Below are 56142 nucleotides of genomic sequence, written 5' to 3' on the forward strand. Positions count from 1 at the left end.
AATGACATTCCAGACGATCAGCCCCGGACGCCATCATGAAGCAGCATCGCCTGACTTCGGAGAGAACCACGACCCCGGCGGACAACAAACCTAACGCCCTTGACACAACCGCGATCAGAGAACCGCTTACGATCTTCTGCCACGCGCGCCGCGCGCAGACCTTCAAGCAAAAGACAAACGTCCTCGATAGCGTGGTGTTCCGGGTCGATCATCGCAAACCGCGCGGCCTCGACACGGTCGAGGTCATCGACGTGGCGCAGGCTAAGCAAGTCTTCAAGCGCATCGAGCGCGCGGTTAAGGCGGCGAGAGACGGGCGACGCGAGGGTCAATTCATCGACCAGCGCCTTGACGCGTTGCTCCGCCTCCGGGGCCGCCGAGTAGTGACGCTGACGAGGTCAGCGCCGAGCAATTGGCAACGACGAACTGCGAAAGTGGTGAAGGTGAAAACAAGTCTTTGGGCATTCCAGATGGTCCTTCTCATCCGTGCCAGTCCCCAATGGACCGGCGTCAGCCGACCGCAGCGCTGCCCATCTGCGCCGCTTCGAAGTGGAGATTGGCCAATGTCCGGATACACGAAGGAAAATTTGAAAATTCGTGCGATATCGACGTTCGGTGCTTCATGGGCGCTCAAAAAGACGAGCTTGCTCAAGGCCTCAACACGTGTCGAAGGTATGGGTATGAACATGCGATGTTAAGCCTGCCATATGGGCAGTAATTTATGGTGGCAAGCGCGAAGGTGCTGATGCTCCTCGAATTTTCAATCCCTTCGCATCATGCCTTGCGCGAGGTCTCCGGCGGGGACTGCCGGTAGCTTGATGGAGGCCTCAAAACCGGAAGACGTGCCCGGACGCGGAGATGCCAGGTTGAGCGGACTACCGATCCGGTTCGCGATGGCGGCGACGATCGCGAGGCCCAGCCCGCTGCCTTCGGTGCTTGCACTTGCGCGCTCAAAACGGGCGGTGAGGCGGTCAAGGGTGTCGCGGGAGAGAACAGGACCATCATTCGCGACGACAAGCCGCCCCTCCGCCGTCAGCGCCATCTCAACCGGAGCATTTTCATCGCCGTGGCGAAGGGCGTTTTCCAGGAGATTCCGGCAGACGATGGCGAAGGCGTCGGGGTCAATGTCCGACATGACAGCCGTTTCCGGCAGTGTCAGCACGATGCGGCCCGACGTGCCCGCGCGTCCGATATCGTCCACCACTATTCGCACGACGGAGCGAAGATCCGCGCTTTGGTCCATCCGCAGGCGCCCGCCTTCGGCCCGCGCAAGTTGCATGAGCCGTTCGGAAAGCCGCGTTAGCCGCTTTAGGGACGCCTCGATATCGGCTGCCCGGGCGTCAGTGGCCGGGTCGCGCGTCTCCGAGCGGAGCCGCTGCGCCTGCGCAATGGCACCCGCGAGCGGCGTTCGAAGTTCGTGCGCGGCATTCGCAGCAAAGCTGCGCTCGGCCTCGAATGCATCGCGCAACCTGGCCAGCAGGCTATTCAGCGTGTTGGCCAGTGGTCCGATCTCCGTTGGCAGATCGTCGGCGGGAACCTCTGAAAGGTCGCGCGCGCCGCGCGACTCCAGCCGCACCCGGAACCGGCGCAGGGGGGCGAGGCTGAAACGGACAGCAAGGATGATCGCAGTCAAAGCGACCGGCAGGACGATCAGCAGTGGCAGACTAAGGCCCATCTGGATTTCACGGGCGGCCGACGCGCGATGTGCCAGCGGTTCGGCTACGGTGATGCGGATCGTCCCTTGAAGCGCTGCGTCACTGTAGAGCCGGTGGGTGGCAGTCTGCCGAATCCCCGGCCCGTCATAGGGCGGGAACCCGGCAGGATCGGCTGCGTGGGATTGCAGAAGGATCCGGCCTTCGGCATCGCGCACGAGGTAGGTGAAGAACTCGTCGTGCTTCCGGATCGGGGCGAGCCGCTGCGTTACCCCCTCATTTTCCCGTCCGACGATGTCGGTCACGGCCAGCGGCAGGATACGCTCAGCGGTCTCGCGCAGGGCGCTGTCGAACACCTCGTCCAGCTCGCCCCGCACAATCACGGCCGTGACGGTGGCTGCCAACAACCAGAGGAGCGTCAGCACCAGACCCAGCGACAGACCGAGCCGGGCCTGCAGGCTGCGCGGCAGCCTCATGGCTTGCCCAAGCGGTAGCCCATGCCGCGCTCGGTCTCGATGACCGCGCTCCCAAGCTTCTTGCGAAGGCGGCTGACATGGACCTCGATGGTGTTGCTCTCCACTTCCGAGTTGAAAGCGTAGAGCTTTTCCTCCAGCTGCGCCTTGGACAGGAGCTGACCTGGGCGGGACAGGAATGCCTCGAAGAGCGCCCATTCGCGCGCCGTCAGCTGCACTGGCTTGCCGCCCTTGTGGATACTGCGCGCGGCGAGGTCGATGTTCAGCGGCCCGTGGCTGACGATGGGGTTCGGGTTGCCGCTGTAGCGCCGCGCGACCGAGCCGATCCGGGCCGAGAGTTCCGCCAGGTCGAAGGGTTTGACGAGGTAATCGTCGGCGCCCGCGTTCAAGCCCTCAATCCGGTCCGAGATCTGGTCGAGTGCGGTCAGGATGATGACCGGCGTCACATCGCCCCGCGCGCGGAAGGATTTTAGAAACCCGATGCCGCGCCCGTCCGGCAGCATGAGATCGAGCAGGATCAGGTCGTAAGAGGTTGCGCTGAGCGCATCGCCCGCCGCGTCAAGACGCAAGACCCAGTCCACCGACTGGCCGTCGGCGGCGATCTGGTCTCGTACGGCGGCACCGAGCGTGGTGTCGTCCTCTATCAGCAGGATGCGCATGGTCGTTTCCCCTTCGGCCATTCTTCAGTCATCGGCCTGGCTTACGCAATGCTGACCGGTTCGGGGCAATCGCTTCAGGTTCGCGTCAGGTTTGCAGGTTGCCCCTCCAGATGCCCGAATTCGGAACATCACGGCTTATCCGTCGGGTGAATAACGTTTGTCACTGATTGAAATCAACGAACTGCGCGCCGCACAAGAATATACTCTTTTTGCCGGTTTGATTTGCGATCTCCGGAGAAACAAAAGGAACAAAAGATGAACAAACTTGTCTTGCCGGTTGCCTCGGCGCTTTTTCTCGGAGGGTTGCTCGTCAGTTGGGTCACCCACGGGACAGGCGTCGTGGTTAATGACCCGGAACGCAACATCAGCATCCCCGAAACGCTGACCGTGCCCTTGCAGGTGCAGGCGGCCTATAACGACGAAACGATGTTCTTCCGCTACCGCTGGCCGTCGGACCGGCCCGGTATCTTCCATGACGTTTTGGTCTATCAGGATGGCGAGTGGCAGCGCCGCGGCAACGCCGTGCCGGGATCGAACCCCGATGGCCTGCACGAAGATCGTGTTGCCATGATGCTCGATGACGGATCGGTGCCGGAATTCGGTCGGTATGGCGGATATGTCACGATCGGGGCCGGTCTTGCCGGCTTGACCGATGAAGCCCCCGAGGAAGTAACGAAATACCTGCCCGCCACACGCAACAGGCTGGGTGCGTGGGACGATATGGCACCCGAGGATGTGCAGGCGCGACTGCGCAAGGCCGGGTATTTCCTCGACCTTTGGCATTGGCGCGGGGGGCGGTCGAATGCAGTTGGCTTTGCTGATGACCAGAATGTTGGCGCGGGGCGCGGTGGCGATGACGGAACGTCGACCTATTCGACCAACTGGGACAAGGAGACGTCGCAGCCGAAGGTGATGTTCGATCCGCAGACGGCAGGCTATGCCGCGCTGCGTTGGGAGGACATCATGGCTGGTCTGGTCACGCAGGATCAGGCCTATGCGCTGACACCCGAGGTTTCGGTTCCGTTCGATCCGGATCGCGTCTGGCAGAATGGCGATGTGATCCCGCGCCGTACCCTGCGCCGGCCTGATGGATCGCGCGCCGACATTACCGCCCCCGGCAAGGGGCATTGGGCAGATGGGTATTGGGATGTCACGCTCGCGCGCGCGCTGGATACGGGCGCACCGCAGGATGACAAGATCCTGCATGATCTGGGGGTTTATGACGTTGCTTTCGCGATCCACCGCAACGCCACCGGCGGGCGCTGGCACTATGTCTCGCTGCCGCAGCGATTGGGCCTTGGCCGCGAGTCCGATATCACGGCTGCGCGTTTCACCGGCCGTCAGCCGCAATGGGGTGATGCGTGGAACGATATCACCTTATTCTATCCCGGACAGGTGACCTGGCCCTTGCTCAACTCGGAGGCCCATGCCGGGGCAGAGAAGATCGCTGAGGGCGTGCCGGTTCGGTTCCGCCACACCCCGGAGCAATTGACCAATTACGGCATCGAGGTCGAGTTCACCGATCAGATCCGGCGGCAATGGCTGCTGACCATCCTTGCCGGGGTCGTTCTTATCGCGGGGTTCGGCGTTGCCCTGAACCGCACGGTCTCTGCCACGAAAGGAGCCTGAAAATGGCCGCATATCATGTTGTTCTCGTTCACTTCCCAACGGCCTTGTGGCTGGCCTCGGCGCTGTTGATCTTTCTGCGGGCCATCAATGACGGTCCGGTGGGGCAGGCCGCGGATCGTGCCTTGCCGGTGTTTCTTGTGCTCGGCGTCGTGTTCGGCGCAGTGGCCTATGTGGTCGGGCTGACGGTCTGGGATTGGCAGGCGCTGTCGTCCAGCCCGATGGGCCGTAACCACATGCTGACGGCAAGCTGGTCGCTGGCCTATTTCACGCTGCTGGCGGTCACCCGCCTGCTGCAGGGCGATGCGCTATGGCATGGGTTCCCCAGGCTTGTGATGCTTGTCCTGTCTGGTGTGGGCGTCGTTCTGGTCGGGGTTACCGGCACGCTCGGAGGGCATCTGATCGGGGTCTATACCGAGGTCGGGCAAGTCCTGCGCCTGCTCGGGTGGGAAATCTATACCACCTATTATGTGCCCAACCTCACGGTCGGCGTGCTGATCGGGCTTGGTATCGTCATGGCGCTGCTTGGCGTGATGGCGGGTCGCAAGGCGTCGGCCTGATCCGGGCCGCGGGGCGGCCTTGCGAGGTGGCCCCGGTTCCGAACCGAGGCTGAAGGCAATCTGACGCGGAAAGCCATATGCCTTCAGCCTGCCGTCAGCTTCCCCGCGCATATCTTGCCCCAAGAGGGATGCCGTGAGGAGTGTGACCCATGAAGACAACATTGACAATTCTTGGCGTTCTCGCGGTCTTTCCGGCCGGGGCCGCGCTGGCGGACGACGACTGTTTCGTGCCGATGGCCGATTGGCAGCCGCGTGACGCCGTCGCCCGGCTGGCAGAGGAGAACGGCTGGACCATGCGCCGGATCAAGATCGACGACGGCTGCTACGAGATCGACGGCCGCGACGCCGAGGGGCGCCGGATCGAGGTGACGGTGCATCCCGCGACGCTGGAGGTCATCGAGTTCGAATACGAGAACGAGGACGATGACGACGATGATCGCCGCCGCCGCGATCGCGAGAGAGAGAAAGATGACTGATCTGGCGCAGGGCGCAAAGAATGTCAGCTTGGGGCCAGTTCGGGCGTCCAATTTCTTGACGACAGCTGTTGGCAACGGTCTGACTCTGTCTGGCCCCGTGCTGGTCGCCCTGCTGTGCGGTCTGGCGGGGCTGCTCGGCTTCACGACGTATGCCTCCTACGGTTTGGAGGCAGCCATCGGGGTTGCGGTCGGGGCCGCGGCGGTGATCGCCATGAGCCAGACACTGATCCTTGCCGCAAGACCGCGTCTGCTGGAACCGCTGTTCGGTGGGCTCGACCGCATGTACCGGGTCCACAAGTGGCTGGGTATCTCCGCGATGCTCCTGATGATCCTGCACCAGCAGATCGAGCCGGATTTCGAGCGGACGGTGCGCGAGACCGGGTTGGGGGAGCTGGCCGAGGAGGCAGGGGAGTTTGCCTTCAATGCGCTGCTCGTGCTGATCGCGATCAGCTGGTTCCGGCGACTGCCATTCATCCCACTGGAGATTCCCTATCAACTATGGCGGTTCAGCCATCGGTTCATGGGCGTCCTTTTCGCCATCATCGTGTTCCATCAGTTTTTCGTGGACCTGCCGACCGGGGTCGATCCGTCGCTGTCGGTGATGCTGAACACCTTCGGGCTCGGTGGAGTGATTGCCTGGGTCTACACCGAGTTCTTCGCACCGCGCCTGCGGCGCAGCGAGTACACGGTCAGCGACATCAGCCGACATGGCGACACCGCTGCGTTGACGCTCAGCCCTAAAGGGCGGGCGATGCGCTGGCGGCCCGGGCAGTTCGCCTTCTTTCGCGCGCCGGAAGCGGGCCTTTCCGAACCGCACCCGTTCACGATCGCCAGCGCCCCACGCTCTGACGGCGCGCTGACCCTGTCAATCAAGGGGCTGGGAGGCTGGACCCGGCGCTTGCCTGACGCCCTTCGGACCGGAATGAGCGTGCAGGTCGAGGGGCCCTATGGCCGGTTCGACTTCCGCAAGGGTGGCGCGCGCCAGATCTGGCTGGCGGGGGGCATTGGCATCACGCCGTTCCTTGCATGGGCGGAAAGCCTGACCGAGGCGGAGCAGCGAAACATTCACCTCGTTCATTGTGTCCGCACTCCCGAAGAGGCGCTCGGGGTGGAGATCCTTCAAGCAGCGGCGGCGCGAAACCCGCGGTTCAGCTTTCAGGTGGTCGCAACAGCGCGTGATGAGCGCCTGACGGCCGAGCGTCTGACCGGTATGGTGCCCTTCGCGGTCCGGGATGCCGATCTGTGGTTCTGTGGCCCTGAGGGCCTGAAAGACGGGATCCTGAAGGGTCTGAAGGCGCTGGACCAGACGCCGCGACGCGTCCGCTTCGAGTATTTCGAGTTCGCCTGACGCGCTGAAGATCGGTTCTGCACGCGCACCATGTGGTGGCCGTGCCCAGTTTTCCGCCCTGCCAGATCGGCGGGGCGTTTTTCTTCCTGACGACAAGCTGAAGCAGGAATCGCGAAGACGTCAGGAAAGCCTCAGGTCGGGTCTGCATATCAGTCTCATCAAACGAAAAGGAGACCCTCCGATGCGAAAGACCCTTACCATTCTTGTCGCCTCCACCGCGTTGACCGCCGTGATCGGCACCACCGCCTGGAGTGCGATGCACGCCCCCGCCGACGGGAGCCCTCGGCTATTCGCGGCGATCTGGCAGGATGCGACGCAGTCATTGCCTCTCATCCTCGCCAGTGGTGACGATGACGACGACGATGATGATGAATACCGCGGTTCACGGCGTGATCACGACGACGATGACGACGATGACGATGATGACTGCGACGACGAAGACGATGATGACGACTGCCGCGGCGGCGCTCGTAATCCAGCGCCCGCCGGCACTATCCCCCCACCGCAGAACGGGCTTTTCGGAAATGGCGCCCCACCGCAGGTCAAGGTGAACTGAGCCACTTCGACGCACCGCATAAACAAGGACAAACCCGATGAAATCGCTTCTTGCAACACTCGCGCTGACCACGGCGCTGACCCTTCCCGGCCTCGCCGTGGCGCGCCCGGTGACGCTGACCACGAATCTCAACAGCTACGGTGGCGATGGAGCCTATCTCGCACTCTACGTCACCGATGCCTCCGGCGCCTACATGGGCAGCCTCTGGATGGCTGGGACAAAGTCGAAATACTACGAGCACCTGACTGACTGGTACCGCGCAACCGGCGGCGACACGGGCGAGGTCAATGGCATCACCGGGGCCAGCGTGGGAGCGGGGAGGACTCTTGAGATCACGCTCGATCTCGCCGATGCGCTGTTCGACGCGGGCTACACCCTGCACATCGACGCCGCCGTCGAGGACATGCGCGACAGCCCCAACGAGGTCGCGGTGCCGCTGACGACGACCGGCGCGGGCACGCCGGTGGCCGGGCGTCGCTATATCGCCAGCTTCGCCTACGACATGTGAGGGAACAGGTCATGATCCGCGCATTCCACCGCTGGCCGGGTCTTCTGGCCCTCGCGCTTCTGACCGTCCTGACGCTCAGCGGCGCGGCACTGTCCGTCTTCCCGGCGGCCGAGCGCCTGACTGCGCCGCAAGCAGCGACGAGCCTGACTGTCGGAAAGCTGGCGACGCGCATTCAGGCGGTTTATCCGGGCGTCGAGCAGATCCGCCGGGCGCCCTCGGGGCGGATTATCGCCTATTGGTTCGATCAGGGCAAGCCCGGCGCCGCCGTGATCGATCCTGCGACCGGACAGGGCGTGGCCCCCGCCGACCCGAACCAGACGCAACGCTGGCTGACGAACCTGCACCGGTCGCTGTTTCTCGGCGACGGGGGGCGAATTGCCTCTGCTGTCGGTGCTGTGGCGATGCTGATCCTTTCGCTCAGCGGCATGATGCTGGTTGCGCGGCGCGTGGGCGGTTGGCGGCACTGGTTCGCACGCTTGCGCGGGCCGCTTGCCGGACGGCTGCACGTAGAAATCGCGCGGATCGCAGTCACGGGGCTTGTCCTGTCCTCCACCACCGCATTGTGGATGACGGCCTCCACCTTCGATCTGCTGCCCGATGGCGGCGCCCCGCCGGCCTTCCCGACCGAGGTGAGCGGCGAGACCGGCGTGGCGCTTGGCAATCTTGCGATGCTCGGCGACACGCCGGTGACAGAGCTGCGCGAGCTGAGCTTCCCCTATCCCGGCGACGCCACGGACGTCTTCACCCTGAAGACCGACCGCGGCACCGGCTATCTCGATCACGGCACCGGCGCGCTTCTGAGCTGGGCCGACCTGACCAGGTGGGAGCGCGTTTCGGAAACCATCTACATGCTGCATACCGGACAGGGCGCCGCGCCGCTTGGGCTCGTGCTCGGCATCATGGCGCTCGGCATGCCCGCGATGGGCGTCACCGGCGTGCTGATCTGGCTGGCCGGGTGGCGTGGACGCCCCCGCATCCGCAGCAACCGGCCCGCATCCCGCGCCGACACCATTCTGCTTGTGGGCAGCGAGGGTGGCAGCACCTGGGGCTTTGCAGCAACGCTTCATGCCGCGTTGACCGAGGCGGGGCACAGCGTGCACGCAGCCCCCATGTCGACTTTCGCGCCGCAGCGCTACGCACATGCAGGCCGGATCGTCGTGCTGGCCGCAACTTACGGCGACGGCGATGCCCCAGCCTCGGCTAAGGGATTTCTGGAGCGATTGGAGGCACTGGACACTGCGCCAGACATACCGCTGGCCGTTCTGGGGTTCGGCGACCGCAGTTTCCCGGCCTATTGCGCTTTTGCCCGGAACGTCTCGGACGCGGCCAAGGCGAAGAACTGGCCCGAACTCATGGCCCTTGAAACGGTCGACCGCCAGTCGCCCCAGGATTTCGCGCGCTGGGGGCGGTCGCTCGGGCAGGCCCTGGGCATCGACCTGGAACTGGCCCACACGCCGGTTCTGCCCGCGACCGAGACGCTGACACTGGTCTCGCGCCGCGACTACGGCGCGGACGTGCAGGCGCCAAGCGCGATCCTGCGCTTCGCCCTGCCGCGCACGACATTGTGGCAGCGGCTGACCGGGGCGGGCTTCGCGCGCTTCAACGCCGGCGACCTGATCGGCATTGTCCCCGACGGATCGCCCGTGCCGCGGCTCTATTCGCTGGCCTCCGCGTGCCGCGACGGGTTCGTCGAGATCGTGGTTAAGAAACATCCCGGTGGCCTGAGTTCCGGCCAGCTTACGGCGCAGGTACCGGGCGGCACGGTCCGCGCATTTCTGCGCCGCAACCCCGGCTTCCAGCCCGGGCGGGGGCGAACGCCGCTGATCCTGATCGGTGCGGGCACCGGCATCGGGCCGCTGGCGGGGTTCATCCGCGGCAATGCGCGGCGGCGGCCGATCCACCTGTTCTTCGGGATGCGCCACCCCGATAGCGATTTCTTCTATGATGAGGAGATGCCCGGCTGGCAGGGTGCGGGTCGCCTTGCCCGGCTCGTCACGGCGGCCTCGCGCGAGCGGCAGCCCCGCTACGTGCAGGACGTGCTGCGCAACGATGCGCCAGAGGTCGCCCGGCTCATCCGTGACGGCGCGCGCGTGATGGTCTGCGGCGGGCGCGACATGGCGGCAGGCGTGGCCGACGCGATGGCAGAGATCCTTGCGCCCGCCGGGCTGACGCCCGCAACGCTGAAAGCGGAGGGACGTTATGTCGAAGATGTCTACTAACGTGGTGAGCCATGCCCTGAATGGTCCGACCATGGGCACGTGCTGGTCGGCGCTGTTCTTCGCGGGGCCGGGCTTTGATCCGGCGCCCGTCCGAGCCGCGCTGCAGACGGCCGTCGACGAGGTCGACGCGCAGATGTCCACCTGGAAACCCGACAGCGACCTCATGCGCCTCAACATGGCGCCCGTGGGCGCATGGGTGCCGGTGCCGGATCGGCTGGGGGAGGTTCTCGCGCGCGGACTCGAGATCGGGCGCGCCTCGGATGGGGGCTTTGACCTCGGCATGGGCGATGCGGTGACGGCCTGGGGTTTCGGGCCAGAGGCCGCCGCGCCCGAGCGTATCCGCGCCGCCATTTCCGCGGACCGCGTGCCCGCGCACGCGGCGCTCGAGATCGGCGACCATCATGTCCGCAAATCCGCGCCCATCGCGCTTGATCTGAACGGTATCGCCAAGGGCTACGGGGTCGATCGGCTGACCGAGACCCTTCGAACCCACGCGATCACGGATGCCCTCGTGGGGATCGACGGCGAGATGCGCGCGCTCGGCCTGCGGCCCGACGGGCAGGCCTGGACCATCGCGGTAGAAGCCCCGGACCCCGAGCGCCGCGCACCCCATTCCATCCTCGCGTTGCAGGACGCCGCCGTGGCGACCTCGGGCGATTACCGCCACTGGGTCGAGGTGCAGGGCCGCCGCCTGTCGCACACCATGGACCCGGACCGTGGCGGGCCGCTGGCACATTCACCCGCCTCGGTCACGGTCGTGGCCGAAACCTGCATGGCCGCGGATGCATGGGCGACGGCGCTGATGGTCCGAGGACGCTTGGTAGGCGCGACATTGGCGCGTACACTTGGTCTGAACGCCCTCTTCATCGACCGCGACGGTGATCATCTTCGCGAAACGCGCGTGGGACGGCTGTTCGAGAGACGTCCGGACCACGGGCGCGTGATGTGACACCGGGGATATGCACAAGATAACGGCTCTGTTTGAGGATCGCCTGAACGTCGCCCTGCTGGGCATGGCGCTTCTTGGTCTGGTGTCCGGCGGTGTCCTTTGGCTTTCAGGGCAGCCGGACCTTGCCGAAATTGCCTGGGCGGCAGGCGTCATCCCTGTGCTCGCAGCGCTCTGCATCGAGATCGTCCGAAGTCTGTGGAAAGGCGAGGTCGGGCTCGACATCGTGGCGGCGCTGTCGATGTCGGCTGCTCTGTTCTTCGGGGAAACGCTGGCGGCGGTGGTGGTCGCGCTGATGTATTCGGGTGGCACCTTCCTCGAGAGCTTCGCGCAAGGTCGCGCGCGGCGCGAGATGAGCGATCTTCTGTCCCGAGTGCCCCGGACGGCCACGCGCCACCGGGACGGCGCGCTCGATGAGGTGCCTCTGGAGGATATCGAACCGGACGACCTGCTGCTGATCCGGCAGGGCGACGTGGCGCCGGTGGATGGAACCGTCAAAAGCGAGCGCGCCATGCTCGACCAATCGGCGCTGACGGGCGAGTCGATGCCCGCCCGATTGTCCTGCGGGCAGGACGTGATGAGCGGCTCGACCAACGCGGGCGAAGCCTTCGATCTTCGAGTAACGCGGCGGGCCTCCGACAGCACCTATGCCGGGATCGTCCGGCTGGTCGAAGAGGCGCAGTAATCCAAGGCGCCGATGGCCCGGATGGCCGACCGCTATTCGCTGGTATTTCTCACCGTGACGGTCGTGCTGGCGACCTCCGCGTGGTGGTTCACGGGCGATCCGATCCGCGCGGTCGCGGTGCTGGTGGTCGCGACCCCCTGCCCGCTGATCCTCGCCGTGCCGGTGGCGCTGGTGGCCGGGCTGTCGCGGGCGGCGCATTTCTGGGTGCTGATCAAGGGCGCGAAACCGCTCGAGGCGCTGGCCCGGATTACCACGCTGATCCTCGACAAGACCGGCACGCTGACGGACGGCCGCCCGCAGATCGTGTCGATCGACACGCAGGGTGACCTCTCCGAAGACGTGGTCGAGACGCCGGGCGAAGGCGTTGCGGGAACCGTCGACGGACGACGCGTCGTCGTGGGAGGTGCAGGATTCGTCGCCGCTCAGGCCGGCGTTGCCGACCCGGAAATCGCGGTCGTCGAGGCGGGATCGGTGGTCGTGTCGCTTGCCGTGGACGAACAGCTGATGGGCCATCTCGTGATGGCCGATGCGCTGCGCGGCGGCACGGCCGACCTGCTGGCCGGACTGCGCAGGTTGGGCCTTGCCCGCATCCTGCTGGCGACAGGAGATCGTCGCGCGGTTGCCGAAGCCGTGAACGAGGGGTTGGGGCTCGACGCCGTCCGGGCCGAGCTGACCCCCGACCAGAAGGTGCTGCTGGTCCTGACCGAGCGCAAGAACGGCCCGGTCATGATGGTGGGCGACGGTGTCAACGACGCGCCCGCGCTGGCTGCCGCCGACATCGGTGTCGCGATGGGCGCGCGTGGGGCGGCGGCTTCGGCCGAAGCGGCGGATGTCGTGCTGCAGGTCGATCACCTTGATCGCCTTCTTCCGGGGATCGAGACCGCGCAACGGTCCCGCCGCATCGCCCTCCGGATTGCGCCGCACGAAGCAGCAACACAGAAACCGCAGGCTGTCTCCAACGGGCAGGCCGACATCCCCGAAGGAGCAACGCCGTGACCCGCCTTTCGCATTCAGAAATCCACATGGTTCATCGCATCGGCTGGCTGCGCGCCGCTGTTCTTGGCGCCAATGACGGCCTCGTGTCGACCGCAAGCCTCGTCGTCGGCGTGGCCGTGGCCGGGTCCGGAAAGCCAGAAGTGCTGATCGCTGGTCTCGCAGGGCTCGTGGCCGGTGCGATGTCGATGGCTGCAGGCGAGTACGTCTCGGTCAGTTCCCAGACCGACGCCGAGCAAGCCGACCTTGCGCGCGAGACGCGCGAACTCAAGGAAATGCCCGAGGCCGAGCTTGAGGAACTAACGCTGATCTATGTCGATCGCGGTCTTGACCGCGACCTGGCCGAGAAGGTCGCGGTTCAGCTGACCGAGCGCGACGGTCTCGGATTGCATGCGCGCGATGAACTCGGCATCTCCGAGACCGTGACGGCCCGCCCGATCCAGGCGGCGCTGATTTCCGCGCTTATCTTCGCCGTCGGCGCGGTGGTTCCGCTGATCGTGGTGCTGCTCTTGCCAGAGGCGCAGATCGCTGCTCTGGTGGCGGTGTCGACGATCGTTGGTCTCGCTGCTCTTGGCGGCCTGGGGGCATCCGCTGACGGCGCAGGACTCGTTCATGGGGCCGCCAGGGTCATGCTCTGGGGCGCCCTCGCGATGGCCGCGACATCGGCAGTCGGCACAATCCTTGGTGTGACTGTCGGGTAGGGAATGATGGCAGCAGAGGGTGGAGAAGTTGGATATCAGGGCCACCCCTCTCCCCGGGTTCGGCCACTCCTTTCGGCAATCGCGTCGGTCTTGAATTTAACCTACGAAGCGATTTAGATGCGCCGCCAAGGGGTTATGGCGTCCAGTGTGCGTTATTGTTTGCAAGCGCCTCCTAAAGTCTGCAAACGGGTTGAAGCAGTCCTTCACGGCCGTTGCTGGAACGGCAGGCTTTTCCGCAAACTGTGAGTTCGAGGGCACCGATATCATGCATCTGCAGTGAAAGTCTGGACTGGTGAAGCTGAAGCGCAGCAATTGACGACATCGGCCATGGCCGGTAATTGGGCCGTTCGTGCCTGATTTGACCCGCCGACTCGAGCGGGGGGATTCCGGACATTAGCTGCGGCGAGCCTGAACGTCTGGTTCAATTCCCTACGATGCAATGACTCGTTCGTATCGAACTTCGGCAGAGTCTGGTGCGAGGAAACACGGAAATGGACAAGCGCCCGTGTTTCACTATGACAGGGATGCTGTCAAAATTTCGAGAATTGATTTGGGTCATCGTCCTATAGATGCCCGCGCGTTAGCGTGGACCAAGACATCTGACTGAGTGGCCAAAATGAAAATCCTCTTCGCGACTCTGATCGTCCTTGCGATCGTCCTTTTAGGGCTGGCCGTCATTGTTTTCTTGGACCGGCGCGCGGATCGCTCGGAGTGGGACCGGCTCGCGACGCTCCAGCCGGTCGACCCGCGGGTCTTCGACGAAGAGATGGTGGCGGACCTTCCCGATCCTGCGCGCCGCTATTTCACCTATGTCATCCAGCCGGACACACCTCTCCTTCCGGTCGTCGAGATCGAGATGACGGGGCAATTCAGCCTCGGGGCCAAGGACAACCCGCGCTACCAGCCGATGGAAGCGCGCCAGATGCTCGCGGCTCCAGAAGGATTCGTCTGGGCTATGAAGACGACCGGTGGCATGCCCGTCGCGGGGTCGGATTCGGGTCTCTGGACGCGGTTCCGGATCTTCGGCTCGATCCCGGTCGCCCGCTCCGGCGGCGATCCGGATCATGCCCGCTCTGCCTTTGGGCGCTATGTGGCAGAGGCGGTGATCTGGTCGCCGGCGGCCATGTTGCCAGGTCCGGGTGTATCTTGGGCAGAGGTGGGCGATGACACCGCACGTGTCACGGTACGCCGCGGAGACCTGAGCCAGGTGGTGGACGTGACTGTCGACGCACAAGGCCGACCGGAAGTCGTGTCTTTCGAACGATGGACCAACGCGAACCCCGACAAGGCCTACCGCTTGCAACCATTCGGCGCAATCGTGTCGGACTTCCGCGAGGTCGGGGGATATCGCCTGCCGTTCCACGTTGAGGCGGGCAATATGTTCGGGACGGACGACTACTTCCCGTTCTTCATCGCCGATATCACTGAGATCCGATTCCCGGACGGACAGCCATGACAGCTATGGTCCTCGGCATTCAAGTTTTGCTTCCTCTGGCACTGCTCGCATGGCTGTTGTTTCTGCCGGCGGGAAGCCTCGTGGGGTTCGCGCTTCAGTCGGCTGGAACGGGTGCAATGCTGTTTGCGCTGGCGCGCGTGGCTCAATGGGCGCTGCCTGTCTGGTGGCTGCCATGGATCTATGGGTCGCTGTGGCTGGGTCTGGTTGTTTTCCGGGCTGCAGGAACGCGTCTCGATGACCGGCCTGTGCTGCCTGAAGGGACTTGGGGATGGACGGGGTTCGCGCTGGCGGTCCTGTTATGCGCCGTCGGGGGCTGGTACGGGGTACGGGCGCTGATGGGGCGCAACTTGCCGGCGGTAGAGGTCGTGGATATCGCCAACCCCTTTGGCCCTGGCCGCTATCTCGTCGGAAACGGCGGGTCCAACGCTGTTGTGAACGTCCACCTGAAGACGCTGGATGCCAGCGTCGCGCGGTTCCGCCCCTGGCGCGGGCAATCCTATGCGCTCGATTTCTTCGGGCTCGGGCCGTGGGGGCTGCGCGCCGAAGGATGGTGGCCGGCCGAACCTGCCGCCTACGCGATCTTCGGCGCGGAGCTGCGCGCGCCCTGTGCGGGGACAGTTGTCGCCGCTGAGGACAACATGCCGGACTTCGAAGTGCCGGAACAGGACCCGGTCAATCGCCTTGGCAACCATGTCATCCTGCGTTGCGGCGAGATCGAGATCGTCTTTGCCCATATGCGCCATGGAAGCGTGAGCGTCGCATCCGGGGACATCGTCGTCGAGGGAGATCGATTGGGCGAGGTCGGCAATTCCGGAGCGAGCACAGAGCCGCATCTGCATATCCACGCGCAGCGTCCCGCCGTCGAAGAGGCGCCGCCGATCTCGGGCGAGCCGCTGGCATTGCAGATCGAGGGTCGCTTTCTCGTCCGTGGCGACCGGCTCGGTGGGAGGTAAGGCAGCGTGCAGCGTTCACCCCGATAAGCTCGCCTCCTGGACACGTGAGACCCGTACGTTGAACGCTTCCACTGTTTGGCGCGTGGCGTGCTGTCCATGCGGGCTCTTCTGTCGCAGCAGGCACAGCTACGCGAGCTGCGACCGCAGAATGCCAGCTGGGTGCTGAGAGTCCGATTTGGGCCGATCGCGACCAAGAACCTGTTGAGTTGCAAAGAATGGCATTCGCATGCTCACAAGGCGGTTTCGAAAGTTTTGTCATTCCGAAAGGTTAGGTCATTGGGTTCGCGCCCTCAGGCGTGCGACTGCCAACAATAGAGATCAAGAACATCTATGAATCCTGGCCCTTTCCAAGACCAAAATCCCTCAGCTGCGAGAAGTCAGGCGGTCCGCTACGAGTCAGCATGTTTTCGATGAAGGGGCCGGTCGGCCCCGGGATGGCCGGATGGCCCGCGTGGCTCGTGCTCTTGTTGACCTCGACCTGATGGAATTCCAACAAGAGCAGGCTGTAGTCATGTAGCCAGCTGATCGCCATGAAGAGCCATTCGGATTCCGCCGGAGTGATATCCCTCAGGGTATCGATAGGCAGAATGCGTCGCATCTGATCAACGAACTCCTCATCGGTAATCTGTCTGCCGTCTTTCACGATGCGTGCAAACTCAAGTAGGTCGATCTTGTGCTGCGGTGCCATCGTTATGTCCTTTCCCAGCAAAAATTGGGATGCCTACCGCCTCGCGCGATTCAGAGCGCGGTTGCAAGTCTTGGACCGGAGTTCATGCCTTGGGTACAACCTCTCTGCTTTCGGGGCGAACTCGACGTTGACCCAATCGAACAGCAGAAACGCTGTTGAGTATGGCGAAGAACTCCACGGAGATCTCGGCAAGATCAGCCATGGATCGTTCGAAGCCAAGATGGACCGCACCCTAAATTTGTACGAGAGGCGCGGAGAATGTCGTGCTGTACTGCCTTCGGACGAAACCGTGGACACTCTGTACCATTTCAGATTGGCGTTTGCATAGCCTTCGGACTGTTCTTCTACAGATGTAAGCTTCAAACCCCAGCTGTCTGGCTTGGCCTCGATCACGCCGACTGCTTGGCGCGCTTTGACAGCATAGGTCTCCCGCCATCCAGCCCGTGGCGGTGGCCACACGTTTTTCGCTGGTGTCAGAGTCGGCGGTGCCGGGAGAGATGAAAGATTTGATGTCCGGGCTTGGAATTATTCCTTCTCTCTTGATGCCTTTCGATACGGTGCAAGCCTGATCAAAACCTTGGCTCATTGCGGTTTTGGCGAAGCGAAAAAGTGTCTTCGGGCCGAAAAACTTTCATGATCATTCCAATGGGCATTGGCGTTCAGGCAGCTTCTTGGCTTCACGGTTGGGTTTCCATCCGGTAAGCGAGGCCCGGCACCGATCAAGTGCCGGGCCAAGGTTTATCCGAGCACGTCGAGCTCGCGCCGCAGCCGTCGCGTCATCGGCGGTGCCAACGCTCACCCGAATCTGGGCAAAACGCGGCACCCGCCCGCGCGCGGCATCGCCGTCGGGCTGATCCCTCCTCATGTCAACGCGGAAGCGATGGGCCTGCATCTCATTGAGATCGCAAAGGCGGTTGCGCCCTGCTCACACGCGCTCCAGATCGTGGACGGCGCGGGATGGTATGGCGCGACAGCCCTCAACGTGCCCGACAACATCACCCTGCTGAAGCTGCCGCCATACGCCCCCGAACTCAATCCGATGGAAAACGTCTGGGCCTATCTGCGTTCAAACAAACTCGCCATCACTGTGTCCGACAGCTATGAAGATATACTCAACAAATGCGCAGACGCCTGGAATTTCTTCGCGAATGATCCAGACCGCATAACCTCAATCACCCAAAGAGACTGGGTAACGGTCAATTGATAAAACCAATGGTATAATGTCGCTGTTTTAGATTGGTTCGGTTGAGGCGGAGGCTACGAATTGCACGTAGTTACTGATCCGGAGATCGCAGGACAAGAGACCGTGCGAGCCAGTTCAACTCGCCGCGTCGGCTTGCGCCGGTCCGATGAAGGACTGCTTCACAATGGCGTCGGGCAGTATTCGGGCTGATGCCTAATCGTGCGGCTGCGTCCTTTGTCGAAAGGCCATCGAGCAGACAATGCGTGATGTCTTCCTGACGCTTTGTAAGGCCATACTTCGCTGCCAGTCTCGACGCCAGCGTTGCGGCGTCGGGCGGCGAGATAGCAAGATAGGCGGCATCCGGACCTGGCAACGGCAGGTTCAGAAACGCCCCGGTACCGCCTTCGGACCACTCTTCGCCCTCCTGGACACTCACATCCATATCGCTCTCGGCGATCGCACGCTGGAGGCGCTCGAAATTGCGTGCCTGCCGGTCCAGAGCCTCAAAGGTGTTTGCGAAAGCCGGCAGCAGGAGGTTGAGGATGATTTCCGCGTTACCTCCGACCAAGGCGGGCGATTTGCCGCTTCGGTAGCCCATCGCGAATACGGCCTCACCCACCGCCAGGCGCGTCGTCATGCCGACAACATGGTTCATGCCCGCAGGACGGAACGCCTCGCGGTGAAAGGCCGCGCTCTCGATCACAGCGCGACCAGCAAAGGCGCTTTCGTGGTAGACACCGCTGCCCATCTGTCGCCGGGTCAGATTGATGCTATCAAGGTCCGGGTCCGTTGACCGGATGTTGCCGTCGCGGTCCACGCCCGCGAACGTCCGAAAGAAATACTCTTCGATCTGCGGACCCGCATTCCACGTAGCGAGCAAGGGCGTTCCCTCGTTCAGCCATCCCGCCATGGCGGCATCGGCCTCCACCATTCTTGCGGCATCCTCGAGAATACCTTCGACGGTGCCGGGGTTCGTTTCAAGCTCGAGCAGCCGACGCTGAATGTCAGCAAGCCTCTTGGCGAGTCGCAGGTCAATTTCCATGACCTCGGCCTAACATGTTCAGAAAATAGGGCAAACGCCCCATGCGGATGGGTTTTCAAGCTGCCACCGTGCCGTGAAAACGTGGGGAGAGACGTGTGTTTGCAAATCGCTCGATGACAGGACTGATCGGTGTTGCCGCGCTGGCGGGCGCTGCCTGGGCGCAAGACGACGGCGGAACGATGATCGTTATCGACGGATCCGGCAGCATGTGGGGCCAGATCGGAGGCACCGCTAAGATCGAGATCGCGCGAGACGCGGTCGAGCGCATGGTGGCCGATTGGCCGGAGGAAAGGGCGCTTGGCCTGATGGCCTACGGGCACCGGCGCGAGGGAGATTGCGGGGACATCGAGACGCTGCTGGATCCTGGTCCACTGGACCGGGGCGCTGTCAACGCCGCGCTGGAGGACATCACGCCGCGTGGCAAGACACCCGTGGGCGCATCTGTCCGCGCCGCCGCCGATGCGGTCGGGCAGTCCGGGTCCGTCATCGTCGTGACGGACGGGCTCGAGAATTGCGGCGCTGACCTTTGCGCGCTGGGTCGGGATCTCGCCGGATCGGGTGCAAGTTTCACCGCTCATGTCATCGGCTTTGATGTAGACGACGCCGACGGCCAGCTCGCGTGCCTCGCCGAGGAGACGGGCGGGCGCTACATCCCCGCTTCGGACGCGGCATCGCTGACCGGGGCGCTCCGGAAGGTCAGCGCACCCGAGCCCGAACCCGAACCGGCAGGTCCGCTTTTTGCGGACGACTTCGATCGCGCCGAGCTCGGCCCGGACTGGACAGTCGAGAACCCCGATCCGTCCGGCTTTATCATCGACGACGGCGCCCTCGTGACGATGACCGTCGAGCCCGGCTACATGGGCGATGCCGAGGATCAACCCAACGTCTTTCGCTGGTCAGCCGCAGAGTTTCCCGACGGCGACTGGGACCTGAGCGCGGACTTCACCGCGCGCATGGGCGAGGTCCAGTCGCTGGGCGGCCGACGGGCTATCGTGCAGGTGGGGCGGCACGCCGATGTTGATAACACGCTCTCGGCCTATGTCTATCGGCAGGGCAACTCCAACGACGACCTTTGGCTGCGGTTGCGGGCCATGTCCGGGGGGACGGAAACCCGCGCCGAGGTCGAGATCGCCGGCGATCTCCGCGGCTACGACCTGGCCCGGATCCTGCGGGATTTCGAGGAAAAGGGCGCCCGTCTGACCATCTCGAAGCGCGGTCGAGACTATATCGGCCGACTCGAGATGAATGGCTGGAGCATGCAGGAGGGCGGCCCCGAGGTCATCGAGACGGACCCGATCCAGCTCCTGCGCACGCGTGGCGACCCGGCGCTTTTCGCCGGCACTCTTGGGTCGGAACAGACCGTCGCCGAGTTCGACCGCATCGAGATCGTGGAGGTGAAATGATGGGGCGTGAGTTTCTTTGCACGGCCTTTGCATGGGCCAGCGCGGTCCTCGGTGTCGCGACCGCAGGCGCTGCCGCGCAACCCTGTGGCGCGCCAGATGACACGGAAAGAGCACCGCTCTATCCGTTGCCGCAGGGCGCAGAGTGGGGCTATGTCGGGGGAGACGGCGAATGGCGCCTCGCGCCGGAATGGCGTCAGGTCCGCCCCTTCTCGGACGGTGTCGCGGCCGTCGAGACCGATACGGGCTGGGGTCTCATCGACCGGACCGGCGCCTATATCGTCGAGCCCGGCGCGAGAGATGCGGACCGTGTCGTGATTGCGAAGGAGACATTCGCGCTCTCGCCCTTCAAGCCGATGTCCGAAGGGTGCAGTGCCTTCACCCCGGCCGATGGTGCCCCGCGTTATGTCACCCGCGACGGAGACACATGGATCCCGCGCGCCTTTGCGGACCGCAATGTGGTGGATATCGGCGGCTTTTCGGACGGGCTGGCCTGGGCCCGCATTGCAGGGGAAGGCGTGGGCTGGATCAACACGGACGGGACGATGGCGATCGCGCCGGAGTTTGTCGAGGGCGGCGACTTTGTCGGCGGCCGCGCCCCGGCGGCCGTGAATACCGAGAACCGGGGGTATATCGACCGGTCCGGCGATTTGGTTTTCCCGCGCAAGTTTATCCTGCAGGAGGCGGGTCGCTATGCGAACGGTCGCGCGCCCGTGCGCCTGAACCGCGAGGTCGGCTACATGGGCACCTCCGACTGGGTCATTCGAGAGATATCCGGGCTCGATGGTAGCACGCGCGAGATCGATGCGGCGGCGCCCTTTGCGGACGGGCGGGCGGCCGTGCGGCCCGGCCCGGTCTGGATAGATTCGGGGGGGGCGGTTGCCGTTGATCCGCAGGCCGGAGCACGTCTGACGATCTGCAACGAAGCGCGGTTGCCGGCCTACCAAGACGGGCTGCTGCCGCTGGTCGTCGGCAACGGGACCAATATCTGCGGCAATCCCCCGGATATCCGCTACGCGGGTCCAGGCGATCTACGCTCCGGGCCGGACCGCATGCTCTGGCACCTGCCGTGGTCGCGCGACAAGCTGGTCTGGCTTGACAGGGACGGCGCCGAGGTCATCGACTCGACCGCCTGCCGCCGCGCGCCGGGCGTCGCTGCCCTGCCGGTTGAAACCGACAACGGCGATCTCACCGCGGGCGCCTATCGCATGGCGCTGTCCGGAACGGTCGAAGGCGATGTCGCGCCGCGCCGTGCAGACGCGCCCTGCAACCGGTCGGACTTCACGATGGACGGCAACCAGGCTACGAACGCCGAAGGCCCTTGGAGCCTGTCGCTTGCGGGAATGGCTGCATGGAATGGCGAGACCGTGGACCTGACGCTCAGTATGGGCCTCCCAAAGGGCATCGGGGTGGGCCGGCACGAGATCGGCCCCACGAGCTCGGACGACCTGCCGTCGGCCTATCTCTGGATGAGCGTCCGTGACGAGGGCCCGAACGCCCCGAGCCCAGCCACCTATACCTCTCAAAAAGGTGGTAGCCTAACGCTTGAGCGCCGCGACCAGGCCGCGATCTCCGGCGCTGTCGAGATCACCTTCGTGTCCCGCGACGACCCCGGCGACGAGATCACGCTGTCGGCCCGGTTCAACCAAATCCCCTACGACGTCGGGGCCGAAGTCATTCTGGTCGAGACGACCGGGGCGGTGACCGCGCTCGACAAGTCGATGCCGGACGACCCGCTTATCAACTTCTTCACCCCGGCAAGGGCCGTCGAGCGCAATGACAGGTTGGTGCTGTCGCTCGGCAAGTTCGGTCCCAAGCTCGAACTGGACTTTCCGACCGGATATGTCGGCCCATTCAACGCCGGGCCGAACGCACCTGTGTCCATCACCTTCGCCGACGTCGAGGTCGCCGCCGACGGCCGCCTCGAGCGATCGGATGGCCGTCTGGCCGGTGAGGTCACCGCAAGGCTGGGCGCGCATGACCAGGTCGACGGCGCGGGCAGCGTCACCGTGCGCTTTGCGGAAATACCGGTGGAGACTGCCAAATGATCCGCTTGGCGCTGCTCGCTCTGGCCCTGCCGGCCGCGGCCCATGCACAGGACATGGACAGTGTCTACACGAGCTACGATTGGGAAAACGACTGCAGGACACTGGAAACGGATCGGCCAGCCGACGAGGCAGGCATGGGCTTTCGACTGATCTGTCCGGGACCGAACGGGCTGCACTTGATGCTGACAGATGGCGATGCGCGCATCTCGATGGACTACGGCAGCACGCCTGCTTTCGGTCCCTGGGAGAGCTTCTCGCCGTTCAATACCGTTCACGACACCGTCGAATGGCGGCGGCAACCGATGCAGGGCGAGATGCGGCCCTTCGCCACCATTCACCGCTGGAGCGTCGGACCAAGCCACGATTACCGCGAGATGCTCGTTGTCAGCACCGTGGCTCATGCCTCCGGCACGGAAAGCTGCATGGTGGGCTTCATCGACATTACCGACACGCCTGACGCCAACGCGCTGGCCCGTGCCGTGGCCGACCGATACGCGCCCGGTTTCGTCTGCGGCAACGCCCGCGCGCGTGGCTTTGGCTATGTCGGCCTCGACACGCCAGTGCCGCGCCGAGCCACCCCTCATCCGGTCAAACAGACAGGAGACGAACCATGATCCGGTCTATTCCCGCTGCAATCCTCGCCACCCTCATCACCGCTGCGACCGGCCATGCCGAGGGCCGGGTCAGCTATACCGCGGATGCCGGGGACGCCGGCCAGATGAAAATGACCGAACGCTGGACGGGCAGCGCCCTGCGCACCGATATCGAGGGTATGGATGCCTACATGCTCATGCGCAATGGCACGATTTACTCCATCATCTCGATGGCCGGGCAGATCACCGTCATGGACCTTGGCAAGTTCAAGGACATGTCAGGAGCGGGTGCAGCTCAGGCACCGTCGCATGATCAGACCGGTGTCGTCTTTCCCGAAAAGATCAGGGAGATGCGTCGATTGGGCGAGAGCCGCGAGATCGCCGGGATCGAGGGCGAGGTCCATGAAATCGAGTGGGTCGACAATAGCGGACAGGTGCAGACCGATACCGCGGTGCTGACCGACAACTCCCGGCTGCTGGAGCATCAATCCCAGAAGATGAGCCTGATCGAGAGCGCCAGTGGCGAGGCGCCCAATACGCTCTTGGTCGAACTCGATAAACGCGGCCTCGCGGCGTTGTCTTTCGGGGATCGTTTCCTTGTCACCGCAGTCGGTGACGATCCCGGCCCGGCCGGTGATTTCGAACTGCCTGCCGAGCCGGTGGACTTCGGCGGCGTCATGAATATGAGCAACCAGTGAGGCGGCGAATCCCGCTCCTTTCCGGGTCGGGTCGCACCGGGGCGGCGTTGGCGGCCCTGTGCCTGTTTGCCCTGCCGCTGCGGGCGCAGCACGGGTGCGGTCCCAACGATCCGCCTCCCGTTCCGCTGTGCTCGGTCGGCGGCATGCTGGAGGCGATAAACCCGCCACAGACCGGTGACCTTCTGGGCAACCTGAACCCGCGCGCGTTCGCCGGCGGGGCGAATGCCGAGCTGATGCCCGGTCAGGCCAGCATGTCAATCTCGGGCGGTGTCAGCGCGGGCGGCGCGGCCTGTGCACGCCATCTGGCGGCGAAACGCATTGGCGGCACCGAGGGCGTCCCGGGGCTAGATCAGGGAACAGTCGGTTTCATTGAGGAGATGTCGGGCGAAAGCCTCGACATCGACACGGCCAGTGGCGGTACCCGGCGCGCGGTGTTCGAGATATTCAGTCCCAACATCTTCTCGTTTCAGGGCGGCAGTCTCGGCAGGCCCCTGGGCTACCGCCATGGTGGTGTGGGCGGCTGGCCGCTTAACAGCGGTGCGCATCTGGTCATCGCACTGACCAACGCCGGACCCGGCGATCTGCGCGCCGGACAAAGCTATCGGGCCCGTGCGGTCGGCAGTGACGGGGAGGGCGGGCCGGCAGGTATCTTCAAATCCTGGACTGGCCAGATCCGGCCCCGGCCGTACCTGCCACCCAGGACGGAAAAGCAGCGCCGCGAGCAGGAATTCGAAAAGCGCATGTGCCGTGCCGTGCGACAGGGCGCGCTCGAGGCGATGGACTTTGCGTCCGTGCCGTTGGACGCGACGGTCGGGCGGCAGGTCAGGGACATGGACTGCGACATCGACGGGGTGGGGCAGGCGGGCACGCGAACGCGGGTTCCGAGCGGCAATCTCTCGGGCACGGTGTATATCGAACGGATCACCGAAACCGAGGTATACGGTCGGTTTGACCTGTCCGGGACCGCGCGGGTGGAGCAGGAGCGCCGCAGCTGGAGTTCGAGGGGCCCGGGTCGCGTCGATGTCGACCGCGAGGCGGGCGAAAAGCCGTTACAGGTCACCGGCCGCTTTGCCGCGCCGAATATGCGCAATATGGGCTATGCGATGTCGCTTCTGGAAATCGCGCAGGCACCCTCGAGCGGCACTGCGCCGGTCGGCGAGCTGCAGCTCGTGTCGCACCGCCCGATCCGGGGCGAGACGAACCTTCCCTGGGACGATCCCGGCATCAGCCTGACCTTTGACCGTCCGCTCGATCCGGCCTCTGTCACCCCCGGCACCGTGCAGCTGGAAACCGGTCTTGCCAATGGCCAGGGCGGCGCTGACATGGCCCAAATCCACGTGCGTCCGCGCCTTGCGGGCGCCGATACCGTGGTCGTCACCCCTCAAGAGCCGCTCCGAGACGGGGTGCGGTACCGACTGACGGTGCGCGCGGGACCGCAAGGCATCCGCGGCGCGGAAGGCGAACGGATCGCCGTCGATCAGGTCTGGTCTTTCGACACCATGGTCGATCTCGATGATACCGAACGCATGAAAGAGGGGCTTGCAGAGCATCTCGTGCAGTCGGAAGGCATCGAGAGCGACACAATCCAGGTCGTGACCAATACGCCGCTGGTGGGCGGCAAACCCACGGTCATCCGGGCCTATCCGAAATGGCGGGTCGATCCACAGGTTGCAACGGGCTGGCAGGTCGTGTCCTTTCCCGCGCATGTGCGAGTCCGCCCTGGCTCCTCCATCGGTGCTCCGCTGCTGGTCGACGAGAAACGTGATGTTACGCTACGGCGCCCGGACGTTTTTTCTCCGCAAGAGCGGCGCATGGCGGAGAACAGCATCAATTTCTTCGGCTGGACACCCGACTTCGAAGAGGTGAGCTTGGTGCGCACTGAGGTCGAACCGGTCAGGGATTGCGACGGCGCGACGCGCATCTTCTCGGGCTACGAGACCATCCGCTGGGACCCGCTCGAACGCGATCTGAACATTGGTTACGTTTTTGCCCGTGTCGGCCCGTGGTATGATTATGTGCCGCAGGACGCACTCAATGAGGCGGTACTTACCGCCGAACGCTCCGAAGAGTACATCGAACAGCTGTTCCCGGTGCAGTCGGTGGAGTTCTCCGAAGCGCCGGCGCCGCCGGCTGACCCCGACCTCAATGAAAAGCTCGTTTCAGCAATAGAGAAAATCTACCAGTTCGAGATGCTGGCCGAAACCTTCTCGAACGACACCATGGAGACGCTTCGGGCATTCAACGACTTTCTGGCGAGGCCGCCTGCCGTGACAGAGAAGATCCGGAAACGTCATGCCGTGCGCTCGGAGCTCATCAATGCCGTGCAGACCCATCTGATCGCGAACAATAGTTACGACCGCTTCGACTTGGTGGTGATCTTAATGCCATTTGAATGGATCAAGCTCGTGGGTGTTGCGAATATCCCGATTGTTGATGAGGCCGACAATCCCACGAAGGCTGCCGCGCAGCCCTTCATTGGCATGAGCCTGACACAGGCGCTGACAGGCGTTGAACGAATCGCGAATAATGGTGCTATTGCGCATGAGGTGGGGCATGCCTTTGGCCTTGACCACATGCCCGTGGTCCCGCCGCAAAGTACGACGACCGCAGTGTCGGACATGCATGAAGGTACGCGCTGGAAAGGGATCGAAGGGATGCGAATTGCTTCGGATGGTCAGTCCGGGCAAAACAAGTCCTACGAAGACGGGAACGCTGAAACCGAACAGGAACTGCTGCCGTTGATGTTTCCAAGGGCGCAGCCAAAGGAAAATCAATTCATTTCGAAGGACCACTATCTTCTTTTGTTGAAAAATCTGAAGAAAGACTTCGTTGCACTTTCGCCTTAGCGGCGTTGCGTGAGGTCGGGGCGCGGCCTCGGCACATGCCTTTTCCTATTGCATGCAATCCGGCGCGGGCCTCTGCACAGTTATGAAAGCCCCCCAAGCTGTCCGCGGCCCGCCGGAAGAGCTGGGTGCCGAGCTGCGCCTCGCGCGCCTCGATCTGGCGACGCAGGGTCGCGAGGGTGCCGCCCAATTGCTCGGCCGCCGCCCGAAGCGAGCCGTTCCGCGCAACAGCCAGAAAAGCGGGAAGGGATTTCCAATCCATAAAACGGGCGGATGTCACCGATAGATCTCAAACAGCAGCAAAAGCTGAAACTGCAAAGCGTCTGGGAAACTAGGGTCTATTCAGACGCCGACTTTTTCAACACGATCGGCCCTTCCAAAATGTGAGGTCATTTTGGCCATCTATAGCATTATCTCGCATTGTTGTGCCTGGAACGTTCGGTCTGGCAACCGAGGGCGAACCTGAGGCAGGCCGGGGCTCTTCTGTCAGGTAGCGCATATTAGTTTCTCATGGGGATGCCGTCTTCCCACCGGAATCCGACGCCGCCGCCTTGCCAGACGCCCTCACCAATTGGATTGGGGCCGTCGATATTCACATGGAGGGGCAAGTCGAAAGCGGGTGCGAGGTTCTGCACGCCCTTCACCGTGCTGCGATGCATGATCCGCAAGCCCTGTTTTTCCACGGGCATGTGCGCTTCTGGTGCCGCGCGATGGGCGACAGCCAGATTGTCGATAAAGACGCAATCGTTCTCGCTGTACTCGTAGGCCACCGCGTAGCCATTTGTCAGCCCGGCGTTCAGGATGTCGTTGTAGTCATGACAGAGCTGCTTCAGGTCGTCCGCGTGAAGAAGGCTGAAGCCATCCCGGTCGGGCAGCTTTTCGATCACCGCGCCGGTCATGCCCAGATGCAGCCAGATGCACGTTTGACCGGAAACGGGGTGCGCATGCACCAATGGATGCACGGCACCCGAGGCGGAGTTCACGGATGACAAGCGCGTCCAGCGCTCGCGGCGATCCTCGGGGAGCGCCTCAAATGCAAGACCCTGGTGCGCGAAATACGTGCCTCCGCCATTCTCGGCGGGTCGAATGATGTGATAGCCCGAATGAGAAAACGTGGCGGGGAGAAAGCTGCCGTCATTGTGCCATTGTGGCCCGACATCGGGAATGCCATGCCGCTCATCGTTCGAAAGCCGGAAAATATGGCGATTTCCGCCGGGCGTTGCCGGGTGAACGCCATGCGTACTTTGCAATTCCTTGCCGCCCCAAAGGCAGCTGGTACGCAAGAAATCCTCGGGCGTCAGCTGCGTCTCGTTCTTGAAAACGAGAAACCCGCGATGCGCCATTTCACGTTCCAGCACGGCGACAACCTCGGGAGGTGGTGCGTCTCTGGAGGACAGGTCTATCCCCGAGACTTGCGCCCCAATCGGATCGAGAGCAGTGATTTCGCCGCCAAATCGTTCAATGATGGCAGCATGCGCCGGGTCAATCGGTGGGAGCTTCGTTGCGTTTGCCTTCACCAGTAGCCTCCGTTTTTTTCGCTGAATCCAATACGAGGTTCGTCATTGTGAAAGTGGCCAGGCCACTTCGGGTCACGCGTTGTGGCGGGCACTCGGCCGAAAAGCGGGCTGACATTACCGATGACCATGCCCAAAGCTCTTTGCCATGAACACCCACTTTACTCGCCACAAATCCTTACATGTTGCGTGAGGGGCGGCTTTCAAGCGCCCCGCGACGGCATCCCGCAGTCCGCCCAAAGCTTGGTCGGGCCGGCGCGGGCGTTTACCTACAGTTTCAGTTCGGGGATGCCTGTTGCCGGGACATCCGCGCTTTTCGCGTCAAACCCGCTGGTCAGCGGCAAAGGCCGCACTGAAGCGAAGTCAAGCAGGATGAGGGCGCTCAGGCCCCTGATTTGCCGGGCTTGAACGGGGCCATGCCCGCGCGCGCCAACTCGTCCGCGCGCTCGTTCTCGGGGTGGCCCGCATGGCCCTTGACCCATTCCCAGGTCACGGTGTGGCGCTTTTGCGCCTCATCCAGACGCTGCCACAGTTCGACATTCTTGACCGGCTTTTTCGCGGCGGTTTTCCAGCCGTTGCGCTTCCAGCCATGCATCCAGCCGGTGATCCCGTTCTTCACATAGGCGCTGTCGGTGACGATTGTGATCGCCGAGGGTTTCGAGAGCGCCTCGAGCGCGTGGATTGCCGCCAGAAGCTCCATCCGGTTGTTGGTGGTGTCGGCCTCGCCGCCCGAAAGCTCGCGTTCCTTGACGATGGCGTCGCCTGCCATGGCGCGCATTAGCACGCCCCAGCCGCCGGGGCCCGGATTGCCGGAGCAGGCGCCGTCGGTATAGGCAAAGAGATCAGCCATCCGTCAGCCCAACGTAGCCCGGCAGCGCCACCATGCGGGCGCACCATGCGGTGAGGCGCGGAAATCGGCCCATCTCGAACCCGCCGCGCGTACCCGCCGTGTGGGTATAGGCGTAGAGCGCGACATCGGCGAGCGTGGGCGAGGGGCCGCATAACCAGTCCTGCCCGTCAAGAGCCTCCTCCATCAGCCCAAGCAGCGCGTGGCCCTCGTCGAGCAGCGCCGCCATGCGCTCGGGCGTGGCCTCATGCGCGAGATGGGGATAGGTCGCGAGCGAGGCACGCACGGCGACGACCGGCTCGTGGCGGTTCTGCTCGAAGAACATCCAGGCGAGCATCTGCGCCTGTTCCAGCGCGTCCTCGGGCACCCATCCGGTGCCCGCGCCGAGATACCACAGGATCGCGTTCGATTCCGTCAGGATCGTGCCGTCGCCGAGGTGCAGCGCGGGCAGCTTGCCCAAGGGCAGGTGGCCCGCCGCCTTGGCCCCGGCCAGGTCGGGGGTGTTGGTCTCGATCGGCACATGGGTATAGGCCCGCCCTTCGAGCGCCAAGAGCAGCCGCACCTTGTAGCTGTTGCCCGAGGAGGGCATGGAATAAAGCGTCAGATCGGTCATGTTTGGCCCTCAGAGAAAGACGCCGACCGCGAGGCAGGCGATCACCACGGCGCTGAGCCCGAGCCGTAGCGGCATCCACCATGCGGGCGCAAGACCCCAGCGGGCGAATTGCAGATCCAGCAGCAAAAGACCGGCAAAGCCGAAGATCAGGTTCATCCCCGCCGAGACCGGCCCGCCGCCGGTCATGAAGAAGGCCCAGAGCGCCGGGATCACCGAGAGGGCGTAGCCGGTGGTGGCCATAGTGCCGGTGGCTTGTGCGGCAAAGCCCCAGAGCACACCGGACATGAACGACAGGATGATCGCACCATAAAAGAGCATCACGTAAGGCCCGGCAAACCGTGGGCCTATGGTCTGCATGGTCCAATCCGCGAGATCGGGGAAAAGCACCGTCAGTGCGCCCCATACAAATGGGACGAGACCGGCAAGGCCGAGGATCAGCGGGGCACGCGGGATGGTCTGAAACATGGGCGGCAACTTGGCGCTGCGTTGCCGGTTTGGCAAGGCCGCGTCGGACGCTTGGGACGACTTTGTTTTGCGTGCGCAGGGCAGGGGGCTGGCCAGTTGCGGGGAACATGATAGATAGCGGGCCATGGATCGTCACGCTGCCACCCCGGATTTCATCGACGCATTGCGCGCTCGCCTCCCCGCAGCCGTATTTCGCGAGACTGCGCCGGCCTATCTCGAAGAACCGCGCGGCCGTTGGCATGGTCAGGGTGTCGTGCTTGCGCCCGCATCTGTCGAGGAGGTGGCGGAGATAATCCGAACCTGTGCCGCGGCCCGCGTGCCGGTGGTGCCCTATGGGGGTGGTACTGGTCTGGTGGGGGGGCAGATCGCGCCCGATGGTCCGGTTCCCGTCATCCTCAGCCTTGAACGGATGCGCGCGGTGCGGGGAATCTGGCCGCAGGAAAACGTGATGGTGGTCGAGGCGGGTGCCATCCTGCAGGATATTCAGGACGCGGCTCACAATGTGGACCGGCTGTTCCCACTGACCATCGCGTCGAAAGGGTCCGCGCGGTTGGGCGGCCTGCTTGGCACCAATGCGGGCGGGGTCAATGTGCTGCGCTACGGCAATGCGCGCGATTTGTGTCTGGGGTTGGAGGCAGTGCTACCCGACGGGCGCATCTGGCACGGATTGAAACGGCTGCGCAAGGATAACACCGGCTATGATCTGCGCAATCTGATGATCGGATCCGAGGGCTCATTGGGCGTCATCACCGCTGCCGCGCTCAAGCTCTTTCCGTGTCCGGCGGGCGAGGGCACGGCGCTGATGGTGGTCGAGGGGCCGCGCGCCGCGCTCGACCTTCTGGCGATGGCGCGGGAGCACATGGGCGAGGGCATCAGCGCGTTCGAGATCATGCACCGGCAGGGCCTCGATTTCCTAGCCGAGACCTTGCCGGATATCCGCCAGCCATTTTCTGAAGCGCCCGAATGGTTTGTCCTGATCGATGTGGGGCTTGCGCGCGGCATAGACCCGGCGGAGGCTCTTGAGGCGCTCTTTGCATCCGCCTTCGAGGCCGGGCTTGTGAGCGACGGCATGATCGCGCAATCGCAGGCGCAGCGGCATGATTTCTGGGAGGTCCGCGAGCAGATCCCAGAGGCAAACCGCCGGATCGGTTCGATTAGCTCGCACGATATTTCTCTGCCGATGTCGGTCATTCCCGAGTTCATCGAAAAAGGCAGGGGTGTGATTGCGGAGATCGGTGATTTCCGGATCAACTGTTTCGGCCACATGGGTGACGGAAACCTGCATTACAATGTCTTTCCGATGCCGGGCAAATCCCGTGCGGATCATATGGCCGAGCGGGATGCGATCAAACGGGCAGTGCACGACTTGGTGCACGACATGGACGGGTCTGTCAGTGCCGAGCACGGGATCGGTCGACTCAAGGTCGAGGATCTTGAACGCTATGGCGATCCGGTCGAGCTTGAGGTCATGCGCAGTCTTAAAACTGCGCTCGATCCTTTGGGTATCATGAACCCCGGGGCGGTGCTGCGGGCATCACCCAACGGGTCTGGTTGACGTTGGCCTGGAGCGGACCTATGAGCCAACCGCGCGAACAGCACCGAAGGTGCCGCGCGATCGCCATGCCAGAGGCATGCCTCCGGCATGACGCCGTCCCGCGGCCTGGCGATTTGATGTGGCGTGCAACGTGTTGAGGTTACAATGACTTGGCGGGCATAAAGCGCCCGCAAAGGCCGTTGCATCGCCAGTCCCCTGCCCTGCGACCGCGCGGCACCTTCTGGCGGGATGCAACGTCCGCTCCGGGCCAAACCTGCCTTCAGCCGCCCCACGTCGGATGAAATCGCCCCGCAGGCGAGAGCGTGAAGATGTCCGCGCCCTCGGCGGTCACCCCGACTGAGTGCTCGAACTGCGCCGAGAGCGACTTGTCGCGCGTGACAGCTGTCCAGTCATCGGCGAGCACCTTGGTCTCGGGACGGCCCAGATTGACCATCGGCTCTATGGTGAAGAACATGCCTTCTTCGAGCACGGCCCCCGCGCCTTCGCGCCCGTAATGCAGCACGTTGGGGGGCGCGTGAAACACCCGGCCGAGCCCGTGCCCGCAGAAATCGCGCACCACGGACATGCGGTTGGCCTCCACATAGGCCTGTATCGCATGGCCAATGTCACCAAAGGTGTTGCCGGGGCGTACCGCCTCGATCCCTTTCATCAGGGCATCATGCGTCACCTGGACGAGACGCTCGGCCTTGCGGCTCAGTTTTCCTGCCACATACATCCGGCTGGTGTCGCCAAACCAGCCATCCACGATCACGGTCACGTCCACGTTCAGGATGTCGCCATCCTTGAGCACCTTGTCGCCGGGAATGCCGTGGCAGACCACGTGATTGACGCTGATGCAGCTGGCGTGCTGATAGCCCTTGTAGCCGATGGTCGCCGATTTGGCCCCCGCGGCATTTACCTTGTCCTCGATCAACGTGTCGATGGCGCCGGTGGTCTGGCCGACGAACACATGATCGGCGATCTCGTCTAGGATCGTCGCGGCAAGCCGTCCTGCGGCATACATGCCCGCAAAATCCGCAGCCTCATGGATGCGGATGCCCTCGCGTGTCATGCGTCCACGGTGTTTCTGGGTCACATCTGGCCTCGTAGCTTCATCAGTTTTGTCTTTAGTTAAGCCCATTTGCTCAAAAGAACCAGAGGGGCATGCCTAGTCATGCTGCAACTTATGACCGATCGTGACTTGATCGCGGCTGATATCGGCGCGGTATGACAGCACCGTGACTCCCGCCGCGCGCGCCGCCTCCAGCGCGCGGGCATAGCCGGGGTCGATATCGCCTGCGACCCGCACCACCTGCGCATCTGTCCGCTGCACGAGGTAGAACAGCACCGCCCGGTGCCCTGCCTGCGCCACCCTCGCCAATTCGCCGAGATGTTTCGCGCCGCGCGCGGTGACACTGTCGGGGAACTCGGCCACGCCCGGCGCTCGCGAGAGCGTCACCGACTTCACCTCGACATAGGCATCGGGCAGACCCGCGCCCGACAGCAGAAAGTCGATCCGGCTGCCCGCCCCGTATTTCTGCTCCGGTCGCACGGTCTCATAGCCCGCCAGTTCCGCGACCTCGCCCGCCTCCAATGCGGCGCGCAGGGCGCGGTTGGGCAGGCTGGTATCGACGCCGGTGAAATGTCCGTTCTCGTGATCGACCAGCCGCCAGCCGTATTTCAGCTTCTTCTTGGGGTCGTCATTGGGCTCCACCCAGATCCGCATGCCCGGCTCCGCCAGCCCCATCATCGAGCCGGGATTGGCGCAATGCGCCACCGCCTCGCACCCGTCCTCCAGCCGGATATCGGCCAGGAACCGCTTGTAGCGACGGATCAGCCGCGCGGGCACGAGAGGGGTTTGAAAGCGCATGCGCTGCGCCTATACCGAAGGCATCCGCAGATCAAGGAGGCCCCCATGCCCAACCCGAGTGCCGCCATGCTTGTCATCGGGGATGAAATCCTCTCCGGCCGGACGCGCGATGCCAACATGCACTATCTGGCAGGTGAGTTGACCCGCGTAGGCATCGACCTGCGCGAGGTGCGGGTGATCAGCGACGAGCCCGACGCCATTGTCGCGGGTGTGCAGGCGCTGAGTGCTGCCTATGACGTGGTCTTCACCTCGGGCGGCATCGGTCCCACCCATGACGACATCACCGCCGAGAACGTGGCGCGCGCCTTTGATCGCCCAATTTCAGTGCGCGACGATGCCCGCGCCATCCTCACCGCGCATTACGCCGCGCGCGAGCAGGAGCTGAACGAGGCCCGCCTGCGCATGGCGCGTATTCCCGACGGGGCGGCGCTGATCGACAACCCGATCAGCGCCGCCCCCGGTTTTACCATCGAGAACGTGCATGTCATGGCAGGCGTGCCGTCGATCTTTCAGGCGATGCTGGCCTCGGTCCTGCCGACGATCACCGGCGGCGCGCCGGTTCTGTCGCAGACGCTGGAGGTGCGGCGCGGCGAGGGCGATATCGCCGGGCCGCTCACCGATCTGGCGGCGCGCTATCCGGACCTCACGTTCGGCTCTTACCCGTTCATCCGCGACGGCTGTCACGGCGCCAATGTCGTGGTGCGCGGGCAGGACGGCGCGCGGGTTGATGCGGCGATGGCGGAACTGTCGGGGATGTTCGCCGGATGACGCCCGATGCGCAGATGCTCTATGCCGTGACCGAAGCGACATGGCCCCCGGCGCGGATCGAGACGCGTGGCCCGGTTACCCTCCGCGACGGCGCGGGCGGTGGCAAGCGGGTCTCGGCGGCGACGGCGACCCGCGCGCTGACGGCCGATGAACTCTCCATAGCCGAGGCCGCGATGCGCGGGCTGGGGCAGGATGCATTATTCCAGATCCGGGCGGGCGACGAGAGTCTTGATGCCATGCTGGCCGATCAGGGCTACCGCGTGGTCGATCCGGTCAATCTCTATGTCGCCCCGGTCGCGGCACTGACCGGCACACGCGCGCCGCGTGTCACAACCTTCTCGGTCTGGGAGCCGCTCGAGATCATGCGCGAAATCTGGGCCGAGGGCGGCATCGGGCCTGCCCGCATCGCGGTGATGGAGCGCGCGGCCTGCCCCAAGACCGGCCTTTTCGGGCGGCATGACAACCGCCCCGCCGCCGTGGGCTATGCGGGCCTGCATCAGGGCGTCGCCATGGTCCACGCGCTTGAGGTGCGCGCGGCACACCGGCGGGCGGGCATGGGCCGCTGGATGATGATCGAGGCCGCGCATTGGGCGGCGACCCAGGGGGCCGCGCATATCGCCGTGCTCTGCACCCGGGCCAATACGGGGGCCAACGGCCTCTATGCTTCCATGGGCTTTGCACCTGTGGGAGAGTATCACTATCGCCAGAAGGACTGAGCCATGACCAAGACCTCACCGCCCACAGCACTCGATCTGCCGATGGTCGACCCGCTGCCCGAAGAGACCCGCAAGTATTTCGATATCTGCGAGGACAAGCTGGGCATGATCCCCAACGTGCTGCGCGCCTATGCGTTCGACATCGACAAGCTCAACGCCTTCACCGCGCTCTATAACGACCTGATGCTTGCGCCGTCCGGGCTGAGCAAGCTGGAGCGCGAGATGATCGCCGTGGTGGTCAGTTCGATCAACCGCTGCTGGTATTGCCAGGTGGCGCATGGCGCGGCGGTGCGGCAATTGTCCGGCGACCCGGCGCTGGGCGAGGCGATGGTGATGAACTGGCGCGCAGCCACGCTCGATGCGCGCCAGACGGCGATGCTGGGCTTTGCCGAAAAGATCACCAAGGCGTCGTCCGAGATCACCGAGGCGGATCGTGCGGCGCTGCGCGAGGCGGGCTTTGCTGATCGCGATATCTGGGACATCGCCAATGTCGCGGGGTTCTTCAACATGACCAACCGGGTCGCCTCGGCCACGGCCATGCAGCCCAATCCCGACTACCATGCGCAGGCGAGGTGAGCGGTCATGCGGCGCGTTCTCGCTCTGACGTGCATTGCTCTGGCGGTCAGTAGCCCGGCGCGCGCAGTCGACCTCGCGTTGCCCGCGAATGCGACACTGACCCGCGAGGTGGAGCGCGCATCGGATAGCGTGTCAGTGCCCACCGGTCCTTATTCCAGCGAGGGTGCCCCACTGCTGCGGCTTGACGGTCGGCTCACGACGCGGGCATGGCGGTTTCCGGCGCAGGAGGCCACGACGCTGCAAATCCTGACGCCGTTGCGTGATCAGCTTGTGGAGGCCGGCTGGGACGTCATTTTCGATTGTCCCGATCAGGAATGTGGCGGATTTGACTTCCGGTTCGCGTTGCCAGTCCTGTCCGCACCGGCAATGTTCGTAAATCTGTTTGATTACCGTTATCTTTTGGCGCGTCGTGGAGGGGCCGGGCAGACCGAGCATGTAGCCCTGATCGTCAGTCGCAGTGGTCGGACTGGCTATATTCAGATCACCCGGGCCACGCAGAGTGACGCGCCACCACAACTCGCTTTTGAGGCGCCAGCGCAGGTGCCGGATTCATCTGCGGGTGGTCTCGCGCAGAGCTTGCGCTCCACTGGGCATGTTCGGCTGGATGGGCTGGATTTTGACTCGGGCGCGAACACGCTCGGATCCGGGTCGCATCCCAGCCTAGAGGCGCTTGCCGGGTTTCTTCAGGCCAATCCGGATGCGCGTGTGGCTCTTGTGGGACATACCGACAGCGTGGGCGGTTTCGAGCCGAATGCCACGCTATCGCAGGCACGCGCAGAGGCAGTGTGGGTGCGGCTCACTGAGGAGTACGGGGTGCAGCCCACGCAAATAGAGGCGCACGGCATAGGGTACCTGTCTCCACTGGTGCCGAATACCACAGCCGAGGGCCGCGATCAGAACCGTCGGGTCGAGGCTGTCCTGCTGGATACCGGCGAAGGTTAGGGTTTTGCAAGTGGGTTAGGTGCCCTGCAATTTACCAGCTGCGTGGCATCAAGATGGCGCTCGTTGCGATTTGCCAAGAGCCACTCACGACCAATGGATGTGGCCAGGCCCTCAAAGTTGAGGAGCATTCAGCGCCACAGGTTGGCATGCGTGGCCAACGCGCCCTGCAGTTTGGCGAGGATACGGTTGGCCAAGCCACGCCGGGGCACCATACCATGGGCCAGCCGATCCGCGACGACTTCGACCGGACAGGGCCGCTTGGTCACGGGGTCGAAATACCGCGGATAATCAATCAGCGTTGCGTGCACGAGCCCGGCCAGATCAGGCCGGGCGGTGCGCCGTGCAGGGATCGCGCCGAGATCGCGGGTCAGCCCCCAACCCGCGTAGAAGGGCGTGCCCGTCGTGGTAACCGCGACACCACGCAACAGCGCCTCGAACCCCAGAAGCGAGGTCATTGTCCAGACCTCCGCGACCTGCGGAAGCAGATCTGCGGGGTCGGTCTCGGTGAGCGTGGCATCCGCAAGCGCCTCTAACAATTCGCTCGAGATTGCGCCGGGGCGCAGCCCGGCCTCGACATCGGGATGTGGCTTGTAGAGGATTACGGCCGTCGGGTTGGCGGCGCGTGCGGTCTGTAACAGCCCTAGATTGGTGCTGACTGTGCCGGCACCAAGCTGAATCGATGCGTCATCCTCGACTTGTCCAGGGACAAGGATACGGTGCCCGCGAGGCAGATGGCCGACAGGCTGGCCGAGGTTGTATTTGCTCAGAGCATGGCCATTCAGCGTGGCGATCAACGCGTCTGCCCGGAGGTGTTGATCCGGGCGCAGCCGGGCCCGTTCGACGATGAGACGTTCGAGGCGGCTTTCCTGAGACGGGTCGTAATAAATGCCGAGATCGTCACAGACCAGTGACAAGGGCGGCACCAGATCGGCGCCAAGGCCCCGCGAGCGAAGAAATCCGTCTTCGATCCGAACAGCGTCCTCCGGGGCCTGATCGTTCCGGGAGGACCAGACCATGGCACGGCGGTCTGGCCGTGGTGCCTTGGAGAAGATGACGCGACGGTACTGACCGAAGAATTGCTGCAAGGGCGCTCGTTTCCACAGTCGCATGCCATAAGCGGCCCAGCCCGCGTGATCCTCGCGCCATGCGCGGGTTTCGGCCGCAAGCGTCGAGATGGCCGTGTCGAGATCACAGAGCCGATCATGATATGGATCGTACCATGTCGGATAAAGTTGCATCACGCCCGCAAAAAGCTGCGCACGGGTCAGGTTTCGGCCTCGCCTTGGTATGGAGTGCGGATGGCGGTCCTCGGTCAGGCCCCACCCGGAATAAAAAGGCTGGCCAAAGACCTTTGGCCGGTGGCCCGCAAGAATGGCGTCGAACCCAAGCTGCGAGGTCACGCAATAGACCGCGACAGCGCCCTCCAAAAGCGTCCAGGGGCTCACGGGAGCGGCAAAGAGGCGCACTCGCTCGGTTTCGTCATCGGCCGTGAAATACCCCTCGCGGTGGCCCTGCGCCGTTTCCGGGTGGGTCTTGATCAGGATGCGTGCGCCGGGATTGTCTTGCTGCGCCCAATAGAGCATCTCGCGAAACGTATTGGCATCGGCACCGCCATGGGTAACCGAGGCATCGCCACGCGTCTGGTCGATGACCAGCACATAGCCGGGATCGGGGCAGGGGTGCTCGGGATCGAAGGCCGTGTACTTGGTGAGATGGACATCTTTCATCCGGGCGATACCGCTCCGGGCCTTGTCAAGCAGCGCGGTATCATCCAACGGATGGGTGGCCAGAAGATACTCTAGGTCCGACGGCGCACTGCTGTCAAAGTAAATGCCGCGCCGGTCGATCACCAGCCCAAGCGGTGCCCCGCCGCTGCGGCCTGGATATAGCGAGCGCAAGAAGGCGTCCTCGACCCGGATGAGCCCTGCGCCTGTGCGCTCTGACACCGCCTCGCCGCGTTTGGCGTAGGGGCTGCGGCCCCAGACCGCGATCAGATCCTCCGGCGCGGGCTTGCCGAGGCGGAGTGGATAACCTTTGAGCGCAAGGATGCGGCGTATACGGGGCTGCCGGAGAAACCCGCCGTTGAAATAGAAAACCCGCCGGGGGGGCTTGGCCTCCCCGGCGGGATCACGTTCCTGCATCGGCGTCAAAAGTCCCCGGACAATGTGCTCGATGCCGTCGAGATAGAGCCGACCGCGCTCAGAGTGCCGGTGAGTGCCGCGATGACCTTGGACCATTGCGTGAACGGGGCCTCGGTCACATAGATCGTGTCATCGTCACGGATCGCGAAATCACGGGCCATGAACATGCCGTTGGGCTTGGTCAGATCGAGAACGTAGACCAGCCGCTGCGCGCCGATCAGATCATCCCGTCCCAGAACCTGATTGGCGACCGCCGCAGGTTCGTTGCGCAGCACGAACACACCGGTCGGATCGGCGGCAGAGGTGGTCAGCCCGCCGACCTGCGCGATGGCCTCGATCGCACTGAGAGTCTGGGTCTCGAAGGTTACGCGCGCCTGCGTCCCGGTCGCGCCGAGGGCGGTGTAGGCACGGGTGTCAGACTCGACGAGCACGCGGTCGCCGCCGCGAAGCGCGATGTCGAATTGCGGATGTTTGAACAGATCCTGAAACCAGACCTTGGAGCGTTTGTCGCCTCGTATCACGGTGATCTGTGCAACCTCCGGCTCGATCGCGATTCCGCCTGCCGAGGCGATCATGGCTGACAGGGTTCGGGTCGGGGCCTCGATGGGATAGACGCCTTGCCCGCCAACCGCACCGCTGATCGACACGGTCGATCCATCGCCCGCGAGCCGGCGCACCTCGACCTGGGGATCGGGGGTCTGCTGATCGAGTTTTTCGGTGATGACGCGGCGCACGCCCTCGGGCGTGTTTCCAGCGGCCCTGATGCGTCCGGCATAGGGCACGAAGATAAAGCCCGAACCATCGACCTGCACCTCTTCGAGAATGGTCTGGTTCGTGGCTTCGCCCGCAAGAAGGCCATCATCGACGTTTTCCCAGATCGTCAGACCGAGCGTGTCGCCGGGGCTTATCGTATCAGAACCAAGCAGCCCTGCATTCTTGAAATCATCGGTAAAGCCGAGCGCGGGCTGTACCGCAGTGGCGCGCGTCACCCTGTCATTGACGGTGACAACGAACGCATCGCCTTGCTTTTGCACGGAGCCCGCGTAGATCTCGCGCTTGTTCGGGCCGCTGCGGGGAAGGGCGCATCCGGCCAATATGGATGCAATAGCCAAAAGCGCGATAGACCGCGCCCATCGGGAATGTCGGGGTATCACTGCTCGGTCTCCTCGACCTGTTTTTATTCTGCCTCGGGTCTTTTTTTCTTAAAGTACCGGAGATGCCTGCGAAAATCCAGTATTTGTATCGAGGCGGGTCAAGGGATGGCGCGCAACTGTTGCCTTGGGGCCGCGGTGCCAGAACTGAAAGCGTCATAGGGGTCTTCTGCCGCTAGCATCATGTCGACTGCCTGACGCAAGAGTTGCCGCCGGCCGCGTGCGGAATAGAAGCCACCGGCGATCTGGCTGGTTTCCAGCAGAAACCGGCGATAATCAGCATAGGCGCGGCGGTCGGGCCGCTCTGCGCCGGCAAAAAAATCGCGCAGTGGCTTGGTCGAGACGAATTGCGGTTTGGCATAGACAGCCTGCCCGAAGGTGCGCAGTGGAATGCCGCGCCACAGCACTTGCTGGGCAGCTGTCGAATTGACGGTCACGGCGCTGCGCGCCTCGTCAAGAAGTTTTGCCAGCTTGCCGCCCCGCAAATAATGCACGCGCCCGCGCAACCCATTGGCCTTAATGAGACGGCGCAGTTCTGCTCGGATGGGCACCCGCCCGTCCTCTAACGGGTGGGCCTTGATCACCAGATGATGATGAGGTGGGGCGCCTTTGGCAAAACCGTCGATAACGGTCTCCAGAAATTCTGTCATGGTGGAGAATGGTGAATGGGCCTGAAATGACGCGTCATGTTCCAGTTGCAACAGAGCCATATGATAGGGAAAGCCGCCGGTGCGTACACGCCAAGTGGCGACGCGCCGCTCTATGGCCTGAAAGGGCATGAGCACCAGCCGTTTGAGATAGAGGGTGAATTCCTGGCCGACGCTGAGCGCGCGATGCGGTCGGAAATGTCGGTAACGGCGGTTCAGAAACAGGACAAACCCATGATAAACCGCACCGTAGAACACGTGCTGGCGCATGTCGCCCCAGCTTGCCGGGGGGAGGGCGGTGTCCATGTCGGAATTCTCCAGCGCCTGCCGCATCTCGGGCACGCTCATCTCCATCAGGCGCGAGTTGCCATTTGTGCCGCCCCGCTCGTATGTGACCCAGTAGGGCCGCATGTAGCCTTCCTCAAACACATGAATCGTAATGCCGGCGGCGCGTGCGACATCTACCGCTTGGGCGTGGATGGGGCGCGTATCGCCGTAGAGGACGAGATCGGTGATCCCCTTGTCTGCGACGATCTCGCGCAGGGTGCAGGCCCAATCCTCGGCCCGGCCGACAAACGGGATATAGCTGCTGCGATCGGGCCAGAAGGCCCTGTCGCCCGCATTGAAACCCACGCGCCAGACATCCACCCCGGCCCGGCGCAGCATTTGCCCGAGTTTGTGAAAGAAAGGTCCGTGCGGTCCTTGAAGAAACAGAAACGCGCGGTGTGTGCCGGTCTGTCCTGTCATTGCGATACGTTTTGCCTTTGTGCTCAATCGCGCTTTGGTACTGCATAAACGGGGCAAAAATAAGCCCCTGCCGCAGCGATGCCTTGTCTTGTTGCAACGGCGGCGCTAGGGCGGGACCACGGCAAAAGGAGAGGCTCTCATGTTCACGGGCATAATCACCGATGTGGGGCACATCCGGTCGGTCGAGCATCGCGGCGACATGCGCGCGCGGATCGGCACGGGCTATGATGTGTCCGGAATAGAGATCGGGGCATCCATCGCGTGCGACGGGGTCTGCCTGACGGTGGTCGCGCTGGGGTCGGACTCTTTCGATGTGGATATTTCCGCCGAAACCCTGTCAAAGACCAACCTGTCGGCATGGCAGGATGGCCGCCGCGTCAATCTGGAACGTGCGTTGCGTGTCGGGGACGAGTTGGGCGGTCACATCGTTTCGGGCCATGTGGATGGTTTGGCGGAGGTCGTCGGCTTGCGGGACGAGGGCGACAGCACCCGCGTCACCTTGCGCGCGCCAGACACATTGGCGCGGTTCATCGCGCCCAAGGGTTCGGTCGCGCTCAACGGCACATCCCTTACCGTGAACGAGGTCGAGGGCCGCGAGTTCGGGATCAACTTTATCCCCCATACGAAGTCTGTCACCACATGGGGCGACGTCGACATGGGAGATCTCATCAATCTGGAGATCGACACGTTGGCACGCTACGTGGCGCGGCTGGCAGAGGCGGGCTGAGCGACGTTCAGCCGTCCTTGGGGACGGCTGCACGGTAGATATGCCACGTGGCATGGCCGAGTACCGGCAGTGCGATCACCAGCCCAAGAAACGCCGGGATCATTCCGATTGTCATGCAGACCGCGACGATCAGGCCCCAGCTGGCCACGACGCGGGGATTGCGGCGCGCGACGGCGACCGATGTCATGACCGCGACCGGAACCCCGGTGCGCCGGTCAATCAGCATTGGAAACGAGGTCAGGCTGATCACCAGCACGAGCGCCGCAAAAACAAAACCCGTGCCCATCCCGAGCACGATCATCCGCCATCCCGCAGGCGTCGTCAGCACATCATTCACAAACCCCCCAATCGTTTCAGGCGGAAGTGGCCCGAGAGTGATGTCATAGATGAACATGGCCGCAAACATCCAGACCGCGAAGATTGCGGTCAGGTAAAGCGCGAGCACCAGAACAGGCCCCAGAACATGAGCCCGAAGCGCCCCAAGCGCCGTGCCCCAACTTGCAGGCTGTCCGGTTTCGCGTTGCCGGCTCATCTCGTAAAGCCCGGTGGCTGCGACCGGCCCCAACAGGGTGAACCCTGCGGCGAGTGGAAACAGCATCGGAAGCTGCGCCGAGTTGAATGCCATGAGCGCCAGTGTAATGCCGATGATCGGATAGATCGCGATGAGGAAGAACACGTCGCTGCGCAACGCGGCGAAATCGGCAAGCCCTTTGCGAAGCGCGGTCCGGATGTCCTCTTGGGTGAGGGTGCGCACCTTGGGCGGGGTTGTGACCTCGCTGCGCACCGCCTCTGCCGCGTCCGTTGCGCCGCGACCCGCGCTTGCTGTGGTTCCCGCAAGCCAGCTCAGCGGATTTCCGATGGTCTTGGTCATTATGGCCTCCCTTTCATGGCGCGGGAGCCTGTCCTGTGGCGCCGCGCCGTTGCGTTGCCATGCACCACCTTAACACGAATTCTGCCGCGCGTCGCATCACAATCGGGTATGGGGGGACGTAGCGCTCGCTCTAAAGCACTTGACCGACTCTGCGGATGAGGCCGTTTGCAGGTCTGCCTAGCCCGCGCGCATGCTGGATGGCACCCTGTTCTCTACCCATCTGAACAGGAGAGCGATCCCTCCGGCGATGATCATGTAGACGAGCGCCAGCAACAAGAGTGGCTCATAGACGATAAACGTATCGGCCCTGACCCGGCTTGAGACGGAATAGATCTCTATTACGGTGATGGTGGCCACCAGCGGTGTCGCCTTGAGTTGCAGGATCGTCTCGCCGCCCAGTGTCGGCAGGACGTTGCGGATCGCCTGAGGCAGCCAGATCCTGCGAAAGATGGTGAGTCGCGGCATGCCAAAGGCGCGTGCGGCTTCAAGCTGTCCCTTTTGCACGCTGGCAAAGCCGCCGCGCATCACCTCGCCTTCATAGCCCGCATAGGACAGCGTCAGCGCCAGCACCGCATAGGGCCAAGCCTGTCGAAGATAGGGCCACAGCTCTGATCCTCGAATCCACGGGTATTGGGGAAAGAGCGAGCCGAGACCATAATACAAGAGCCATATCTGCAAGAGGAGTGGTGTGCCTCGGATGATCGTGCAGAAGACGCGAGCGGGTGCCGCCAGATACCATGGCCCGGCTGCCTGCGCGAGCCCCAGAGGCACAGCCAGCATGAAGCCGAGAAGGACAGTGACTCCCAAGAGCCAGATGGTCCGCCATAGCCCCTCGAGCGCCAGCGGGAGGTACTCTGGCAGCCAATCCCAACGCAATGACAGCGCGCACCACAGTACGAAGCCGGCAAAGAGTGCCATCAGGAACAGGCGACGTGGGATCAGCAGGGCGCGCAGGTTGCTCATCGGCCGCCCTCGCGCAACGAGGGTTGGCCGCGCCGGGCCCATCTCTCGACCCGCCCAAAGATCACCCCCGAGAACAGCGTTACCATGAGATAGAGCGCACCGGCGGCCAGAAAGAACGTGAAATAGGCGCGGGTGCTGCCCGCCGCCTGTCTGGTTTCCAGCGTCAACTCGCTGAAGCCGACGATGGCGAGCAGGGCTGTGTCCTTGGTGGCGATGAGCCACAGATTGGCCAGCCCCGGCGTTGCAAAGCTCATCATCGCCGGAATCGTCACCCGACGCAGCGTCATCATGGGCGGCATGCCAAAGGCGCGGGCGGCCTCAAGCTGACCGGGCGGAATCGCCTGAATGGCGCCGCGCAGGACTTCGGTGGCATAGGCCCCCTGTACGATGCCGAGCACCCAGATGCCCGCGACGACGCCGCTGATCTCGACACGGCCATAGCCCATGGCGGCGGCCGCCTGATTTATCAGGTCAGAGCCGACGTAATAGAGGATGAGAATCAGGACCAATTCCGGCACGGCGCGGATCACGGTGGTGTAGATCGCGAGCAGATCTCGGAGCAATGGCCCGCCATAGATCTTGCCACAGGCCCCCGCGAGGCCGATCACGAGGCCAAATCCAAACGCGCCGAGCGCGATTTGAAGAGAATTGGCCAAGCCGCGCAACAGGTTGCCGCCCCAGCCCGGAGGCTCGAGCGACAGGAGCTGCGCGGTTTCCGCCAGCCCAAGGTATTCTAGCAGTGCCTCCAAGGGGCTCAGTAGATGCTGGCCTTGAAGTAGCGCGCGGTGATGGCGTCATGTGTTCCATCCGCAAGAATGGCGGCAATGCCCGCGTTGAGCGCCTCGCGCAGGTCATCGTCGCCTTGGCGCACGCCAGCGCCCACGCCTTTGCCGAGGATTGCCGGATCGTCGGCCACGCTGCCCTTGATCTCGCAGCAGGCGCCGGTATCGGTCGCCACGAAATCGGCCATCGCGATGCTGTCGGCCTGAGTGGCGTCAATGCGGCCCGCGAACAGATCCTGATTGGCCTCGTCCTGGGTCTGGTAAACGCGGATCTCAGCGGCGTCAGTGAAATATTTTTGTGCATAGGCCTGATGGATGGTTGACGCCTGCACGCCTAGGATCTTGCCCTCCAGGCTCTCGGGGCTGGCGTCCATGTCGAGCGCCTTGTCGGCGACGATTACGGCGGGCGTGTTATAGTAAGGGTCCGAAAAGTCGATGGTTTTCTGCCGCTCTTCGGTAATCGACATGGATGCCATTATCGCGTCGATCTGCCCGCCGGTCAGCGACGGGATGATCCCGTCCCATGCCACCGGGCTCAGCACGCAGTCGAGTTCGGCGGCGGCGCAAACAGCATCAATCACCTCGATCTCCCAGCCGACCCAAGTCCCCGACGAATCGAGCGAGGCGAAGGGCGGATAGGGCTCGGCGGCGATGCCGATCTTGACCTCTTGGGCGGCGAGCCCAGTGCCGAATGCGGCCAGTGCTGCTGCGGTGAGGATAGATTTCAACGTCATTGTAAGTCTCCCTTTTGGGTTATGGTTGAGTCGTTCCGCCTTATCCGACGGTTTGCAGGAATTGCTTGAGGCGGGCGGTTTCGGGCGCGCCGAACACGCGCTCTGGCGGGCCTTCTTCCTCGATCCGGCCCTGATCGAGATAGACCACGTGATCGGCGACCTCGCGGGCGAATTTCATCTCGTGCGTGACCAGGAGCATGGTGCGCCCTTCTGCCGCGAGATCCCGGATCACTGTCAGCACTTCGCCGACCAATTCGGGGTCAAGCGCGCTGGTTGGTTCGTCAAAGAGCATCACCGCGGGGTCGACCGCGAGCGCCCGCGCGATTGCCGCGCGCTGTTGTTGGCCACCAGACAGAAACGCAGGAAACGTGTCGGCCTTGTCGCCGAGGCCGACCCGGTCAAGCAGCTGTCGCGCACGAGCGATGGCCTCGGTTTTGGGGGTTTTAAGCACATGCACCGGCACCTCGATCACATTTTCCAGCAGGGTCCGATGCGTCCAGAGATTGAAGGCCTGAAACACCATGCCCAGCCGTGTGCGAATCCGTTCAATCTGGCGGCGGTCTGCGGGGCTTCCATCCGCGCGCATGGCGATTTCCTCGCCATTGACGATGATGCGCCCGGACGAAGGCGTTTCGAGAAAGTTGATGCAACGCAGCATCGTCGATTTGCCAGAGCCAGAGCCGCCGATGATCGCCACCACATCGCCTTTTCGCGCGGTCACCGAAACACCCTTGAGTACTTCGAGAGAGCCGAAGGACTTGTGCAGATTCTCGACGGTGATCGCGGCCTCCGCCGGGGCGGGCGCGGTGGCGTGTCGGGGCTCTGCTGTCACGACAAATGTCTCCTGCTCCGGCGTTTTTCAGCTTGTAGTAAGGCGCAACAGCAGTAATTATGCAAGTGTATAATTCTCTGGACATGGGAACACAGCATCTTGACGGGAGATCGCCGCAAATTCAGGCGCGAAGGGGCCGAAACGCGCCGTCAGGCGCTGGTCAACGCGACGCTCGCTCTGATCGCAGAACAGGGCGTCAGCGGCGCGACCGTCCGTGCGATCGCCGAGAAGGCGGATGTGACGCAGGGCCTCATCCGCCATTACTTTTCGTCCAAGGACGAATTGGTGCAGGCGGCCTATCTGGCGCATATGGCCGGCATGACCGAGCAGACCTTTGAAGGGGCGGCGCATGCCGGCAGCGCGCGGTCGCGGCTGGCCGCACTCGTGGTGGCGTCTGTGTCGCCGCCGGTCGTGGATGCTGCCGCTGTCGGGCTTTGGGCCGGATTCCTCGGGCATGTCCGGCGAGATACGGAAATGCGAGAGGTTCATGCGCGCACTTACCACGATTTCCGCGACCGTCTGGAAACGTTGATCGTGGCGGCGCTGAAGGAGGCCGGACGCGGAGCGCAGCCGACCGAAGCGCGGCGCTTGGCGATTGCCTGCAATGCGGTGATTGACGGGCTATGGCTTGAGGGCGGTGCGCTGCCCGAGGCCTTCGGCCCGGACGAGTTGATCGGAATCGGACTACATGCCGTGGGCGCGATCGTCGGAATGGATTTGGAAGAGGGTGTGACGACATGAGATTTTCGTCGATTAATGATCGGCTGGCCGGGTTGGGCGGCGCAAAATGGGAGATCCACGCGCGCGCCAAGGAAATGGCGCGCGCCGGTCAGGATGTCATCGGGCTGACCATCGGAGAGCCCGATGTGCCAACCCCCGAGCGCCTCAAGGAAGGCGTCTTTGCCGCGATGCAGGCAGGGCGCACCGGCTATTCGGACGGGCGCGGAGAGCCCGGTCTGCGGACGGCTCTGGCAGAGACCTACACGGCGCGTGAGGGGCGCAGTTTTCACCCCGATCAGGTCATGTGTTTCCCGGGCACCCAAACCGCGCTCTACGCCGTGATGATGGCAGTGGCCGAAGCCGGTTGCGAGGTTCTGGTGGGGGATCCGATGTATGCCACCTACGAGGGCGTCATTCGGGCTACGGGGGCCGATATGGTGCCGGTTCCGTTGTGGCCCGAGAATGGCTTTCGGATGGCGGCAGCGGATGCCGCTCGGTTTATCACACCGCGCACGCGGGCGATCCTGTTGACGACACCGCACAATCCCACCGGGGCAATCCTGACCCGCGACGATATCGCCGCTCTGGGGCGTCTGGCAGCGGAACATGACCTCTGGATCATCTCGGATGAGGTCTATGAAGAGCTTGTTTTTGATGGCGCGCGCTTTGTCTCGCCCTTGTCCGATCCCGATCTGGCCGAGCGTGTGATTGCGGTCTCGTCGATCTCCAAGAGCCATGCCGCTCCTGGGTTTCGCAGCGGCTGGTGCGTCGGGCCTCTGGAGTTCACGGCCACGTTGCTCGCCCTGTCAGAGACGATGCTTTTTGGAAATCAACCGTTTATCGCGGACATGACCGAGCAGGCCGTGCGCGAAGGCTCGCCGGTCGCCGAAGGGATGCGCCAACGGTTTGCGGGCCGGGCCAAGCTCTTGGCGGATCGTCTGGCAGCGGAAACAGCCCTCACGGTGCACCGGCCTCAAGCCGGGATGTTCGCCATGATCGATGTCAGCGCAACAGGGTTGGATGGGACGTCTTACGCACTTGACCTGCTGGAGAAAACGGGTGTCGCGGTGATGCCGGGCAGTTCGTTCGGGCAAACCCTGAACAGCTGGGTGAGGGTTGCCTTGACGGTGGAGGATGGCCCCTTTGCCGAGGCCATCGGCCGGATCGTGCAGCACGCCAATGCGAGGCACGTCAAAACCGCCTGAATGGGCATTGCAACAAGAGGGTTTCCCATGAACGCCACCTTTGAATTCCGTCACGCGGTCACGCGCAAGCCCGCCCCTAGCATCATTGACGGTTTGCGGGCCGAGGATACCGGCGCCCCGGATCTGGAACAGATGCTCTCCGACCATGCCGCCTATGTCAGCGCGTTGCGTAGCACAGGGGCAGAGGTGCTGGAGTTGCCGCCGCTCGATACCTATCCTGACGCTGTGTTTGTCGAAGACACCATGCTGTGTCTGCCCTCGGTGGCGGTTGCGATGCGTCCCGGTGCGCCATCGCGTCAGGGGGAGGTGGCCGAGATGTCCCCGCATCTACAGGCGTTCTATGGCGAGGCCATGGCCGAGATTACCACGCCGGGAACGATCGAGGGCGGTGATATTCTGGTCACCGGACGTGAGATTCTGGTGGGTTTGTCGGCGCGCACCAATCACGAGGGCGTGACGCAACTCTCCGATATCGTCCGCGAACATGGCCATTCCCTGCGACGGGTGGACACGCCCGAGGGTATTTTGCATTTCAAGACCGATTGCGGCCTGCTGGATGCAGAGACGATCCTGAGCACGACGCGGCTGGCGGCGTCGGGCTGCTTTGAGGGCTACAGGGTGCTGCATGTCCCGGAGGGCGAAGAGGCTGCGGGCAACTGTATCCGGTTCAATGGTTTGGTGATCATGGCCGCCGGGTTTCCGCGCACCGCCGAGATGCTGGATGCCCACGGGTACGAGGTCGTGCAGATCAATAACAGCGAATGCGCCAAGCTGGATGGTGGAATGTCTTGTCTTTCCTTGCGATTCTGAGTGTTGATGCCTTGGATCGGGGTTTCCCGGCTGTGGCGCTGCCTGCCAATCGCGGCGCATGAGGGACACAAGGAGGGACCATGCGGGTCGAGTGGGCAACAGAGGCCGAGTTGGGCACGCCGTACTGGTGGGATGCGCTCGCGCAGCCCGCGCCAGGAGAGGACTTGCCGGATACCTGTGACGTCCTTGTGGTCGGTGCAGGATATGCCGGGCTATCGGCCGCGCTCGCGGCGCACGAGAGCGGCGCGCGGGTGGTCGTTGTCGATGCGGCCGAGCCCGGGCATGGGGCCTCGACCCGAAATGGCGGCATGTTCGGTGCCCATCCGAGGCTGGGCTGGGGGGCATTGAGCAAACGCTTCGGGGCCGAGGCCGCAGACGCGCTCTTTGCCGAGGCCAGACCGGCGCTCGACTGGGCCAAGGACCTGATCGCGCGCGAGCAGATTGAGTGCGACTTGCAAGAGACCGGCCGTATTCAGCTGGCCTACACGCCGGCGCATTTCGCCAATCAAAAGACGCTGGCGCAAACGATCGTCACGAAATCGGACGTGGCGGCCCGAATCGTCGAGCGCGCCGACCTTGGGCGCGAAATCGCCACGCGCAAGTATCATGGCGGCCTCTTGTTTCCAGAGCACTGCGCGATTCATCCGGCCAAGTTTCATCAGGGCCTGTTGCGCGCTGTCAGGGCGCGCGGCGTTCCGGTGGTGGCGCATGCCGCGGTCACGGGGCGCGCGGCGGATGGTGCGGGCTATCGGGTGCAGACCGCAAAGGGAATGATTCGGGCGGCAAAGGTCGTGCTGACCACGAATGGCTACACGCGCCGCCCGTTTCGCTGGCATGTGGCACGGGTGTTCCCGCTGCCGTCTTATATCATCGCGACCGAGGAATTGCCGCGGAATCTCATCGGCCAAATTGCGCCGGGGCGGCGCATGATGGTCGAAACGCGGGCACGTCACAGCTATTTTCGAATTTCGCCCGACGGCAAGCGGGTGCTCTTTGGGGGGCGTGCCTCGATGGCCGAAATCGGGCCGGAACGTTCGGGTGAACACTTATACCGTACCATGGTCGGGATCTGGCCGGAATCGGAGGGCGTCAGGCTCAGCCATTCGTGGCGGGGCTTCACCGGCTATACCTTCTCGCACATGCCCCATGTCGGCCATGAGGACGGGGTGCATTACGCGATGGGCTTTTCGGGGTCGGGCACGGTCATGGCGCCCTGGCTGGGGGCCAAGGCGGCCTACCAAGCGGTGGGCGATGCGCGGGGGGCAACAGCCTACAGCGCCACGTCGCTCGGCCGCAGCTGGCTGCATCCCGGCGAAACCCCGCATTTCCTGCGCGCCGCGAATCTGTGGTATCGGCAGGTCGTGGACCGGATCGAGGATTGGCAGGCTGACAAGGAGCAGTGAGATAATGAGCACATTTGACGAAGACCTCTTTCTCAAGGGGCTGGAACAGCGCAAGGCCACGTTGGGCGCCGAGTATGTCGAGCGCAACCTCGCGGCGGCGGATGAATTTACCCGGCCTTTTCAAGAGGCTATGACCGCGTGGTGCTGGGGGTTTGGCTGGGGCGACGAGGTGATCGACGCGAAAACCCGCAGTATGATGAATCTTTCCATGCTGGGGGCGCTGGGCAAGATGCATGAATGGGAGATTCATTGCCGGGGCGCGGTCCGCAACGGCGTGAGTCCCGAGGAAATCCGCGCGATTATCCACGTCGTCGCCATTTATTGCGGTGTGCCGCAGGGGGTGGAATGTTTCCGGTCTGCCAAAAAGGTGCTTGAGGAGTCGCAGGGCTGATGAGTGGCGCGTGTTTGCCACAGCTATGCAGAAGGTGTGTGGTTTCTGCGTCACAATCCGGGCGGGAAGCGGCGCGAGCCGGGTGGGTGCGTTGACAGTTTGGGGGGGAATGGCGCATTTCATCACCCAAGCCGTTTCCAATGACTGGTGCGGCGGATATGAATAAACCTGCTTATGAGGAGGGACACCCTTGAAAAAGCAACTTCTGAGCACCAGCGCGATCGCACTCGGCGTCGCAATGGCCGCACCGGCATCGGCCCAGGAATGGGACATGGACTGGGGCGGTTTCGCAAACACCCACGTTGGTTACTCCAGCGTTGACGGCACCGGCGTTCCCGCTGGCGCTGACTTCGACGGCGTGAACGTCTTCACCAACTCGGAAATCATCTTCTCGCCCTCCGTCACGCTCGACAACGGCATGACCTTCGGCTTCAACGTTCAGATGGAAGCTCTGAACGGCGGCGGTGGTATTGACGGCATCGACGAATCGTATGTCACGATCTCCAGCGACACGCTCGGCCGTATCGACCTCGGCTCCGAGAACTCGGCTGGTTACCGTTTGATGGTTGCCGCACCGCAGGTTGGCTCCATGGCGATCAACTCGCGTTCGACTTCGGCCTTCGTTCCGGTCACCGGTTCGGGTGGTTTCCGTCAGGCGGCTCTGTCGTCCTACACTGAAGTCGCGGGCAACAACGACGTTCAGCGCATCACCTACTTCACGCCGTCGTTCAACGGTCTGACACTTGGTGTTTCCTACGCGCCGAGCAGCGCTGGCAACGCGGCGAACAACGCGCCGGTTAACTTCAATGCGGCCGCCAACATCACCGACATCTTCGACCTCGGTGTTGGCTACAGCCAGTCGTTCAACGGTGTTGACGTCAACTTCGGCGCACGTTGGGGTACAGGTAACTCGAACGTCGCAGGCCGCTCCGATCCCGAAACATGGGGCCTGGGCGCATCCTTCAGCGTCAGCGGTTTCACCTTCGGTGCATCTTATGCCGAGAACGAAAACGGCTTCGCCGGTGGCGTTGGCGATCAGGAAGGCTACAGCATCGGCGCGTCCTATGACATCGCTGGTCCGTGGACTGTTGGCCTCGAAGGCTATGTCGGCGAAGTCACCAACGCTGGTGCCGCTCCGACTTCCGACTACGAAGCGTACAAGCTGGGCGCATCGCGCTCGCTGGGTGCCGGCGTGAGCTGGGACGTGTACTACTTCCACCAGGAATCCAACAACGGTGCCGTTGCCGGTAACCCGGATATCGATGGTGACGTGATCGCAACCGCGATCAACCTCAGCTTCTGATCGAATTGATCTGAAAAGCTTGGCGGCGGGGGGTGACATTACCCCCCGCCGCTTTTATTTTGCGGACGGAAATATTCACCGCCCCAGCACGGACGCCCCTAATGATGAAGAAAAGTATCGTCTGGATGGCGTCCTATCCCAAATCGGGCAACACTTGGACGCGCATCTTTCTGGCCAACTATATTGCGAATGGCAAAGATCCGGTGCCGATCAACAACGCACATCGGATCGCGATGGGAGACTCGATCGCCAAGACCTATCAGATGGTCGCTGGCCACCCGATCGACACCGCTGACATCGATCTCACACTGAAACTGCGCCCGAGTGTCTTGCGGGGCATCGTCGCCAACAAAGCCGACATCAACCTCGTCAAGACGCATAACGCGCGTGTCGTCGCGCGTGGTGTACCCCTTATCCCCGATGAGGTGACCCGGTCCGCGATTTATCTTCTGCGAAATCCGCTCGATATGGTCCTGTCCTACGCGCGCCACTACGGCATGACGCCCGCAGAGGCGGTCTATACGGTCAGTCACGTGGATAACGCCAACCCTGCGGATCATGAGACCGTCACACAGTTCATGGGCTCATGGTCGGACCATGTGCGAAGCTGGACCGCGCCATCGTCCTACCCGGTCCTGGTGCTTCGATACGAGGACCTGCTCGCCGATCCACACGAGAATTTTGCAAAGGTCATCGAGCATCTTGGCATGCCGGTGGAGCCGGAGCGCCTCAACCGGGCGATCATGTTCTCCAGCTTCAAGGAATTGTCCGAGCAGGAAAAGAAACAGGGCTTTGTCGAGAAATCACAGCAAAGCGAGCGCTTCTTCTCAAAGGGCACGAGCGACCAGTGGAAGACCGATCTCGAGCCGCAACTGGTCAAGAAGATGAAGCATGCACATCGCAAGGTGATGAAGAAATACGGGTATCTTGAATGAGTGATTTGCAGCGCATCATCTGGCTCGCCTCTTTTCCCAAATCCGGCAACACGTGGATACGTAGCCTGCTGGCGCATTATTTCATGCCGCCGGGGCAGGTGCCCGATCTCAACAATCTGCGCGATTTCACCACCGGAGATGTCCGAAGCGACTTTTTCGATGCCGCCGCCGGGGGCAAATATACCGGAACAACAGTCGAAGATTGGCTCAAGGTGCGGCCCAAGGCGTTGCGCCTGATCGCTGCGTCCAAGCCGACCCATCATTTCGTCAAGACACATTGCCAGACGATGCGCGTTGGAGAATATGATCTCATCCCGCCAGATGTGACGGCGGCTGCCATTTATATCATGCGCAACCCGTTCGATCTGGCCCCGTCCTTTGCCCGTCATCAGGCGACGGACATGGACACGGCGATCGACCGGATGATGAACCCCGATTCCATGGCCGGGACGGCCCAAGGTATATTCGAGCCGCTTGGCCGGTGGGACGATCACCTCAACAGCTGGACACGCGCACCGGGGTTGCCGATCTATACCCTGCGTTACGAGGACATGCTGGCCAATACCGGCAAGGCGATGCGCGGCCTGATCGAGAAGTTTTTCAGAGTGCCGGTGGACAAGCCCAAACTTGCCCGCGCGGTGAAGGCCACGAATTTTGACGCGATGAAGAAGTTCGAGGAAACCCATGGGTTTGCAGAAAAGCCGAGCGAGATGAAGGCGTTTTTCGCCAAGGGGCAGGCCGGGGTTTGGCGCGAGGATCTGACACCGGCGCAGGTGGCGCGGCTTCGCGAGGCGTTCTTGCCGACGCTGGAGCAGTGGTATCCGGAAATGCTCAAGGAAACCGCCGAGGTTGCCGCACGGGTATGACCGACTGGTGGGTGGCAATCGTACAGCGGATGCATATGTTAGGCTTGAGAGATATGTTTCAAGCCACTGGTCGCGGAGGCCCTGCACAATGCGCAAGAGTTTGATAATCGGTGTTCTGGCACTTGTCGGTTGCGCCGAGACCGGTCCACAACTGGTTGCGCGGCTTGGGTCCGATCCGGTCGTTTCAGGCGGAACCTATGACAGTGGCGGCGGATTGAGCGTGGCGGTGGACATCAGAGAGTATCAGGGCCGGACCATGGTGTGCGGCGTCTGGGCGCAGAGCCGTCAGCAATCTATCCTGACCAAGTATTCTGCGCCAAAGGTCATCAGGTCAGGGGCGGTCTATCTGGGGCGGGACGTGTTGGTGCGTGGGCTGGGCTTTATGCCCGAGGTGGAGCCGGCTGAAGATTATGCAGGCCAAGAGGCAGGCTGTACAGTGACCGGGCGGCCCTGGCAGGCTACGGACGCCTCCCAAACGCCTGTCCTGCAACTGCCGCGTCAAGTTGTGCATGTAGAGGACGACGAGTCAGGCACTTTCGTCGTGGTATTCAAGCAAACCGGACCCGAGGCCTGAGTTTGGCAGTCCTGCCACAGGCGTATTGTATTCGCCTTTGCAACACAGTGTTTTCGGGGAAATAAATTGACAGCGATCGGCGATCCCATACGCTTTACCTAGTTTCCCAAAGTCTTAAAGTGAGGTCGCAATGCGTTTCCTAGCAAAATCCCTGATTTCTGCGCTGGCCCTTGCCGTATTGGCGGCCCCTGCCTCGGCGCAGGGCCCCAAGATTTATGCGTATGAAAGCCATGCCAATTATTGTCCTGCCGGTTTGCAGCCGGTTTCGATCAACGGTGTCATCTGCTGTGGCGAGCCGAACCAGTCGCAGTCATATCAACAGGCGATGCGGCATCCGGTCGCCAAGGTACGGCATGTCTCCCGAAGTGCGCGCGCGCATCTGAATTGCCCGGTTGGCAGCAAGGGCTGCAACTGACGCCTTGATACGACCCGAATCACAGGGCGCGCCGTGGCGCGCCCTGTGCCGGGATTGCGAGAAATTGGCCTGAACTGCCGCTGGCGTTTCAGAGCAGCTTTAAATCTGCCGCCATCTGACGTCCGTCCCGTCCGTCCTGAAGTTCGAATCCAACCTTTTGATTGTCGGCGAGCCCGGTAAGCCCGGACCGTTCGACGGCCGAGATGTGCACGAACACGTCTTTTCCGCCGTCGTCCGGGGCGATAAACCCATAACCTTTTGTGGTGTTGAACCATTTCACGGTGCCAGTCGGCATTCCGCTTCTCCTTTTCGTCTCTTCCCCGGGAATATGCCGGGCCATGTCACGCCTGTGCCTAAAGGACCGGCCAAGCAGAGCAGGGACGGTATCTTTACGCCTGTCGTCACGGCTTCGATGATTGCATTGCCAATGTAAAAATCAAGCGAAACTCAGTGACGGGCGCGTAATTGCCCGGTATTGAGGCGAAAACGAAAGAGGACACCATGATCCTGTACGGCTTGAAAACCTGTGATACTTGCCGCAAGGCATTGAAATCTCTTGGTGAGGCGGTGGAATTTCGCGATATCCGATCTGATGGTCTACCCGAGGGGCTTGTACAGGTGGCTTATGCGCAGTTTGGCGAGGCTTTGGTGAATCGAAAATCGACGACGTGGCGCGGATTGAGCGAGGAAGATCGGGAAACGGATCCGATCACCTTGCTTGCCGCATATCCCGCGCTGATGAAGCGTCCATTGATTGACGATTCGGGCACGCTCTATCTCGGATGGGGCAAGGACACGCAGGCGGCGCTTCTTGGATAACGCCTATAACCTGCCCACATCGCTTGTGTCGGAACGGAGGAACGAATGAGAGCAGCGGCTATGGTTTTGGGGATCATCGGCGGATGTCTGGCGATCCTTGTCGGATTTTTCAGCTATGGCTACACCGAGGTTGTCGCGCGTATCGGTGATGTGGATGGGGTGATCCAACAGGTAAGCGATCCCGAGCTCATCCGGACTGCAAGCTTTCTGGCGCCGTTGCTGGCAATTGCCGGCGGCGCTATGGCCAAGGTCCGCGCGCTGATCGGTGGTGTACTGCTGATCCTTTCGGCCGGGCTTATGTATTACGCGTTCGGGTTCAATGTGTTTACGATGTTCCCGCTCGGCTTTACTGGCCTCGCCGGGCTGCTCGCGGTGAGTGCGGGCAAGCCGGACGAGCCGAAATCACATTTCTGAGGCGCGCGCGCCTCAGAGAAGGTCCGGGGGCGTTGCCTCGCGCGCCAGCGCCTCGGCCATCTCGTCAAGGCCGCGCATGCTGGTCTGTTTTTCGCCCAGACGACGCACCGAAAGGGTGCGCTCCTCAACCTCGCGCATGCCGCAGGCGAGGATCACCGGCACCTTGCCGACCGAGTGCTCGCGCACCTTGTAGTTGATCTTTTCGTTGCGGATGTCGGCCTCGGCGCGGATGCCGAGGGCGGTCAGTCTCTCAACGACTTCGTGCACATAGTCATCCGCCTCCGAGGTGATCGTGGCCACGACCACCTGACGCGGGGCCATCCAGAAGGGCAGGCGGCCCTCCCAGTTCTCGATCAGGATGCCGATGAACCGCTCGAACGAGCCGAGGCAGGCGCGGTGCAGCATATAGGGGCGGTGCTTGTCGCCATCGGCACCGATATAGGTGGCCCCGAGGCGCTCGGGCAGGTTCGGGTCGACCTGGAAGGTGCCGCATTGCCAGACCCGTCCGATCGCGTCGGTCAGGTAGAAATCGAGCTTTGGCCCG

General features: G+C 63.2%; 57 protein-coding genes and 1 pseudogene (1 of these 58 only partly in view). 37 read left to right on the forward strand and 21 right to left on the reverse strand.

The features are described from left to right. Positions 1-35: 35 nt before the first annotated feature. Complete coding sequence (locus tag Q0X85_RS18590; RefSeq protein WP_297774519.1) at positions 36-695, forward strand: hypothetical protein; 660 nt, start codon at positions 36-38, stop codon at positions 693-695. A 62-nt stretch (positions 696-757) separates the two neighbouring features. On the opposite strand, the gene Q0X85_RS18595 is transcribed toward Q0X85_RS18590, so the two are convergent. Both Q0X85_RS18595 and Q0X85_RS18600 read right to left on the reverse strand, forming a co-directional pair. Next, positions 758-2125 carry an ATP-binding protein gene (locus Q0X85_RS18595; protein WP_297774521.1) on the reverse strand — a complete coding sequence of 456 codons (1368 nt, stop codon included), beginning with the start codon at positions 2123-2125 and terminating at the stop codon, positions 758-760. Then, a complete protein-coding gene (locus tag Q0X85_RS18600) occupies positions 2122-2781 on the reverse strand; it encodes a response regulator transcription factor (RefSeq protein ID WP_297774522.1) in 660 nt (219 codons plus the stop codon). The genes Q0X85_RS18595 and Q0X85_RS18600 overlap by 4 nt, the downstream gene beginning before the upstream one ends. A gap of 255 nt (positions 2782-3036) precedes the next feature. Between Q0X85_RS18600 and Q0X85_RS18605 the strand changes: the two genes are divergently transcribed. The 12 genes and pseudogenes from Q0X85_RS18605 (at position 3037) to Q0X85_RS18660 (ending at position 15808) form a co-directional block, all read left to right on the forward strand. Further along, positions 3037-4410, forward strand: a complete 1374-nt coding sequence (locus tag Q0X85_RS18605) for an ethylbenzene dehydrogenase-related protein (protein ID WP_297774524.1) — start codon at positions 3037-3039, stop codon at positions 4408-4410. A gap of 2 nt (positions 4411-4412) precedes the next feature. Continuing rightward, the gene (locus tag Q0X85_RS18610) at positions 4413-4967 is read left to right on the forward strand and encodes a hypothetical protein (protein WP_297774526.1); all 555 of its coding nucleotides are present in this window, start codon (positions 4413-4415) and stop codon (positions 4965-4967) included. Positions 4968-5116: 149 nt separating this feature from the next. Then, entirely contained in the window at positions 5117-5443 is a 327-nt protein-coding gene (locus Q0X85_RS18615) for a PepSY domain-containing protein (protein ID WP_297774528.1), read from the forward strand. 55 nt (positions 5444-5498) lie between these two features. Next, positions 5499-6791: a ferric reductase-like transmembrane domain-containing protein gene (locus Q0X85_RS18620; protein WP_297774529.1), complete on the forward strand. Its 1293-nt coding sequence runs from the start codon at positions 5499-5501 to the stop codon at positions 6789-6791. A 181-nt stretch (positions 6792-6972) separates the two neighbouring features. Continuing rightward, the gene (locus tag Q0X85_RS18625; protein ID WP_297774532.1) at positions 6973-7347 is read left to right on the forward strand and encodes a hypothetical protein; all 375 of its coding nucleotides are present in this window, start codon (positions 6973-6975) and stop codon (positions 7345-7347) included. Between the two features lie 37 nt (positions 7348-7384). After that, positions 7385-7855, forward strand: coding sequence for a DUF2271 domain-containing protein (locus Q0X85_RS18630; protein WP_297774534.1), 471 nt, complete (start codon positions 7385-7387; stop codon positions 7853-7855). 11 nt (positions 7856-7866) lie between these two features. After that, positions 7867-10074 carry a PepSY domain-containing protein gene (locus tag Q0X85_RS18635; protein WP_297774536.1) on the forward strand — a complete coding sequence of 736 codons (2208 nt, stop codon included), beginning with the start codon at positions 7867-7869 and terminating at the stop codon, positions 10072-10074. After that, the gene (locus Q0X85_RS18640) at positions 10055-11023 is read left to right on the forward strand and encodes an FAD:protein FMN transferase (RefSeq protein ID WP_297774538.1); all 969 of its coding nucleotides are present in this window, start codon (positions 10055-10057) and stop codon (positions 11021-11023) included. The genes Q0X85_RS18635 and Q0X85_RS18640 overlap by 20 nt, the downstream gene beginning before the upstream one ends. 10 nt (positions 11024-11033) lie before the next feature. After that, positions 11034-12701 (forward strand): annotated as a pseudogene (cadA, locus tag Q0X85_RS18645) (cadmium family heavy metal-translocating P-type ATPase). Next, the gene (locus Q0X85_RS18650; protein ID WP_297774540.1) at positions 12698-13399 is read left to right on the forward strand and encodes a VIT family protein; all 702 of its coding nucleotides are present in this window, start codon (positions 12698-12700) and stop codon (positions 13397-13399) included. The pseudogene cadA and the gene Q0X85_RS18650 overlap by 4 nt, the downstream one beginning before the upstream one ends. A 616-nt stretch (positions 13400-14015) precedes the next feature. Beyond that, positions 14016-14855: a DUF6544 family protein gene (locus tag Q0X85_RS18655; RefSeq protein WP_297774542.1), complete on the forward strand. Its 840-nt coding sequence runs from the start codon at positions 14016-14018 to the stop codon at positions 14853-14855. After that, a complete protein-coding gene (locus Q0X85_RS18660) occupies positions 14852-15808 on the forward strand; it encodes a M23 family metallopeptidase (RefSeq protein WP_297774543.1) in 957 nt (318 codons plus the stop codon). The genes Q0X85_RS18655 and Q0X85_RS18660 overlap by 4 nt, the downstream gene beginning before the upstream one ends. Before the next feature lie 328 nt (positions 15809-16136). Here Q0X85_RS18660 and Q0X85_RS18665 read toward each other — a convergent pair whose 3' ends face one another. Next, on the reverse strand, positions 16137-16496 hold the full coding sequence (locus Q0X85_RS18665; RefSeq protein ID WP_297774545.1) for a hypothetical protein: 360 nt from the start codon (positions 16494-16496) through the stop codon (positions 16137-16139). Between the two features lie 652 nt (positions 16497-17148). Between Q0X85_RS18665 and Q0X85_RS18670 the strand changes: the two genes are divergently transcribed. Next, complete coding sequence (locus Q0X85_RS18670; protein WP_297774546.1) at positions 17149-17700, forward strand: transposase; 552 nt, start codon at positions 17149-17151, stop codon at positions 17698-17700. A gap of 70 nt (positions 17701-17770) precedes the next feature. Here the strand turns inward: Q0X85_RS18670 and Q0X85_RS18675 are convergent, their stop codons facing one another. Then, the gene (locus tag Q0X85_RS18675; protein WP_297774548.1) at positions 17771-18721 is read right to left on the reverse strand and encodes a helix-turn-helix transcriptional regulator; all 951 of its coding nucleotides are present in this window, start codon (positions 18719-18721) and stop codon (positions 17771-17773) included. A 113-nt stretch (positions 18722-18834) separates the two neighbouring features. Between Q0X85_RS18675 and Q0X85_RS18680 the strand changes: the two genes are divergently transcribed. From Q0X85_RS18680 to Q0X85_RS18700, 5 genes are read left to right on the forward strand one after another with little or no spacing between them, the layout of a single operon-like run. Further along, a complete protein-coding gene (locus Q0X85_RS18680) occupies positions 18835-20124 on the forward strand; it encodes a VWA domain-containing protein (protein ID WP_297774549.1) in 1290 nt (429 codons plus the stop codon). Then, complete coding sequence (locus tag Q0X85_RS18685) at positions 20124-22169, forward strand: WG repeat-containing protein (RefSeq protein ID WP_297774550.1); 2046 nt, start codon at positions 20124-20126, stop codon at positions 22167-22169. Before Q0X85_RS18680 ends, Q0X85_RS18685 begins: the two co-directional genes overlap by 1 nt. Next, positions 22166-22783, forward strand: a complete 618-nt coding sequence (locus Q0X85_RS18690) for a hypothetical protein (RefSeq protein ID WP_297774552.1) — start codon at positions 22166-22168, stop codon at positions 22781-22783. Before Q0X85_RS18685 ends, Q0X85_RS18690 begins: the two co-directional genes overlap by 4 nt. Further along, complete coding sequence (locus tag Q0X85_RS18695; RefSeq protein ID WP_297774553.1) at positions 22780-23460, forward strand: hypothetical protein; 681 nt, start codon at positions 22780-22782, stop codon at positions 23458-23460. The genes Q0X85_RS18690 and Q0X85_RS18695 overlap by 4 nt, the downstream gene beginning before the upstream one ends. A gap of 47 nt (positions 23461-23507) precedes the next feature. Further along, positions 23508-26306: an Ig-like domain-containing protein gene (locus Q0X85_RS18700; RefSeq protein ID WP_297774555.1), complete on the forward strand. Its 2799-nt coding sequence runs from the start codon at positions 23508-23510 to the stop codon at positions 26304-26306. On the opposite strand, the gene Q0X85_RS18705 is transcribed toward Q0X85_RS18700, so the two are convergent. From Q0X85_RS18705 to Q0X85_RS18725, 5 genes are all read right to left on the reverse strand, one after another. Continuing rightward, positions 26236-26565, reverse strand: coding sequence for a LysR family transcriptional regulator (locus tag Q0X85_RS18705; RefSeq protein WP_297774659.1), 330 nt, complete (start codon positions 26563-26565; stop codon positions 26236-26238). The two genes, Q0X85_RS18700 and Q0X85_RS18705, sit on opposite strands and share 71 nt — an antisense overlap. A gap of 238 nt (positions 26566-26803) precedes the next feature. Next, positions 26804-27820 (reverse strand): TauD/TfdA family dioxygenase, encoded by a 1017-nt coding sequence (locus tag Q0X85_RS18710; protein ID WP_297774557.1) that lies wholly within the window; start codon positions 27818-27820, stop codon positions 26804-26806. 379 nt (positions 27821-28199) lie between these two features. Then, complete coding sequence (gene rnhA / locus Q0X85_RS18715) at positions 28200-28667, reverse strand: ribonuclease HI (protein WP_297774559.1); 468 nt, start codon at positions 28665-28667, stop codon at positions 28200-28202. Beyond that, on the reverse strand, positions 28660-29277 hold the full coding sequence (locus Q0X85_RS18720) for a glutathione S-transferase family protein (protein WP_297774561.1): 618 nt from the start codon (positions 29275-29277) through the stop codon (positions 28660-28662). The genes rnhA and Q0X85_RS18720 overlap by 8 nt, the downstream gene beginning before the upstream one ends. 9 nt (positions 29278-29286) lie before the next feature. Beyond that, on the reverse strand, positions 29287-29742 hold the full coding sequence (locus Q0X85_RS18725) for a DUF3429 domain-containing protein (RefSeq protein WP_297774562.1): 456 nt from the start codon (positions 29740-29742) through the stop codon (positions 29287-29289). A gap of 124 nt (positions 29743-29866) precedes the next feature. On the opposite strand from Q0X85_RS18725, the gene Q0X85_RS18730 reads away from it, so the two are divergent. Beyond that, on the forward strand, positions 29867-31297 hold the full coding sequence (locus Q0X85_RS18730; protein WP_297774564.1) for an FAD-binding oxidoreductase: 1431 nt from the start codon (positions 29867-29869) through the stop codon (positions 31295-31297). Positions 31298-31556: 259 nt separating this feature from the next. Here the strand turns inward: Q0X85_RS18730 and map are convergent, their stop codons facing one another. Both map and sfsA read right to left on the reverse strand, forming a co-directional pair. Next, complete coding sequence (map, locus tag Q0X85_RS18735) at positions 31557-32348, reverse strand: type I methionyl aminopeptidase (protein ID WP_297774660.1); 792 nt, start codon at positions 32346-32348, stop codon at positions 31557-31559. A 96-nt stretch (positions 32349-32444) separates the two neighbouring features. Next, a complete protein-coding gene (gene sfsA, locus Q0X85_RS18740; RefSeq protein ID WP_297774566.1) occupies positions 32445-33146 on the reverse strand; it encodes a DNA/RNA nuclease SfsA in 702 nt (233 codons plus the stop codon). A 45-nt stretch (positions 33147-33191) separates the two neighbouring features. On the opposite strand from sfsA, the gene Q0X85_RS18745 reads away from it, so the two are divergent. From Q0X85_RS18745 to Q0X85_RS18760, 4 genes are read left to right on the forward strand one after another with little or no spacing between them, the layout of a single operon-like run. Continuing rightward, positions 33192-33914, forward strand: coding sequence for a molybdopterin-binding protein (locus tag Q0X85_RS18745; RefSeq protein WP_297774568.1), 723 nt, complete (start codon positions 33192-33194; stop codon positions 33912-33914). Next, the gene (locus Q0X85_RS18750; RefSeq protein WP_297774570.1) at positions 33911-34630 is read left to right on the forward strand and encodes a GNAT family N-acetyltransferase; all 720 of its coding nucleotides are present in this window, start codon (positions 33911-33913) and stop codon (positions 34628-34630) included. Before Q0X85_RS18745 ends, Q0X85_RS18750 begins: the two co-directional genes overlap by 4 nt. A gap of 3 nt (positions 34631-34633) precedes the next feature. Beyond that, on the forward strand, positions 34634-35206 hold the full coding sequence (locus Q0X85_RS18755) for a peroxidase-related enzyme (RefSeq protein ID WP_297774572.1): 573 nt from the start codon (positions 34634-34636) through the stop codon (positions 35204-35206). Positions 35207-35212: 6 nt separating this feature from the next. Further along, positions 35213-36148 (forward strand): OmpA family protein, encoded by a 936-nt coding sequence (locus Q0X85_RS18760; protein ID WP_297774573.1) that lies wholly within the window; start codon positions 35213-35215, stop codon positions 36146-36148. Between the two features lie 128 nt (positions 36149-36276). Here the strand turns inward: Q0X85_RS18760 and Q0X85_RS18765 are convergent, their stop codons facing one another. From Q0X85_RS18765 to Q0X85_RS18775, 3 genes are all read right to left on the reverse strand, one after another. Further along, complete coding sequence (locus Q0X85_RS18765) at positions 36277-38289, reverse strand: capsular polysaccharide biosynthesis protein (protein WP_297774574.1); 2013 nt, start codon at positions 38287-38289, stop codon at positions 36277-36279. A 5-nt stretch (positions 38290-38294) separates the two neighbouring features. Further along, positions 38295-39383 carry a polysaccharide biosynthesis/export family protein gene (locus tag Q0X85_RS18770; protein ID WP_297774576.1) on the reverse strand — a complete coding sequence of 363 codons (1089 nt, stop codon included), beginning with the start codon at positions 39381-39383 and terminating at the stop codon, positions 38295-38297. 158 nt (positions 39384-39541) lie between these two features. Then, entirely contained in the window at positions 39542-40834 is a 1293-nt protein-coding gene (locus tag Q0X85_RS18775) for a capsular biosynthesis protein (RefSeq protein ID WP_297774578.1), read from the reverse strand. 139 nt (positions 40835-40973) lie between these two features. Here Q0X85_RS18775 and Q0X85_RS18780 point away from each other — a divergent pair, with 139 nt between their 5' ends. Further along, positions 40974-41561 (forward strand): riboflavin synthase, encoded by a 588-nt coding sequence (locus Q0X85_RS18780; protein WP_297774579.1) that lies wholly within the window; start codon positions 40974-40976, stop codon positions 41559-41561. Positions 41562-41568: 7 nt separating this feature from the next. Here Q0X85_RS18780 and Q0X85_RS18785 read toward each other — a convergent pair whose 3' ends face one another. From Q0X85_RS18785 to Q0X85_RS18805, 5 genes are all read right to left on the reverse strand, one after another. After that, positions 41569-42432: a DUF2189 domain-containing protein gene (locus Q0X85_RS18785; RefSeq protein ID WP_297774581.1), complete on the reverse strand. Its 864-nt coding sequence runs from the start codon at positions 42430-42432 to the stop codon at positions 41569-41571. A 177-nt stretch (positions 42433-42609) separates the two neighbouring features. Next, entirely contained in the window at positions 42610-43395 is a 786-nt protein-coding gene (locus tag Q0X85_RS18790; protein ID WP_297774583.1) for an ABC transporter permease, read from the reverse strand. After that, the gene (locus Q0X85_RS18795; protein ID WP_297774585.1) at positions 43392-44144 is read right to left on the reverse strand and encodes an ABC transporter permease; all 753 of its coding nucleotides are present in this window, start codon (positions 44142-44144) and stop codon (positions 43392-43394) included. Before Q0X85_RS18795 ends, Q0X85_RS18790 begins: the two co-directional genes overlap by 4 nt. A 5-nt stretch (positions 44145-44149) precedes the next feature. After that, positions 44150-44911: a transporter substrate-binding domain-containing protein gene (locus tag Q0X85_RS18800; protein ID WP_297774586.1), complete on the reverse strand. Its 762-nt coding sequence runs from the start codon at positions 44909-44911 to the stop codon at positions 44150-44152. 40 nt (positions 44912-44951) lie between these two features. Further along, the gene (locus tag Q0X85_RS18805; protein WP_297774588.1) at positions 44952-45743 is read right to left on the reverse strand and encodes an ATP-binding cassette domain-containing protein; all 792 of its coding nucleotides are present in this window, start codon (positions 45741-45743) and stop codon (positions 44952-44954) included. 99 nt (positions 45744-45842) lie between these two features. Between Q0X85_RS18805 and Q0X85_RS18810 the strand changes: the two genes are divergently transcribed. The 10 genes from Q0X85_RS18810 (at position 45843) to Q0X85_RS18855 (ending at position 54365) form a co-directional block, all read left to right on the forward strand. Beyond that, the gene (locus Q0X85_RS18810; protein WP_297774589.1) at positions 45843-46484 is read left to right on the forward strand and encodes a TetR family transcriptional regulator C-terminal domain-containing protein; all 642 of its coding nucleotides are present in this window, start codon (positions 45843-45845) and stop codon (positions 46482-46484) included. Beyond that, positions 46481-47668, forward strand: a complete 1188-nt coding sequence (locus Q0X85_RS18815) for a pyridoxal phosphate-dependent aminotransferase (protein WP_297774591.1) — start codon at positions 46481-46483, stop codon at positions 47666-47668. Before Q0X85_RS18810 ends, Q0X85_RS18815 begins: the two co-directional genes overlap by 4 nt. A 27-nt stretch (positions 47669-47695) precedes the next feature. Beyond that, entirely contained in the window at positions 47696-48478 is a 783-nt protein-coding gene (locus Q0X85_RS18820; protein ID WP_297774593.1) for an arginine deiminase family protein, read from the forward strand. A gap of 80 nt (positions 48479-48558) precedes the next feature. After that, the gene (locus Q0X85_RS18825; protein ID WP_297774595.1) at positions 48559-49881 is read left to right on the forward strand and encodes an FAD-binding oxidoreductase; all 1323 of its coding nucleotides are present in this window, start codon (positions 48559-48561) and stop codon (positions 49879-49881) included. A 4-nt stretch (positions 49882-49885) separates the two neighbouring features. Next, positions 49886-50272: a carboxymuconolactone decarboxylase family protein gene (locus Q0X85_RS18830; RefSeq protein ID WP_297774597.1), complete on the forward strand. Its 387-nt coding sequence runs from the start codon at positions 49886-49888 to the stop codon at positions 50270-50272. A gap of 190 nt (positions 50273-50462) precedes the next feature. Continuing rightward, entirely contained in the window at positions 50463-51575 is a 1113-nt protein-coding gene (locus Q0X85_RS18835; RefSeq protein ID WP_297774598.1) for a porin, read from the forward strand. 101 nt (positions 51576-51676) lie between these two features. Continuing rightward, positions 51677-52510, forward strand: coding sequence for a sulfotransferase domain-containing protein (locus Q0X85_RS18840; RefSeq protein WP_297774600.1), 834 nt, complete (start codon positions 51677-51679; stop codon positions 52508-52510). Continuing rightward, a complete protein-coding gene (locus Q0X85_RS18845) occupies positions 52507-53376 on the forward strand; it encodes a sulfotransferase domain-containing protein (protein WP_297774601.1) in 870 nt (289 codons plus the stop codon). The genes Q0X85_RS18840 and Q0X85_RS18845 overlap by 4 nt, the downstream gene beginning before the upstream one ends. An 88-nt stretch (positions 53377-53464) precedes the next feature. After that, positions 53465-53950, forward strand: a complete 486-nt coding sequence (locus Q0X85_RS18850) for a hypothetical protein (RefSeq protein ID WP_297774602.1) — start codon at positions 53465-53467, stop codon at positions 53948-53950. A 130-nt stretch (positions 53951-54080) separates the two neighbouring features. Further along, positions 54081-54365, forward strand: coding sequence for a hypothetical protein (locus Q0X85_RS18855; protein ID WP_297774604.1), 285 nt, complete (start codon positions 54081-54083; stop codon positions 54363-54365). A gap of 88 nt (positions 54366-54453) precedes the next feature. On the opposite strand, the gene Q0X85_RS18860 is transcribed toward Q0X85_RS18855, so the two are convergent. Beyond that, complete coding sequence (locus Q0X85_RS18860; RefSeq protein ID WP_074787280.1) at positions 54454-54660, reverse strand: cold-shock protein; 207 nt, start codon at positions 54658-54660, stop codon at positions 54454-54456. A 206-nt stretch (positions 54661-54866) separates the two neighbouring features. On the opposite strand from Q0X85_RS18860, the gene Q0X85_RS18865 reads away from it, so the two are divergent. After that, complete coding sequence (locus tag Q0X85_RS18865; RefSeq protein ID WP_297774606.1) at positions 54867-55184, forward strand: ArsC/Spx/MgsR family protein; 318 nt, start codon at positions 54867-54869, stop codon at positions 55182-55184. 45 nt (positions 55185-55229) lie between these two features. After that, positions 55230-55598 carry a hypothetical protein gene (locus Q0X85_RS18870; protein ID WP_297774607.1) on the forward strand — a complete coding sequence of 123 codons (369 nt, stop codon included), beginning with the start codon at positions 55230-55232 and terminating at the stop codon, positions 55596-55598. A 12-nt stretch (positions 55599-55610) separates the two neighbouring features. Here Q0X85_RS18870 and thrS read toward each other — a convergent pair whose 3' ends face one another. After that, a protein-coding gene (gene thrS, locus Q0X85_RS18875) for a threonine--tRNA ligase (protein ID WP_297774609.1) crosses the window boundary here: on the reverse strand, positions 55611-56142 show its 3' portion. 1448 nt of this gene lie beyond the right edge of the window; the window shows 532 of its 1980 coding nt (coding positions 1449-1980); its start codon lies beyond the right edge, outside the window — the gene reads right to left on this strand; the stop codon is at positions 55611-55613.

The sequence above is a fragment of the uncultured Roseovarius sp. genome, assembly GCF_947259555.1.
In the GTDB taxonomy this organism is placed as follows: domain Bacteria; phylum Pseudomonadota; class Alphaproteobacteria; order Rhodobacterales; family Rhodobacteraceae; genus Roseovarius.

What these genes read in the sequence shown, in the direction of transcription:
- Q0X85_RS18590 (WP_297774519.1), top strand. Translation starts at nt 36, where the DNA reads ATGAAGCAGCATCGCCTGACTTCGGAGAGAACCACGACCCCGGCGGAC.
- Q0X85_RS18595 (WP_297774521.1), bottom strand. Translation starts at nt 2,125, where the DNA reads ATGAGGCTGCCGCGCAGCCTGCAGGCCCGGCTCGGTCTGTCGCTGGGT.
- Q0X85_RS18600 (WP_297774522.1), bottom strand. Translation starts at nt 2,781, where the DNA reads ATGCGCATCCTGCTGATAGAGGACGACACCACGCTCGGTGCCGCCGTA.
- Q0X85_RS18605 (WP_297774524.1), top strand. Translation starts at nt 3,037, where the DNA reads ATGAACAAACTTGTCTTGCCGGTTGCCTCGGCGCTTTTTCTCGGAGGG.
- Q0X85_RS18610 (WP_297774526.1), top strand. Translation starts at nt 4,413, where the DNA reads ATGGCCGCATATCATGTTGTTCTCGTTCACTTCCCAACGGCCTTGTGG.
- Q0X85_RS18615 (WP_297774528.1), top strand. Translation starts at nt 5,117, where the DNA reads ATGAAGACAACATTGACAATTCTTGGCGTTCTCGCGGTCTTTCCGGCC.
- Q0X85_RS18625 (WP_297774532.1), top strand. Translation starts at nt 6,973, where the DNA reads ATGCGAAAGACCCTTACCATTCTTGTCGCCTCCACCGCGTTGACCGCC.
- Q0X85_RS18630 (WP_297774534.1), top strand. Translation starts at nt 7,385, where the DNA reads ATGAAATCGCTTCTTGCAACACTCGCGCTGACCACGGCGCTGACCCTT.
- Q0X85_RS18635 (WP_297774536.1), top strand. Translation starts at nt 7,867, where the DNA reads ATGATCCGCGCATTCCACCGCTGGCCGGGTCTTCTGGCCCTCGCGCTT.
- Q0X85_RS18640 (WP_297774538.1), top strand. Translation starts at nt 10,055, where the DNA reads ATGTCGAAGATGTCTACTAACGTGGTGAGCCATGCCCTGAATGGTCCG.
- Q0X85_RS18655 (WP_297774542.1), top strand. Translation starts at nt 14,016, where the DNA reads ATGAAAATCCTCTTCGCGACTCTGATCGTCCTTGCGATCGTCCTTTTA.
- Q0X85_RS18660 (WP_297774543.1), top strand. Translation starts at nt 14,852, where the DNA reads ATGACAGCTATGGTCCTCGGCATTCAAGTTTTGCTTCCTCTGGCACTG.
- Q0X85_RS18665 (WP_297774545.1), bottom strand. Translation starts at nt 16,496, where the DNA reads ATGGCACCGCAGCACAAGATCGACCTACTTGAGTTTGCACGCATCGTG.
- Q0X85_RS18675 (WP_297774548.1), bottom strand. Translation starts at nt 18,721, where the DNA reads ATGGAAATTGACCTGCGACTCGCCAAGAGGCTTGCTGACATTCAGCGT.
- Q0X85_RS18680 (WP_297774549.1), top strand. Translation starts at nt 18,835, where the DNA reads ATGACAGGACTGATCGGTGTTGCCGCGCTGGCGGGCGCTGCCTGGGCG.
- Q0X85_RS18685 (WP_297774550.1), top strand. Translation starts at nt 20,124, where the DNA reads ATGGGGCGTGAGTTTCTTTGCACGGCCTTTGCATGGGCCAGCGCGGTC.
- Q0X85_RS18690 (WP_297774552.1), top strand. Translation starts at nt 22,166, where the DNA reads ATGATCCGCTTGGCGCTGCTCGCTCTGGCCCTGCCGGCCGCGGCCCAT.
- Q0X85_RS18695 (WP_297774553.1), top strand. Translation starts at nt 22,780, where the DNA reads ATGATCCGGTCTATTCCCGCTGCAATCCTCGCCACCCTCATCACCGCT.
- Q0X85_RS18705 (WP_297774659.1), bottom strand. Translation starts at nt 26,565, where the DNA reads ATGGATTGGAAATCCCTTCCCGCTTTTCTGGCTGTTGCGCGGAACGGC.
- rnhA (WP_297774559.1), bottom strand. Translation starts at nt 28,667, where the DNA reads ATGGCTGATCTCTTTGCCTATACCGACGGCGCCTGCTCCGGCAATCCG.
- Q0X85_RS18720 (WP_297774561.1), bottom strand. Translation starts at nt 29,277, where the DNA reads ATGACCGATCTGACGCTTTATTCCATGCCCTCCTCGGGCAACAGCTAC.
- Q0X85_RS18725 (WP_297774562.1), bottom strand. Translation starts at nt 29,742, where the DNA reads ATGTTTCAGACCATCCCGCGTGCCCCGCTGATCCTCGGCCTTGCCGGT.
- Q0X85_RS18730 (WP_297774564.1), top strand. Translation starts at nt 29,867, where the DNA reads ATGGATCGTCACGCTGCCACCCCGGATTTCATCGACGCATTGCGCGCT.
- map (WP_297774660.1), bottom strand. Translation starts at nt 32,348, where the DNA reads ATGACACGCGAGGGCATCCGCATCCATGAGGCTGCGGATTTTGCGGGC.
- sfsA (WP_297774566.1), bottom strand. Translation starts at nt 33,146, where the DNA reads ATGCGCTTTCAAACCCCTCTCGTGCCCGCGCGGCTGATCCGTCGCTAC.
- Q0X85_RS18745 (WP_297774568.1), top strand. Translation starts at nt 33,192, where the DNA reads ATGCCCAACCCGAGTGCCGCCATGCTTGTCATCGGGGATGAAATCCTC.
- Q0X85_RS18750 (WP_297774570.1), top strand. Translation starts at nt 33,911, where the DNA reads ATGACGCCCGATGCGCAGATGCTCTATGCCGTGACCGAAGCGACATGG.
- Q0X85_RS18755 (WP_297774572.1), top strand. Translation starts at nt 34,634, where the DNA reads ATGACCAAGACCTCACCGCCCACAGCACTCGATCTGCCGATGGTCGAC.
- Q0X85_RS18760 (WP_297774573.1), top strand. Translation starts at nt 35,213, where the DNA reads ATGCGGCGCGTTCTCGCTCTGACGTGCATTGCTCTGGCGGTCAGTAGC.
- Q0X85_RS18765 (WP_297774574.1), bottom strand. Translation starts at nt 38,289, where the DNA reads ATGCAGGAACGTGATCCCGCCGGGGAGGCCAAGCCCCCCCGGCGGGTT.
- Q0X85_RS18775 (WP_297774578.1), bottom strand. Translation starts at nt 40,834, where the DNA reads ATGACAGGACAGACCGGCACACACCGCGCGTTTCTGTTTCTTCAAGGA.
- Q0X85_RS18780 (WP_297774579.1), top strand. Translation starts at nt 40,974, where the DNA reads ATGTTCACGGGCATAATCACCGATGTGGGGCACATCCGGTCGGTCGAG.
- Q0X85_RS18785 (WP_297774581.1), bottom strand. Translation starts at nt 42,432, where the DNA reads ATGACCAAGACCATCGGAAATCCGCTGAGCTGGCTTGCGGGAACCACA.
- Q0X85_RS18790 (WP_297774583.1), bottom strand. Translation starts at nt 43,395, where the DNA reads ATGAGCAACCTGCGCGCCCTGCTGATCCCACGTCGCCTGTTCCTGATG.
- Q0X85_RS18800 (WP_297774586.1), bottom strand. Translation starts at nt 44,911, where the DNA reads ATGACGTTGAAATCTATCCTCACCGCAGCAGCACTGGCCGCATTCGGC.
- Q0X85_RS18815 (WP_297774591.1), top strand. Translation starts at nt 46,481, where the DNA reads ATGAGATTTTCGTCGATTAATGATCGGCTGGCCGGGTTGGGCGGCGCA.
- Q0X85_RS18820 (WP_297774593.1), top strand. Translation starts at nt 47,696, where the DNA reads ATGAACGCCACCTTTGAATTCCGTCACGCGGTCACGCGCAAGCCCGCC.
- Q0X85_RS18825 (WP_297774595.1), top strand. Translation starts at nt 48,559, where the DNA reads ATGCGGGTCGAGTGGGCAACAGAGGCCGAGTTGGGCACGCCGTACTGG.
- Q0X85_RS18830 (WP_297774597.1), top strand. Translation starts at nt 49,886, where the DNA reads ATGAGCACATTTGACGAAGACCTCTTTCTCAAGGGGCTGGAACAGCGC.
- Q0X85_RS18840 (WP_297774600.1), top strand. Translation starts at nt 51,677, where the DNA reads ATGATGAAGAAAAGTATCGTCTGGATGGCGTCCTATCCCAAATCGGGC.
- Q0X85_RS18845 (WP_297774601.1), top strand. Translation starts at nt 52,507, where the DNA reads ATGAGTGATTTGCAGCGCATCATCTGGCTCGCCTCTTTTCCCAAATCC.
- Q0X85_RS18850 (WP_297774602.1), top strand. Translation starts at nt 53,465, where the DNA reads ATGCGCAAGAGTTTGATAATCGGTGTTCTGGCACTTGTCGGTTGCGCC.
- Q0X85_RS18855 (WP_297774604.1), top strand. Translation starts at nt 54,081, where the DNA reads ATGCGTTTCCTAGCAAAATCCCTGATTTCTGCGCTGGCCCTTGCCGTA.
- Q0X85_RS18860 (WP_074787280.1), bottom strand. Translation starts at nt 54,660, where the DNA reads ATGCCGACTGGCACCGTGAAATGGTTCAACACCACAAAAGGTTATGGG.
- Q0X85_RS18865 (WP_297774606.1), top strand. Translation starts at nt 54,867, where the DNA reads ATGATCCTGTACGGCTTGAAAACCTGTGATACTTGCCGCAAGGCATTG.
- Q0X85_RS18870 (WP_297774607.1), top strand. Translation starts at nt 55,230, where the DNA reads ATGAGAGCAGCGGCTATGGTTTTGGGGATCATCGGCGGATGTCTGGCG.